Origin of the sequence: Pseudomonas sp. GM18 (genome assembly GCF_000282195.1) — a bacterium.
GTDB lineage: Bacteria > Pseudomonadota > Gammaproteobacteria > Pseudomonadales > Pseudomonadaceae > Aquipseudomonas.
Map to the genome: position 1 here is coordinate 1 of NZ_AKJT01000046.1, position 57,333 is coordinate 57,333.

52 protein-coding genes (1 of these 52 only partly in view) are annotated in these 57,333 nt (G+C 60.7%); 25 read left to right on the forward strand and 27 right to left on the reverse strand.

Going from position 1 to position 57,333, the window contains the following annotated elements; genetic code table 11:
- Positions 1-190: 190 nt before the first annotated feature.
- Entirely contained in the window at positions 191-1,084 is an 894-nt protein-coding gene (locus tag PMI21_RS14080; RefSeq protein WP_007938472.1) for a LysR family transcriptional regulator, read from the forward strand.
- Positions 1,085-1,088: 4 nt separating this feature from the next.
- Positions 1,089-1,685, forward strand: a complete 597-nt coding sequence (locus PMI21_RS14075) for a tRNA-uridine aminocarboxypropyltransferase (protein WP_007938476.1) — start codon at positions 1,089-1,091, stop codon at positions 1,683-1,685.
- A 131-nt stretch (positions 1,686-1,816) separates the two neighbouring features.
- On the opposite strand, the gene PMI21_RS14070 is transcribed toward PMI21_RS14075, so the two are convergent.
- The 3 genes from PMI21_RS14070 to PMI21_RS14060 are packed head-to-tail and all read right to left on the reverse strand — an operon-like array spanning position 1,817 to position 6,738.
- A complete protein-coding gene (locus tag PMI21_RS14070) occupies positions 1,817-3,184 on the reverse strand; it encodes an HlyD family type I secretion periplasmic adaptor subunit (RefSeq protein WP_007938477.1) in 1,368 nt (455 codons plus the stop codon).
- 9 nt (positions 3,185-3,193) lie between these two features.
- The gene (locus tag PMI21_RS14065) at positions 3,194-5,353 is read right to left on the reverse strand and encodes a type I secretion system permease/ATPase (protein WP_007938479.1); all 2,160 of its coding nucleotides are present in this window, start codon (positions 5,351-5,353) and stop codon (positions 3,194-3,196) included.
- Between the two features lie 26 nt (positions 5,354-5,379).
- Positions 5,380-6,738 (reverse strand): TolC family outer membrane protein, encoded by a 1,359-nt coding sequence (locus PMI21_RS14060; protein ID WP_007938482.1) that lies wholly within the window; start codon positions 6,736-6,738, stop codon positions 5,380-5,382.
- A 485-nt stretch (positions 6,739-7,223) separates the two neighbouring features.
- Between PMI21_RS14060 and PMI21_RS14055 the strand changes: the two genes are divergently transcribed.
- Complete coding sequence (locus PMI21_RS14055) at positions 7,224-12,863, forward strand: retention module-containing protein (RefSeq protein ID WP_007938484.1); 5,640 nt, start codon at positions 7,224-7,226, stop codon at positions 12,861-12,863.
- A gap of 198 nt (positions 12,864-13,061) precedes the next feature.
- Here the strand turns inward: PMI21_RS14055 and PMI21_RS14050 are convergent, their stop codons facing one another.
- From PMI21_RS14050 to PMI21_RS14030, 5 genes are all read right to left on the reverse strand, one after another.
- Positions 13,062-13,430 (reverse strand): DUF6124 family protein, encoded by a 369-nt coding sequence (locus tag PMI21_RS14050; RefSeq protein ID WP_007938487.1) that lies wholly within the window; start codon positions 13,428-13,430, stop codon positions 13,062-13,064.
- Positions 13,431-13,805: 375 nt separating this feature from the next.
- On the reverse strand, positions 13,806-15,746 hold the full coding sequence (lapD, locus tag PMI21_RS14045; protein WP_007938489.1) for a cyclic di-GMP receptor LapD: 1,941 nt from the start codon (positions 15,744-15,746) through the stop codon (positions 13,806-13,808).
- Between the two features lie 22 nt (positions 15,747-15,768).
- The gene (gene lapG, locus PMI21_RS14040) at positions 15,769-16,476 is read right to left on the reverse strand and encodes a cysteine protease LapG (RefSeq protein ID WP_007938490.1); all 708 of its coding nucleotides are present in this window, start codon (positions 16,474-16,476) and stop codon (positions 15,769-15,771) included.
- 249 nt (positions 16,477-16,725) lie between these two features.
- Entirely contained in the window at positions 16,726-17,121 is a 396-nt protein-coding gene (locus PMI21_RS14035; protein ID WP_007938491.1) for a YbaN family protein, read from the reverse strand.
- A gap of 10 nt (positions 17,122-17,131) precedes the next feature.
- Positions 17,132-17,719 (reverse strand): UPF0149 family protein, encoded by a 588-nt coding sequence (locus tag PMI21_RS14030; protein ID WP_007938492.1) that lies wholly within the window; start codon positions 17,717-17,719, stop codon positions 17,132-17,134.
- A gap of 285 nt (positions 17,720-18,004) precedes the next feature.
- On the opposite strand from PMI21_RS14030, the gene recQ reads away from it, so the two are divergent.
- From recQ to PMI21_RS14010, 4 genes are all read left to right on the forward strand, one after another.
- A complete protein-coding gene (gene recQ, locus PMI21_RS14025; protein ID WP_007938493.1) occupies positions 18,005-20,131 on the forward strand; it encodes a DNA helicase RecQ in 2,127 nt (708 codons plus the stop codon).
- A 119-nt stretch (positions 20,132-20,250) separates the two neighbouring features.
- Complete coding sequence (locus tag PMI21_RS14020; protein ID WP_007938494.1) at positions 20,251-20,685, forward strand: MarR family transcriptional regulator; 435 nt, start codon at positions 20,251-20,253, stop codon at positions 20,683-20,685.
- Positions 20,686-21,077: 392 nt separating this feature from the next.
- On the forward strand, positions 21,078-22,883 hold the full coding sequence (locus PMI21_RS14015) for a type IV pilus assembly protein FimV (protein ID WP_007938495.1): 1,806 nt from the start codon (positions 21,078-21,080) through the stop codon (positions 22,881-22,883).
- 62 nt (positions 22,884-22,945) lie between these two features.
- A complete protein-coding gene (locus tag PMI21_RS14010) occupies positions 22,946-23,233 on the forward strand; it encodes a SelT/SelW/SelH family protein (RefSeq protein ID WP_007938496.1) in 288 nt (95 codons plus the stop codon).
- Here the strand turns inward: PMI21_RS14010 and PMI21_RS14005 are convergent.
- Positions 23,227-24,120: a DMT family transporter gene (locus PMI21_RS14005; RefSeq protein WP_007938497.1), complete on the reverse strand. Its 894-nt coding sequence runs from the start codon at positions 24,118-24,120 to the stop codon at positions 23,227-23,229. The two genes, PMI21_RS14010 and PMI21_RS14005, sit on opposite strands and share 7 nt — an antisense overlap.
- 76 nt (positions 24,121-24,196) lie before the next feature.
- A complete protein-coding gene (locus PMI21_RS14000; RefSeq protein WP_007938499.1) occupies positions 24,197-24,955 on the reverse strand; it encodes a helix-turn-helix transcriptional regulator in 759 nt (252 codons plus the stop codon).
- A gap of 149 nt (positions 24,956-25,104) precedes the next feature.
- Here PMI21_RS14000 and PMI21_RS13995 point away from each other — a divergent pair, with 149 nt between their 5' ends.
- Positions 25,105-25,920: a UDP-2,3-diacylglucosamine diphosphatase gene (locus tag PMI21_RS13995; protein ID WP_007938506.1), complete on the forward strand. Its 816-nt coding sequence runs from the start codon at positions 25,105-25,107 to the stop codon at positions 25,918-25,920.
- 39 nt (positions 25,921-25,959) lie between these two features.
- On the opposite strand, the gene PMI21_RS13990 is transcribed toward PMI21_RS13995, so the two are convergent.
- Both PMI21_RS13990 and PMI21_RS13985 read right to left on the reverse strand, forming a co-directional pair.
- Complete coding sequence (locus PMI21_RS13990; RefSeq protein WP_007938508.1) at positions 25,960-26,550, reverse strand: HD domain-containing protein; 591 nt, start codon at positions 26,548-26,550, stop codon at positions 25,960-25,962.
- 101 nt (positions 26,551-26,651) lie between these two features.
- On the reverse strand, positions 26,652-26,963 hold the full coding sequence (locus tag PMI21_RS13985; protein ID WP_007938510.1) for an Mpo1-like protein: 312 nt from the start codon (positions 26,961-26,963) through the stop codon (positions 26,652-26,654).
- Positions 26,964-27,121: 158 nt separating this feature from the next.
- Here PMI21_RS13985 and PMI21_RS13980 point away from each other — a divergent pair, with 158 nt between their 5' ends.
- Complete coding sequence (locus PMI21_RS13980) at positions 27,122-28,183, forward strand: AraC family transcriptional regulator (RefSeq protein ID WP_081499485.1); 1,062 nt, start codon at positions 27,122-27,124, stop codon at positions 28,181-28,183.
- Here the strand turns inward: PMI21_RS13980 and PMI21_RS13975 are convergent.
- Entirely contained in the window at positions 28,140-29,594 is a 1,455-nt protein-coding gene (locus tag PMI21_RS13975; protein ID WP_007938514.1) for a TrkH family potassium uptake protein, read from the reverse strand. The two genes, PMI21_RS13980 and PMI21_RS13975, sit on opposite strands and share 44 nt — an antisense overlap.
- A 122-nt stretch (positions 29,595-29,716) precedes the next feature.
- Between PMI21_RS13975 and PMI21_RS13970 the strand changes: the two genes are divergently transcribed.
- Positions 29,717-30,283, forward strand: a complete 567-nt coding sequence (locus PMI21_RS13970) for an NAD(P)H nitroreductase (protein WP_007938516.1) — start codon at positions 29,717-29,719, stop codon at positions 30,281-30,283.
- Between the two features lie 124 nt (positions 30,284-30,407).
- Here PMI21_RS13970 and PMI21_RS13965 read toward each other — a convergent pair whose 3' ends face one another.
- The 6 genes from PMI21_RS13965 to PMI21_RS13940 form a co-directional block, all read right to left on the reverse strand.
- Positions 30,408-31,748, reverse strand: a complete 1,341-nt coding sequence (locus PMI21_RS13965) for a sensor histidine kinase (RefSeq protein WP_007938518.1) — start codon at positions 31,746-31,748, stop codon at positions 30,408-30,410.
- 58 nt (positions 31,749-31,806) lie between these two features.
- Complete coding sequence (locus PMI21_RS13960) at positions 31,807-32,256, reverse strand: Spy/CpxP family protein refolding chaperone (RefSeq protein ID WP_007938520.1); 450 nt, start codon at positions 32,254-32,256, stop codon at positions 31,807-31,809.
- A gap of 190 nt (positions 32,257-32,446) precedes the next feature.
- A complete protein-coding gene (locus PMI21_RS13955; RefSeq protein WP_007938522.1) occupies positions 32,447-33,124 on the reverse strand; it encodes a response regulator transcription factor in 678 nt (225 codons plus the stop codon).
- 7 nt (positions 33,125-33,131) lie between these two features.
- Positions 33,132-33,545, reverse strand: coding sequence for a hypothetical protein (locus PMI21_RS13950; RefSeq protein WP_007938524.1), 414 nt, complete (start codon positions 33,543-33,545; stop codon positions 33,132-33,134).
- Between the two features lie 109 nt (positions 33,546-33,654).
- Positions 33,655-33,954, reverse strand: coding sequence for a YciI family protein (locus PMI21_RS13945; RefSeq protein WP_007938526.1), 300 nt, complete (start codon positions 33,952-33,954; stop codon positions 33,655-33,657).
- A 1-nt stretch (position 33,955) separates the two neighbouring features.
- The gene (locus PMI21_RS13940; protein WP_007938527.1) at positions 33,956-34,552 is read right to left on the reverse strand and encodes a septation protein A; all 597 of its coding nucleotides are present in this window, start codon (positions 34,550-34,552) and stop codon (positions 33,956-33,958) included.
- 87 nt (positions 34,553-34,639) lie between these two features.
- On the opposite strand from PMI21_RS13940, the gene PMI21_RS13935 reads away from it, so the two are divergent.
- From PMI21_RS13935 to rluB, 5 genes are all read left to right on the forward strand, one after another.
- The gene (locus PMI21_RS13935; protein ID WP_007938528.1) at positions 34,640-35,488 is read left to right on the forward strand and encodes a PHP domain-containing protein; all 849 of its coding nucleotides are present in this window, start codon (positions 34,640-34,642) and stop codon (positions 35,486-35,488) included.
- 166 nt (positions 35,489-35,654) lie between these two features.
- The gene (locus PMI21_RS13930) at positions 35,655-36,284 is read left to right on the forward strand and encodes an L-threonylcarbamoyladenylate synthase (RefSeq protein ID WP_007938530.1); all 630 of its coding nucleotides are present in this window, start codon (positions 35,655-35,657) and stop codon (positions 36,282-36,284) included.
- 66 nt (positions 36,285-36,350) lie between these two features.
- Positions 36,351-37,109, forward strand: a complete 759-nt coding sequence (locus tag PMI21_RS13925) for a segregation and condensation protein A (protein ID WP_253548957.1) — start codon at positions 36,351-36,353, stop codon at positions 37,107-37,109.
- 11 nt (positions 37,110-37,120) lie between these two features.
- Entirely contained in the window at positions 37,121-38,095 is a 975-nt protein-coding gene (scpB, locus tag PMI21_RS13920) for an SMC-Scp complex subunit ScpB (RefSeq protein ID WP_007938532.1), read from the forward strand.
- A 193-nt stretch (positions 38,096-38,288) separates the two neighbouring features.
- Positions 38,289-39,554 (forward strand): 23S rRNA pseudouridine(2605) synthase RluB, encoded by a 1,266-nt coding sequence (gene rluB, locus PMI21_RS13915; RefSeq protein ID WP_007938533.1) that lies wholly within the window; start codon positions 38,289-38,291, stop codon positions 39,552-39,554.
- Positions 39,555-39,739: 185 nt separating this feature from the next.
- On the opposite strand, the gene PMI21_RS13910 is transcribed toward rluB, so the two are convergent.
- Together PMI21_RS13910 and PMI21_RS29700 are read right to left on the reverse strand one after the other, a co-directional pair.
- Positions 39,740-40,705 (reverse strand): hypothetical protein, encoded by a 966-nt coding sequence (locus PMI21_RS13910; protein ID WP_007938534.1) that lies wholly within the window; start codon positions 40,703-40,705, stop codon positions 39,740-39,742.
- Positions 40,706-40,772: 67 nt separating this feature from the next.
- Positions 40,773-40,910, reverse strand: coding sequence for a hypothetical protein (locus PMI21_RS29700; protein ID WP_007938535.1), 138 nt, complete (start codon positions 40,908-40,910; stop codon positions 40,773-40,775).
- Positions 40,911-41,858: 948 nt separating this feature from the next.
- Here PMI21_RS29700 and PMI21_RS13900 point away from each other — a divergent pair.
- The gene (locus PMI21_RS13900; RefSeq protein ID WP_007938536.1) at positions 41,859-43,271 is read left to right on the forward strand and encodes an amino acid permease; all 1,413 of its coding nucleotides are present in this window, start codon (positions 41,859-41,861) and stop codon (positions 43,269-43,271) included.
- A gap of 205 nt (positions 43,272-43,476) precedes the next feature.
- A complete protein-coding gene (gene arfB, locus PMI21_RS13895; RefSeq protein WP_007938537.1) occupies positions 43,477-43,890 on the forward strand; it encodes an alternative ribosome rescue aminoacyl-tRNA hydrolase ArfB in 414 nt (137 codons plus the stop codon).
- Here arfB and PMI21_RS13890 read toward each other — a convergent pair.
- The 6 genes from PMI21_RS13890 to phhA all read right to left on the reverse strand — a co-directional run bounded on the left by PMI21_RS13890 (position 43,887) and on the right by phhA (position 48,313).
- Complete coding sequence (locus tag PMI21_RS13890) at positions 43,887-45,101, reverse strand: MFS transporter (RefSeq protein WP_007938538.1); 1,215 nt, start codon at positions 45,099-45,101, stop codon at positions 43,887-43,889. The two genes, arfB and PMI21_RS13890, sit on opposite strands and share 4 nt — an antisense overlap.
- 104 nt (positions 45,102-45,205) lie before the next feature.
- Entirely contained in the window at positions 45,206-45,388 is a 183-nt protein-coding gene (locus tag PMI21_RS13885) for a hypothetical protein (RefSeq protein WP_007938541.1), read from the reverse strand.
- Between the two features lie 75 nt (positions 45,389-45,463).
- Positions 45,464-45,595 (reverse strand): hypothetical protein, encoded by a 132-nt coding sequence (locus PMI21_RS30010; protein WP_007938543.1) that lies wholly within the window; start codon positions 45,593-45,595, stop codon positions 45,464-45,466.
- Between the two features lie 278 nt (positions 45,596-45,873).
- Positions 45,874-47,067 (reverse strand): amino acid aminotransferase, encoded by a 1,194-nt coding sequence (locus tag PMI21_RS13880; protein WP_007938545.1) that lies wholly within the window; start codon positions 47,065-47,067, stop codon positions 45,874-45,876.
- Positions 47,067-47,423, reverse strand: coding sequence for a 4a-hydroxytetrahydrobiopterin dehydratase (locus PMI21_RS13875; RefSeq protein ID WP_007938547.1), 357 nt, complete (start codon positions 47,421-47,423; stop codon positions 47,067-47,069). The genes PMI21_RS13880 and PMI21_RS13875 overlap by 1 nt, the downstream gene beginning before the upstream one ends.
- A gap of 104 nt (positions 47,424-47,527) precedes the next feature.
- On the reverse strand, positions 47,528-48,313 hold the full coding sequence (gene phhA / locus PMI21_RS13870; RefSeq protein ID WP_007938549.1) for a phenylalanine 4-monooxygenase: 786 nt from the start codon (positions 48,311-48,313) through the stop codon (positions 47,528-47,530).
- Positions 48,314-48,594: 281 nt separating this feature from the next.
- Between phhA and PMI21_RS13865 the strand changes: the two genes are divergently transcribed.
- The 8 genes from PMI21_RS13865 to PMI21_RS13830 form a co-directional block, all read left to right on the forward strand.
- Positions 48,595-50,154, forward strand: coding sequence for a sigma-54-dependent phenylalanine hydroxylase transcriptional regulator PhhR (locus PMI21_RS13865; protein WP_007938551.1), 1,560 nt, complete (start codon positions 48,595-48,597; stop codon positions 50,152-50,154).
- Between the two features lie 312 nt (positions 50,155-50,466).
- Positions 50,467-51,207, forward strand: coding sequence for a flagellar basal body rod protein FlgF (locus PMI21_RS13860; protein ID WP_007938557.1), 741 nt, complete (start codon positions 50,467-50,469; stop codon positions 51,205-51,207).
- A 45-nt stretch (positions 51,208-51,252) separates the two neighbouring features.
- Positions 51,253-52,038, forward strand: a complete 786-nt coding sequence (gene flgG / locus PMI21_RS13855; protein ID WP_007938559.1) for a flagellar basal-body rod protein FlgG — start codon at positions 51,253-51,255, stop codon at positions 52,036-52,038.
- 52 nt (positions 52,039-52,090) lie between these two features.
- Positions 52,091-52,786 carry a flagellar basal body L-ring protein FlgH gene (gene flgH, locus PMI21_RS13850; protein ID WP_007938561.1) on the forward strand — a complete coding sequence of 232 codons (696 nt, stop codon included), beginning with the start codon at positions 52,091-52,093 and terminating at the stop codon, positions 52,784-52,786.
- Positions 52,787-52,813: 27 nt separating this feature from the next.
- A complete protein-coding gene (locus PMI21_RS13845) occupies positions 52,814-53,902 on the forward strand; it encodes a flagellar basal body P-ring protein FlgI (RefSeq protein ID WP_033064007.1) in 1,089 nt (362 codons plus the stop codon).
- A gap of 11 nt (positions 53,903-53,913) precedes the next feature.
- Complete coding sequence (gene flgJ, locus PMI21_RS13840) at positions 53,914-55,212, forward strand: flagellar assembly peptidoglycan hydrolase FlgJ (protein WP_007938564.1); 1,299 nt, start codon at positions 53,914-53,916, stop codon at positions 55,210-55,212.
- A gap of 23 nt (positions 55,213-55,235) precedes the next feature.
- Complete coding sequence (gene flgK, locus PMI21_RS13835; RefSeq protein WP_007938567.1) at positions 55,236-57,296, forward strand: flagellar hook-associated protein FlgK; 2,061 nt, start codon at positions 55,236-55,238, stop codon at positions 57,294-57,296.
- A gap of 13 nt (positions 57,297-57,309) precedes the next feature.
- Positions 57,310-57,333: the 5' end (the start) of a flagellar hook-associated protein 3 gene (locus tag PMI21_RS13830; protein WP_007938569.1), read on the forward strand. It continues 1,545 nt past the right edge of the window; 24 of the gene's 1,569 nt are visible here — the first part of the coding sequence; it begins with the start codon at positions 57,310-57,312; the stop codon falls past the right edge of the window.

Below are 57,333 nucleotides of genomic sequence, written 5' to 3' on the forward strand. Positions count from 1 at the left end.
CCCCCCGTAGCAGCTGCCGAGCCTGCGAGGCTGCGTTCGGCGGCGTAGCCGTCGTGAAATCAAGCTACGCGGTCTTACAGGTATGCCGTGCAGTCAGGTTTTACGACGGCTGCGCCGCCGAACGCAGCCTCGCAAGCTCGGCAGCTGCTACGGGCGTCATCGTCTGCGTGTTTTCTGCTGGAGCTCCCCCATGGCCAACGCTTTACCCGACCTGAAACTATTGCGCATCTTCGTCAGCGTGGTCCGCCATCAAGGGTTCGCCAATGCCCAGCACGAGCTCAACCTCTCGACGTCGGCCATCAGCACTTACATGAGCCAGCTCGAAGCGGCCCTCGGCCTGGTGCTGTGCCATCGCGGTCGCGGTGGTTTCAGCCTGACCAGCAAGGGCGAGCTGTTCCATCAGGAAACCCTGCGTCTGTTGGCCGAACTCGAAGGTTTCGAACAATACGCCGCGGCCCTCAAAGGCGAACTGCGCGGTACTTTGAACCTGGGGGTGATCGATTCCACCGTCAGCGACAAGGCCTTGCCGTTCGCCGAAGCCATCGGCGCCTACAGCCAGGAACACCCGGCGGTGCATTTGCATCTGTCGGTCATGAGCCCTTACGAACTGCAACTCGGCGTGCAGGACAACCGCCTCGACCTGGCCATCGGTGCCTTTTCCACGCGCATGAGCGGTCTGGTCTACATGCCGCTTTACCGCGAGCAACACTGGCTGTATTGCAGCAGTCGTCATCCGCTGTTCAATGAACGGCGCATCCCCGAGCAGGTCATCACCCAGCAACGCATGGTCGGTCGCGGCTATTGGAGCCAGGCCGAACTGGCGCGCCACGGTTTCAAACACAGCGCGGCGACCGTGGAAAGTATGGAGGCCCAGCTGATTCTGGTGCTGTCCGGCGCCTACATCGGTTACCTGCCGGAGCATTACGCCCAGGCCTGGGCGGACAAGGGGGATTTGCGCGTGCTGCTGCCGGCAACCTTCGGTTATCAGGCACCGTTTTCGATGATCGTGCGCCGTGGCCGCAGCCGCGAACCGTTGATCCAGACTTTCCGTGATTTGCTCAAAGCACAGCTCAATCAGGCTTAAGAATATGTCCAGAATCCAGTGCCCGCGCTGTCTGCGTCCGCAAACTCACTGTCTGTGCCCACTGATCCCGAGCCTGGATAGCCGCACTCGGGTGTTGCTGCTGCAGCATCCGAGCGAAGTGAACCATGCGCTGAACACGGCGCGGTTGGCGGCGTTGGGGTTGCAGAATGCCGAGTTGATGGTGGGCGAGGTGTTTGAGGATTTGCCGGTGTTGTTAAATCAACCGGGTTATCAGGCGCGGCTGCTGTTTCCCGGTGAAGATGCGCAGCCGATGCAGGCTTATACCGCCACCGATGAGCCGCTGCTGCTGGTAGTCCCGGACGGCACCTGGCGCAAGGCGCGCAAAATGCTGCACCTCAATCCATTGCTGGCGGCGTTGCCCAGAGTGACCCTGGCCGAGGGGGGGGTGTCGCGTTATCGCTTGCGCAAGGCGCCAGGGCCGGGGGCGTTGTCGACGGTTGAGGCGATTGTACAGGCGTTGCAGACCCTTGAAGCACCGAGCAGTTTCGAGCCGTTATTAAAGCCGTTCGAGGCGTTGATCGAGGGGCAGATTGCGGCGATGGGGGAAGAGGTTTTTCAGCGCAATCATGGGCCGAAATAGTGCGTAGTGATCGTTCCCACGCTCCGCGTGGGAATGCCGCCCGGGACGCTCCGCGTCCCTTCCCGGATGTGACGCAGAGCGTCACTGGATGCATTCCCACGCGGAGCGTGGGAACGATCATTGAGTCAGGCCTACCTTTCGCGCATCGCCTCGGTCCGCGCTTTCAACACCGGTTTAAGCAGGTAATCCAGCACACTTTTCTCCCCGGTAATAATGTCCACCGTCGCCACCATCCCCGGAATGATCAGCAGCGGTTTCACATCCCCGCCCAAGTGATTCTTGTCGGTCCTGACCTGAATCAGATAAAAGCTGTTGCCCTTGTCATCGGTGATGGTGTCCGCCCCGATCAACTCAAGCCTGGCACTCAACCCGCCATAAATCGTGTAGTCATAAGCACTGAACTTGACCATGGCTTTCTGGCCCGGGTGCAGGAACGCCACGTCTTGAGGGCGGACCTTGGCTTCGATCAGCAGGTTGTCTTCCAGCGGCACGATTTCCACCATGTCGCTGCCCGGCTGGACCACGCCGCCGATGGTATTGACCTTCAGCACTTTGATGATGCCGTGAACCGGCGACACCACGGTGGTGCGCGTCACACGGTCGTCGATGGCAATGCTCGTGGCGGTGATTTTCGACAGATCGGTGCGTTTCGTATTCAGCTCCTTCGCCGCGTCCGAGCGGAAGGATTGTTCGGACTCGTCAATCTTGCTTTTGATCTCATTGATCGCCGATTCCGCCCGGGGAATCGCCAGGGTCGTGGCATTCAGCGAGCCGCGGATTTCCACCGCGCTGCGTTTGAGCCGCAGGATTTCCACCGGCGACACCGCCCCGGTGCCTACCAGCGGCGCCGACATGTTCATCTCTTGTTGCAGCAGCGCCAGGCTGGAACTGAACTGCCCCTGTTTGGAACGGAACTCTGCCAGCTCCTGGGTTTTTTGCCGAAGTTGTTCAGTCAAGGTGCGCTGTTCGCTGGCCAGTCGGCGCTGGCGTTGTTCGTACAGCGAACGTTCGTCCCCGGCCACTTGCGGAGCTTTGGCGATCACTTCCGGCGACAGCGTGAAAGGCCGACCTTCCGCTTCGGCGGACAGCCGTTCGACCTGCGCGGTCAACGCATAGCGATCTGCTTCGCTTTCACCCTTGTTCGACAGGAATCGCGTGTCATCCAGACGCAGCAAGGTGTCGCCCTTGTTCACCATTTGCCCTTCGCGCACGAAGATCTCGGTGACGATGCCGCCTTCCAGGTTCTGGATCACCTGAATCTTGCTCGACGGAATCGCCTTGCCTTCGCCCATGGTGACTTCCTGCAACACGGCGAATTTGGCCCAGACCAGCGCGGTGATCAGCAGCGCCGCCGCCAGCCACACGGTGACCCGCGACCAGCGCGGCGAATCCTGCAACGAGGCACCGGCGGTTTCCGGCATGAACTCGCTCTCGGCACTTTTGCTGAAACTGCCGAAGTAGCCCCTGTCTTTTGATGTTGCTGACGATGAACCAGCCATGGGCAACTCCTAGACCGTCGCAGAGCCGACACGGCCCTTGCGCAATGCATCGATCACCGCTGCTTTCGGGCCGTCGGCGACGATCCGCCCGTTGTCCAGCACCACCAACCGATCTACCAGGCTGAGCATCGAGCTGCGGTGGGTGACCAGCAGCACGGTTTTGCCCTGGACCCAGCCGTGGAGTTTCTGCCGTAGAAGGTCTTCGCTGCTGTTGTCCATGGCGCTGGTGGGTTCGTCGAGCAGCATGATCGGCGGATCGAGCAACAAGGCCCGCGCCAGCAACACCGCTTGCCGTTGCCCGCCTGACAGCAACTGACCACGTTCGCCCACCGGCCGGTCGAAGCCTTGGGGATGTTGACGCGCCAGCTCGGTGACGCCGGTCAGTTCGGCAACTTCAAGCATCCGGGCATCGCTGACGTAACGGGCGCCGAGGGTCAGGTTGTCGCGCAGGCTGCCGGCCAGCAAGGGCAGGTCGTGGGCGACGTAGCCGATCTGTTGACGCAGGTCGGCGACGTCCAGCTGCCGCAGGTCCAGGCCATCGAGCAGCAACTGGCCTTCTTCCGGTGCGTAGAACCCCATCACCAGCCGCGCCAGCGTGCTTTTGCCCGAGCCGCTGCGGCCGATGATGCCGATCCGTTCGCCGGGCTTCATGCTGAAGCTGACGTTGGCCAGGGCCGGCGCGTTCTGGCCGTTGTAGTGGAACGTTACGCCGCTGACGTCCAGGGCGCCTTGCAGTTGCGTGCGCTCCAGCGGCCGCTGCCTGGCGTCGCGCTCTTGCGGCAGCGACATCAGCGAGTCGGTGCTTTTCATGGTCAGTTGCGCTTGCTGGTAACGGGTAATCAGCCCGGCGATCTGCCCCAGCGGCGCGAGTACGCGGCTGCCGAGCATGTAGCTCGCCACCAGCGCACCGACGCTGAGGTTGCCGGCGATGATGCTGTAGACCCCGGCGACGATGGTCGCCATGCCGGAGAACTGCTGAATGAACAGCGTGCCGTTGGTGGCCAGCGCCGAGAGGTTGCGCGCATGGCTGTCGAGGCGGGTGAGGGCGCCGTGGGTGCTTTCCCATTTGTGCTGGCGCTCGCTTTCAGCGCTGCAGGCCTTGAGGGTTTCCAGGCCACCGAGGGTTTCGATCAGCAGGGCCTGGCGCTCGGCGCCGAGGCTCAGACTCTTCTGCACGGTGTCGCGCAGGCGCGCCTGGATCACCATGGCGAAGAGGATCGTGATGGGGAAGGCCAGCAGTGGAATCACCACCAGCCAGCCGCCGAGCAGGCCGATCACCACCAGCATCAGCACGGCGAAGGGCATGTCGATCAGGCTGGTCAGCGTGACCGCGGTGAGAAACTCCCGCAGGCCCTGAAAGTCATGAATGCTCTGGGCGAAACCACCGATGGTCGCGGGTCGCGCTTTCATCGCCATGCCGGTGATGCGTTCGAACAGGGTCGCCGAAAGAATCACGTCGGTTTTCTTCCCAGCGGTGTCCAGCAAATGCGCACGAACCACCCGCAGCACCAGTTCAAAACCGGTGCCGATCAGCAAGCCGATCGACAGTACCCACAAGGTTGAAGTGGCCTGGTTCGGCACCACCCGGTCGTAGGTTTGCATCACGAACAACGGCACCATCAGGCCCAGCAGGTTGATCAGAAAACTCGCCAGAATCGCATCGCTGTACAGCCATTTCGACAGCTTCAGCGTGTCGCGAAACCATGCTTCGACCCGCGGCACCAGCGGCGCGCGCAAGTCTTCCAGTTCATGTCGCGGCCGGGCGAACAAAGCCTGGCCGCTGTAGCTGGCAGCCAGCTCGTCCGTGCCGACCCATTGTTCACCGCCGTCGGCTTCACTCGGCAGAATCAGCGCCTGACCGTCATCGCCCCATCGGCGCAAGACCGCGCAGCGGCCATGGTTGAGGATCAGCATCACCGGCAGGTTGAGCGCGGAAATATCCGCCAGTTCACGGCGCAGCACCCGCGCCTGCAAACTGGCCCGGGCCGCTGCGCGCGGCAGCAGGTCCAGGCTCAAGCGTTGGTGTGCCATCGGCAGCCCGGCACTCAGGCTGGCGCGACTGACCGTCGCGCCGTGGAGTTTGCAGAGGATCAACAGACCGTCCAGAAGCGGATCATCGAAGCTCAGGCGCGGATCGACAGCCGTGTTGCCGGTTTCCATGCTGGTCACATTGATCGCTCCTACACGGGATTACTTCATTTGAGTTCTGGCAAGCGAGCTTCGTTTTTCACTTCGGTGGCGGCGATCGCATCGGCGGGCAGCACCACCCGCTGCTTGCTCAGCAACTGGCCCATGTTCGCCAGCACGCGGTACATCGAGAACTCCTCGGTGTAGCGTACTTCGGTGTAGCGGCGGTTGGCGTTGTAGAGCTCGTTTTCGCTGTCGAGCAAGTCGAGCAGGGTCCGTTGGCCAAGACCGAACTGATCCTGATACGCCGCCCGTACCCGGGTGGTGGTTTCGGCGTATTCACGGGCGGTCGGGGTTTGTTTCTTGGCGTTTTGCATGGCGTTCCAGGCCAGGTGGATGTTCTCGTTGAGCTGGCGCAATGCGTTGTTGCGGATGTCCATCGCCTGGTTGATCTGGTGCGCATCGGAGGCCAACCGGGCCTTGTCGCTGCCGCCACGGAACAGGTTGTAGTTCATCACCACGCCCACTCGCCATTCGTTGTCGTGACCTTCATCGCCCTGCACATTGTTATTGGCGCCCATCGCTGCTTCGGCGTCGAAGCGTGGGTAGAACGGCGACTTGGCGACTTCGTACTGGCTCTCGGCCGATTGCACGTCAGCCTGGGCGGATTTCAGGTACGGGTTGTTTTCCACCATGCTCTGCTGGGCTTCGGGCAGGGTGGCGGGCAGTTCGCCGCGGGTCGACGGCGGCGCTTCGAGTTCATCGGGCATGCGCCCCACGACGCTGTAGAAATTCGCTTCGGCATCGGCCAGATCGACCTCGGCGGTGTCGAGGTTGTTTTGCGCCAGTGCCCGGCGAGCGGTGGACTGGTCGGCGTCGGCGTTGCTGCCGATCCCACGCTGGGTACGCAGGCCGATCTGATCGTTGACCCGCATGTGCGCTTGCAGATTGTTCTTGGCCAGGGTCACCAGTTCGCGGCGCTTGAGCACTTCGAGGTACACCTCGATGGTACGCAGGGCCAGGTCCTGGGCGGTGCCTTGAGCGTAATAGGCCCGCGAGTTGGCCACGCCTTTGGTGCGCGCGACCTCGTTGGCGGTGTTGAAACCATCAAACAGCATCTGCCGCAGGCGCAGTTCCGACTGGGTGTAGGTCAGGATTTCGGTGTTGTGATTGCCCCGTGACCGCGTGGTGGTGTTATCGCTGTAGCCGCGCCCGTAGGCGGCGTTCAAATCCACCGATGGATAAAAACCCCCTTTAGCGACTTTAATCTGCTCGTCGGCCGAGAGCCGGGCATCGACCCGAGACGCCAGTTCCGGGTGGGTCGCAATGGTGCTCTGGATCGCCTCGGTCAATGACATCGCCTGAGCCTGAGAAGTGCAGGCTATGGCCAGCAGAATCGCACTGCAAAGGGGGGTTAAAACGCGCATGGGTGCATCTCCCTGATTCCTGATGGTGCTTAGCGGTCGCCATTTTTTTGACGATATTTTTAGGTAAATCCGTTTCATGTCTGTAACAACAGAGCTAAGAACATCCTGAAGCGTAGCTAAGAAAAAATTTTCATAAGCGCTATGCCAAAAAAAACTTATGTACTCCGTAAAATCCGGCACATTGTTCAACTCGAAAGCCTTTGTTTTAAGCACTCTTGGCAGTGCGGACAGGCTTGAAGACAGTTCCACTCACTTTGAGACATACAGCGGAGTAATGCTGAAGGGGAGGGACGCGTAACGGGTTTTGAGCGACATTTTTTTGTCACTCAGATGATTCACCATCGTTACGTAGCGCTCGTAGGCCTGCTGCACCGCAAGGCTTGCGAACGAACTGCCGAGGTGTGAGCGTCACCCGGCAACCCGGTTGAGCCATGGGCGAGCTTCGCAGACCAGCGCCGGCGGTGATCGGCAGCGGAGGAGTGCACATGGCAACGCTCATCGGCATCGTCAGTAAGGTCATCGGTCAGGTGTACGCCGTGGCGAGTGATGGCACCCGACGTACTCTGGTTGAGGGCGATCGGCTGTTTGCCGGCGAGCAACTGGTCACTGGGGCCGAAGGCGCGGTGGCGGTCCATTTGCATAACGGCCAGGAGCTGACGCTGGGGCGTGACAGCAGCCTGCAAATGACTGCCCAGTTACTGGCGCATCAGGTACCGCATGTGGAGACCGCCGATGCGGTGACGCCGAGCCAGGCGCAACTGACCGATGTCGAGCAACTGCAAAAAGCCATTGCCGCCGGCGCCGACCCGACCCAGACCGCCGAGGCCACCGCCGCCGGACCGGGCGCAACGGGAGCACCCGGTGGCGCACTGGGCGGCGGCCACAGTTTTGTGCTGCTGGAGGAAGTGGGCGGTCGAGTCGATCCCACAATTGGTTTCCCCACCGCGGGCTTCAACGGTATTCCCGAATTCCCCCTGGAGCGCCGGGACGCTGCGCCGGACAACGGCGATAAAGGCATCGTTGCGCCGTTTGCCGCGGACGCGCCGAATAACCCGGTGACCCTCGATGGCCTGAACGTCAACGGTGGCGAACTCACGGTCTACGAAAAAAACCTCAGCGACGGCAGCAGCCCCAACACACCGGCGCAGACCCAGAGCGGCACCTTCACCATCACCGCGCTCGACGGTTTGCAAACCCTGACCGTCGGCGGCATCGCGGTGGTCACCGGTGGCGTGGCCGCAGGCTTCCCGCAATCGATCGTCACCCCGCTTGGCAGCACGCTGACCGTCACCGGTTACGACAGCGCGACCGGCGTGGTCAGCTACAGCTATACCCTGGTGGATAACGAAACCCACCCGAACGCCAACGGCACCAATAGCATCACCGAGAACCTCAACGTCGTCGCCACTGACGTCGACGGCAGCACGGCGTTGGGCCAGATCAACGTCAACATCGTCGATGACTTGCCCACCGCGAACCCGGATCACGCCTCAGTGGCCGAAGGCGCGACGGTCTCGAGCAACGTGCTGGACAACGACATCGGCGGCGCCGACGGACCGGCACTCGGTGGCGCGGTGGTCGGCGTGCGCGCCGGCAGCGACACCTCGACTTCAGCCATCGGTGGCTTGAACAGTCAAATCAACGGCACCTATGGCTACCTGACCCTGGATGCCAACGGCAACGCGGTTTATCACAGCAATCCAAATGCCGTGAACGGCCCTGGTGCCACCGACGTGTTCACTTATACCGTGCGCGATGCCGACGGCGATGAAAGCACCACGACGATCACAATTAACGTGGCCGACTGCACCCTCGTAGCCGCCACCGATACCGACGTGACGGTTCACGAGAAAGCCCTGGATCTGACCAAGGACGGCCAGGATCTGGCGGCAGGCACCGTGATCGGCAGCGAGCCTGGCAGCACCGGCGAAACCGCTTCCGGCACGCTGGCAGGTTCGGTCACCGGTACCAGTGGCGCGATCACTTACACCCTGGTCGGCAGCGCCATCGGCACCTACGGACAAATCCTGATCAACCCCGACGGTTCCTACACCTACACCCTGACCTCGGCACCCACTACCACGCCCCATGCCAACGACGGGCCGAACACCCTGAGCGAAAGCTTCACCTATCAGGCCACCGACGTCCTGGGCAACAGCGTCACCAGTACCATCGTGATCAACATCGTCGATGACGTGCCAACCGCTCATGCCGATGCCGTCTCAGTGGCGGAAGGTGGAACGGTCAGCGGTAATGTCTTGGGCAATGATGTGCTCGGTGCTGACGGCCCGGCCGCGGGTGGCGCAGTGGTCGGCGTGCGCGCCGGCAGCGACACCTCGACCTCAGCCATCGGCGGCCTGAACACGCAAGTAAACGGCACTTACGGCTATCTCACGCTGGATGCCAACGGCAACGCCGTGTACCACAGCAACCCGAATTCGGTCAGTGCGCCGGGCGCCACGGATGTGTTCACCTACACCGTGCGCGATGCCGACGGTGATGAAAGCACCACCACCATTACCATCGACGTGTCCAACTGCACCCTCGTAGCCGCCACCGATACCGACGTGACGGTTCACGAGAAAGCCCTGGATCTGACCAAGGACGGCCAGGACCTGGCGGCAGGCACTGTCATCGGCAGCGAGCCTGAAAACACCGGCGAAACCGCTTCCGGCACGCTGGTAGGTTCGGTCACTGGTACCAGTGGCGCGATCACTTACACCCTGATTGGCAGCGCCATTGGCACCTACGGTCAAATCCTGATCAACCCCGACGGTTCCTACACCTACACCCTGACCTCGGCATCCACCACCACGCCCCATGCCAACGACGGGCCGAACACCCTGAGCGAAAGCTTCACTTATCAGGCTACTGACTCTCTGGGCAACAGCGTCACCAGTACCATCGTGATCAACATCGTCGATGACGTGCCGACTGCCCATTGCGATTCGGTTTCGGTGGTGGAGGGCGGCACGGTCAGCGGCAATGTGCTGCACAACGATGTGCTTGGCGCCGATGGCCCAGCGTCGGGTGGTGCAGTGGTCGGCGTGCGTGCCGGCAGCGACACCTCGACCTCGGCCATCGGCGGCCTGAATTCGCAAATCAACGGCACTTACGGCTATCTCACTCTGGATGCCAACGGCAACGCCGTGTACCACAGCAACCCCAACTCGGTCGGCGAACCGGGGGCCACGGATGTGTTCACCTATACCGTGCGCGATGCCGATGGCGATGAAAGCACCGCCACCATCACCATTGACGTGCACAACAGTTGCCTCGAGGTGGTTCCCGATACCGACGTGACCGTCTATGAAAAGGCGCTGGACTTGACCCGGGACGGCCAGGATCTAGCGGCGGGCACGGTCACCGGCAGCGAACCTGGCAACAGCGGTGAAACCGGCTCCGGAACGCTGGTCGGCGCCATCACTGGCGCCACGGGCGCGATCACTTACACCCTGGTCGGCAGCGCCACCGGAACCTACGGGCAAATCCTGCTCAACCCCGATGGCTCCTACACCTACACCCTGACCTCGGCGCCGAAAACATCGCCCAACACCAACGATGGCGCGAACACCTTGAACGAAAGCTTCACCTACGCAGCCACCGATGCCGTGGGCAACAGCACCACCGGCACCCTGGTGGTCAGCATCGTCGATGACGTGCCTAACGCTGTCGCCTCGGAGCGTTCGGTGCCGGCGGTGCAGATCGACTCCAACCTGCTGCTGGTGATCGACGTGTCCGGCAGCATGGACGACGCCTCCGGTGTATCGGGCCTGTCGCGGCTGGAACTGGCCAAGCAGGCGATCAGCGCACTGCTCGACAAGTACGACAACCTGGGCGATGTGAAGGTGCAGATCGTCACCTTCAGCAGCAGCGCCACGGACCAGACTTCGGTGTGGGTCGATGTGGCGACCGCCAAGTCGATCATCGCGACGCTGACGGCGGACGGCGGGACCAACTACGATGCTGCCGTGGCGACCATGGAAACCGCCTTCGGCACATCGGGCAAACTCACCGGGGCGCAGAACGTCGGTTACTTCTTCTCCGACGGCAAACCCAACGAAGGCGACATCGGCAGCGCCGATGAGATCGCGCTCAAAGCCTTCCTCGACGCCAATGGCATCAAGAACTACGCCATCGGCCTGGGCAGCGGCGTCAATAACGCCAGCCTCGATCCAGTGGCCTATGACGGCAGCACGCACACCGACACCAACGCCGTGGTGGTGACTGACCTCAACCAACTCAACTCGGTCCTCTCGGGCACCGTGCAAGGCGCGCCGGTCACCGGATCGCTTCTGGGCGAGGGCGGTACGTTCGGTGCCGATGGCGGCTTCATCAAGACTCTAACGGTCGACGGCACCACCTATACCTACGACCCGAAAGCCAACAGCAATCAGGGTTCGCTGAACTTCAGCGGCGGCGCCAACCACGGCACCTTCAACACCGCCGACAACACCCTGAGCATCGCCACCAACAACAGCGGCACGCTGGTGGTGAACCTCGACACTGGCGAGTACACCTACACCTCGCAGAAAACCACAGCCGTGCAGATCACCGAAAACATCGGCTTCACCGCCAGCGACAACGATGGTGACCTCACCAGCTCGACACTGACGGTCAAGGTCATCCCCAACGCGCCACCGGTGGCGGTGGACGACCACATCATCACCAACGTGCTGTCTGGCAGCATCGTGGTGCCGGGCGAGCTGCTGCTGGCCAACGACACCGACCCCAACGGCGATCCGCTCACGGCATCGCCGACCACCTTCAACACGGGTTGGACGGCCAAGGGGGCGGACTTCACCGGCACCAACTCGAGCTTCAGCTTCACCGGTAATAACGTCCAGGCCGTGACCATCGCCCGCAGCGCATTCGTCGCCAACGCTGCCGCCATGACCGCCATGCTGGTGGTCAGCGGGGCATTGGGGTCGGTCAGCACCAACAATACCAACGATGAGGACCGGATCACCGTCGACCTCAAACAGGGTGAAACCCTCAACCTGGACCACAACCTGGCGGCCGGCCACGTCACCATGGAGTACTCGATCAATGGCGGCGCATTCAGCGCCATCGCCGACGGTCAGACCATCACCGCCGCGGCGGACGGCACGTACCAGATCCACATCACCAACATCGACGACGGCGGGCCGGGCAACAGCGGCAAGGGGGCGGAAAACTACCAGCTGACCATGACCGTCAACTACGCCGGAGCCCAGGACTCCACGCCAGACTTCCACGGCACCTACACCACCAGCGACAACCACGGCGGCAGTGACAGCGCGGCAGTCGACATCACTTATCAGGGTGGCCATACCCTGACCGGCACCTCGGGTGATGACGTGTTGATCGCGGGAACCGGCAACAACGTCATCAACGCCGGTGACGGCAATGATCTGCTCACCGGCGGTTCAGGCAACAATGAAATGCACGGCGGCGCCGGCAACGATCTGCTGTACAGCGGGCCGGGCAACGATTGGCTCGACGGCGGCACCGGTAACGACACCGCGAGCTACGCCCATGCCACCGCCGGGGTCACCGTCAATCTCAGCCTGTTCGCCGCGCAAAACACCGTTGGCGCAGGCACCGACACCCTGACCGGCATCGAAAACCTCACGGGCTCGAACTTCAACGACAGCCTCACGGGCGACAACAACAGCAACATCATCAACGGTGGTTTGGGTAACGATGTGCTCAACGGCGGGGGCGGCGACGACTTCTTGATCGGCGGCCTGGGCGACAACATCCTCACCGGCGGCAGCGGTGCCGACACCTTCCAGTGGCTCAAAGGCAACAGCGGCCACGACCTCATCACCGACTTCACCCCGGGCACCGACAAACTCGACCTGTCGCAACTGCTGCAAGGCGAGAACGGCACCGCGGCGTCGCTGGATGACTACCTGCACTTTAAAGTCACCGGCAGCGGCGCGACCCTGGTCACCAGCATCGACATCAGCGCCATGGCCGGTGCCACACCGAGCCAGACCATTGACCTGGCGGGGGTGAACCTGGCCAGTCACTATGGTGTAACGCCGGGGGCGGGTGGGGTGATTGCCGGCGGTCACGATACCGCGACCATTATTAACGGCATGTTGAACGACCATTCGTTGAAGGTGGATACCGTGTGAGCTGAAACGACAAAACCCGCCATCCCGGTGCGGGTTTGATTGTTCCCACGCTCTGCGTGGGAATGCCTCAACGGACGCTCCGCGTTCGGCTCTGGAGGGGACGCGGAGCGTCCCGGGCTGCATTCCCACGCGGAGCGTGGGAACGATCAACTGCTGCGCAGCTCAACGGGGGCAAGCCCCCTCGCCACAGGGATCAGGTTATAGGGCCGGGTCAGCCTTCAGCTCCAGACTATCCAGCGCCCGATTCACTGCCAGCTCACCGAACATGATGAGCTGCGCGACGCCCAGTATCGTATTGCGCTGCGGCCCTTCCAGAAACCCGGCACAGTCACTGGCGATCACCTTGGCCGAGGCAAAGGACTCACAGGCATTGGCCAGTAACTCTTCGATGTCGATGTCCGGGGCAACGGTGTAAATCGTGCTCGGTTTGCGCGGGGGCTGGGGGGTTGACGGCTTGAGGTAGTGATCGAGGGCGCGCTCGGCGGCTTCGTTGAGTTTTTTTGAATCGAGGGATTCGTAGGGGGAGGTTGGATCGGTTTCCGGTGGGTTGGGTGTGGCTTTGAACATAGTGATGCTCCTTGATTAGTGGAGCCGCCACGGTTCGCTGCGAAACGAAGAAAGGTGGCAGCTGTACGCAGGTTCGCAGACCGGGAATCAAGGAACCCGGCAGACCCGAAGATCTCCCGCGCACAGCCGCCATAACACAATCCAGTAGACGAAAAAAAAGCGCCGACTGAAAGGAAACGGTGGCGCAATGCGCCTTGATTGACCAGGGCTGCGAAACCCGATCGCTGATTCGTCAGCGACCCGGAAACGATAGAGCCCGACCCCAAGGCACACAAGCCGGCGGATTCTGGCGGAGTTGTAGGTTGCGACGCAAGAATGCGTAGCCCTAAGGAGTATCTTAAGGTGTCAGATTAAACATCTCCGTTTACATCATCTTCACATCGGCTCCGGCGGCCCGATCAGCCTTCCCATCACCCCAAACACCCCCAACTCCCGAATCACCTCCAATTCCGCCTGCGTCTCCACCATCTCGGCAATCAACGGCAGATCAATGCTGTTGGTCGCCCGAAAAATCGCCTCGATGAACAGCCGTTTATCACCCTGCTCATCGATACCCCGAATGTAGGCACCATCGATTTTCAGGTAAGCCAGCCCCAATTGAGTCAGGTTGCCGATCTGGCTGAAGCTGCCGCCGAAATGCTGCAACCCGATGCGGTAACCGGTGTTGAGCAGGCTGTGGCTCAGGCGTTGCAGCTCTTCGGGGGGTGGCAGTTGGCGTTCGTCGATTTCCAGGGTCAGCAGAGGCGCCAGTTCCGGCAGTGATTCGAGTATGTCGCAGATCAGTTTCAGCTGGGTCTGATCGCGCAGGGTGCTGCCGGACAGGCTCAGTGCGAGCGGCCAGCGGTTGGCGGCGAGGTATTCGAGGGTGGTTTCGAGCATCGCCAGGTCGAACCGCGCCGACCAGCCGAGGCGTTCGATCCACGGCAGGAAATGCCCGGCGGCAACTGCCTCACCTTTTGGATCAAGCAGACGCGCGAGGACTTTGTGATGCAGCACCTGGCTGGTGTCGGCGCACTGCACCACCGGTTGGAAATACAACTGCATCTTGCCTTCAGTCAGCGCGTCGTCGATCCAGTTGCGCCAATCATGCTGAGAGTGATTCGGCGCAGTATCGACCTGGGCCTGGTATATCCATGGCCGCTCGGGATGTTGCCGGGCCTGGGTCAGCGCCTGATCGAGGCGCAGCAGCACATCATTTGCCGGTTCGCCCGGGTGGTAGGCGACGATACCCAGATGTGCCACGGGCATGCAGTCGCTGGCGCCGGTCAGGCGCAGATTTTCCAGGGTGGCGCTGATTTCGGAGGCCAGGCGCGCGGCATCCTTACTGTCCAGGCCCGGCGTCAGCAAGCTGAATTCGCCGCCGCGATTGCGTGCCGCGAGCCAGGTGCGACGTTCCGCTGGTTGCGTCAGGCGCTTGAGCAATTCACCGACGGCGCTGATCAGGACATCGGTGCGCTGGCCGCCGAGGCGTTGGTTGAGACCGATCAGGTCGTTGATCCGCAGCATCAGCAAATGACCGTCGCGGCTTTGCTCGGAATCCAGTAATTGGTCGGCCAGTTGTTCATCCAGCAAGCGCCGGTTGGCCAGGCCCGTGAGGCTGTCCTGATAGGATTCTGACCGCAGTTTTTCGCTGCGCGCGGCTTCTTCGGCGAACAACGTTTTGAGTTTTTCGACCATCTGGTTCATGGCCAGCACCACGCGTTTGAGCTCCGGTGTGCGCGGCAGTTTCGGCAAACTGCGGAACTCGCGTTTGCTGATCGCGTCCGCCTGTTTGACCATGTTGTCGAGCGGCCGCAGCTGCCGGCGCAACAGCCAGCCACCGAACACGGCGCTGAGCAATCCACAAATCAGCAGCCAGATCAGGCTGCCAAGGGTGCTGTCCCAGAGTTTGGCCAGGGCGAACTGCGGGTTGCTCAGCACTTCGACCCGGGCTGCCTGGTCCCAGCCACGGGTGACCAGCGCGTCGCCACCCTGTGGGTGCAGGTTCACCAGGCTGACGAACCAGTCCGGAACACCCTCGATTTGCGTCGGTGTGCTGCGTTCCACCAACACCCGTTCATCCACAATACTGACGACCCGGATGCTGCTGAAATAGCCGCTGTCGAAAATCGAGCTGACCATCAATTCGATCATCGCCGGGTCGTCGATCTGCGCGGTCAACGACAAGCCCAGTGCCGTGGCGGCGTCCTGGGCGTGGGAGCGCAACTGGCTGAGCATCTGTTCGCGAGAGCTTTCCAGGCTGACAAAAAAACTGCCACTGAAGGCCACCAGCAAGAACAGGCAAATGGCGAGAAACAACTGTTTGCGCAGTGACATAAAACGCTCCTTGCTGTGGAGGCTAACCTTCGCCCACGGCGAACCCTTCGATTTGCATCTTTTTCAATACGTCTTGCCAGCGCGACAGCTTTTTCGAGTCGCTGCTGCGTTTGCCGCCATTGGCCCCCGGCAAATACAGGCCTTCGGCGTTGAAGGCGTACACCGGCAGCAAGTCTTTGCGTTGGGAGGCGGGGCGGATCTCGTCAATCAGGTTGTCCAGCACCAGCGGATCGGCCGTGGGGCTGCTGTAGAAGGTCAACACCATGTGCGCCTGGTTTTGGGTCAGGGCCTTGACGTAGGTAATGCGCAGTTTTTCGCTGGGAATCCCGAGGTGACGCAGGCTGAAATATTTCGCCAGGGCGTAGTCTTCACAGTCGCCTGCGGCTTTGATCAAGGATTCCACGGGCGTGGCCCAGTAATCGGTCTGATGCCAGATGCGCGTGTCATCCTGGAAACTCAGTTGCTGATTGAAGAAGTGATTGACCGCGTTCAGTTGTTCGCGCTCAGGCTGGTTGCGTTCGCTTTGCAGCATTTGGCTCCAGGCCTCGATCCGTCCCCGGGCCTGGCCAAGGGGGCCGTAGCGTTTTTCGGCCGTTTGCAGAACCTGCGCAAAATCCCAGTCGGCCCAGACACTGCCCAACCCGGCCAGCAGAAAACTCGCCAGCAGCAGCCATCCGCCGAACCGAAGTCGGAGCGTTGACCATCCTGGACTACGCGGACTGCGGGACATGTCTGGCTGCTCGGGTGCAGATGTCTGAAGTCTAGGCGGTGTTTACGGCGAGGGAGGGCAGGTCGTCGGCCCGCAAAACAAAAGATCGCAGCCCCGTAGCAGCTGTCGAGCCCCAGCGAGGCTGCGTTCGGCTGCGAAGCAGTCGTGAAATCATCCAGTGTGGTGTTTCAGGTAAACGGAGGTGATCGGATTGGCGACTGCTTCGCAGCCGAACGCAGCCTCGCTGGGGCTCGACAGCTGCTACGGGGATCAGGGTTTATGCAGGGTTTTCTGCTTGAGGATGTAAACCGTCACCAGCACCGCACTGGTCAGCATGAACCCGCGTGCCCACGGCAGGGGCACCAGGTAGCAGGAGAACAGGATGCTCGCCCACATCAACCCGATGGCGTAGACCTTGCCCTTGAGCGGGATACCGTTGCCGTCCAGATAGTCGCGAACCCACGGCCCAAGCTGTGGATGTTCAACCAGCCAGTGATAGAAACGCGGCGAACTGCGGGCGAAACAGGCGGCCGCCAGCAACAGGAACGGTGTGGTCGGCAGCACCGGCAGGAAAATCCCGATCACCCCCAGCGCTACGCTCAGCCAGCCGATGGCCAGCAGCACGTAGCGCAACATCAGGGGGCGGTTGCCTATGGGGTTGTCCATAGGCAAAACCTTAGTGGTGACGTGGCTTGAGGATCGCCGGTTTTTCGTCTGGCGCGTTGCACAGCAGGTACAGCGCGGTCAGGGCTTCCGGAATCTGCACGATCATGTCGTCCATCAGGTTGGCGTCGGCCGCGATGTCGGAGAACTCAGGCTGTTCGTCGAACAGACCCGAACCGACCATGATCGGCAGCAGCATTTCACTGACTTCGTCTTCGGCAGTTTCGAACCAGGCCGCTTCGCGCAGGAACACGCCTTCCATGAAGCCGATGCACCAGCCGCGCAGGTCGGAATCGTCCGGGTCATCACCCAGGTCGAGGTCGCACGGCAGCTCGAACTCTTCGTCGGACGCCAGTTGGCGGGCGATGTGAGCCTTGAGCAGCACGAGGGTGGATTCGATCGCTTCACGCTCGGTGTCGTCGGCGTAATGCGGCTCTTCGGCGAAGAGCGCGTCGATCCATTCACGGTCGGGAACGCTTTCGGAACAGATCGACAGCGCAGTGAGGTAGCCGTGGGCGGCCACGTAGTCCAGCGCCTCGTCATGCAGCTCGTCGGCGTCGAGGAAGACTTGCAGGCGGGTTAGTTGCTCAGCGAAGGACATTAAAGGGCTACCTTGGGGAATATACGATGCGGGAATTCTAGGCCTTCTTGAGCGCACAGGCCAGCCGCGCGGCATATTTGCTCCCGCGGGTTGGCTTGCGTGCGTCTTATCAGCGGCGCCCTTTGCAGGGGAGGGCTCGGGTATACTCGCGCGTTTTGTGATGCCCTGCTGGCGTCACGGCTGAAATATGCAGCGTCATGCAATGCGCACTTACGATTTGTCTGTGCAGCTTTCATGGTTCTGAACCAGCCTTGCAGGGATGTTTCGGTGATTTTTGGAGTTTTTATGCTCGAACAGGCTCAACGCGTCCTCAAGGACATCTTCGGCTACGACAGTTTCCGTGGCCGTCAGGGTGCAATCATTGAGCGCGTGGCCAGTGGCGGCGACGCCCTGGTACTGATGCCTACCGGGGGCGGCAAGTCCTTGTGCTTCCAGGTGCCGGCGCTGCTGCGCGAGGGCCTGGCGGTGGTGGTGTCGCCGCTGATCGCGCTGATGGACGATCAGGTCGCCACTCTTGAAGAGCTGGGCGTCGCCGCGGCGTCGTTGAACTCCACCCTCAGCGCCGAGCAGCAGCGCGATCTCGCTGCACGGATCAAGCGCGGCGAAGTGAAAATGCTCTACCTGGCGCCCGAGCGTCTGGTGCAGCCACGGATGCTGGCCTTCCTGCAAAGCCTTGAAATCGCCCTGTTCGCCATCGACGAAGCGCACTGCGTGTCGCAATGGGGCCACGACTTCCGTCCGGAATACCTGCAACTGGGTCAGTTGGCGGAAATGTTCCCCGACGTGCCGCGTATCGCCCTGACCGCCACCGCCGACAAGCGTACCCGCGAAGAAATCGTCAACCGCCTGCATCTGCAGAATGCCGAGCGCTTCCTGTCGAGTTTCGACCGCCCGAACATTTTCTATCGCATCGTGCCCAAGGAGCAGCCGCGCAAGCAGTTGCTGGCGTTCCTCGCCGAGCGGCGCAGCGATGCCGGCATCGTTTACTGCCTGTCGCGCAAAAAGGTCGACGAAGTAGCGGTGTTCCTCAGTGAGCAAGGCTTTCCGGCGCTGCCGTACCACGCCGGTCTGCCCAACGAAACCCGGGCGCATCACCAAAAACGCTTCCTCAACGAGGAAGGCCTGATCATGGTCGCCACCGTGGCGTTCGGCATGGGCATCGACAAGCCCAACGTGCGTTTTGTGGCGCACCTCGACTTGCCGAAGTCCCTTGAGGCGTATTACCAGGAAACCGGTCGCGGCGGTCGTGACGGTCTGCCGGCGGATGCCTGGATGGCGTACGGCCTGCAAGATGTGGTGATGCTCAAGCAGATGCTGCAAAACTCCGAAGGCGACGAGCGCCACAAGCGTCTGGAGCAGCACAAGCTCGACGCCATGCTCTCGCTCTGCGAAGAAACCCGCTGCCGCCGCCAGACCCTGCTGGCGTACTTCGACGAAGACATGCCCGAGCCCTGCGGCCACTGCGACAATTGTGTCGATGGCGTGCAGACCTGGGATGCCACCGAGCCGGCCCGCCAGGCGCTGTCGGCGATCTACCGCACCGGCCAGCGCTACGGCGTCGGCCATCTGGTGGACGTGTTGCTGGGCAAGGACAACGAAAAGGTCCGCAGCTTCGGTCATCAGCATTTGTCGGTATACGGCGTAGGCAAAGCGCTGGGCGAAAGTGAATGGCGCTCCTTGTTCCGACAACTGGTGGCTCGCGGTCTGGCGGACATCGACCTCGAAGGCTACGGCGGACTGCGCCTGAGCGATACCTGCCGGCCGCTGCTCAAGGGCGAAGTGACCCTGGAACTGCGCCGCGACCTCAAGCCGCAAACCACCGCCAAGAGCAGCAAGAGCCAGGCCAGCCAACTGGTCCGCTTCGAGGAGCGCGAACAGTGGGAAGCCTTGCGTGCCTTGCGCCGCAAACTGGCCGAAGAACATGGCGTGCCGCCGTATGTCATCTTCCCCGATTCGACGCTGCTGGAAATGCTCCGCAGCCAGCCGACCTCGCTGGCGGAAATGGCCACGGTCAGCGGTGTCGGCGCGCGCAAACTGGAACGTTACGGCGAGGCCTTCCTCGAAGTGCTCGGCGGTCAGGTCGAGGCACCGAAAGTGGTGGCCGATGTGCGCCACGAGCTGATCACGCTGGCCCGGGCCGGCATGACACCGCTGCAGATCGCCGGTCAGCTGCAATGCTCGGAAAAGAACGTCTACACGATGCTCGCCGAGGCCATTGGCAAGCAGCAGCTGTCACTGGAACAGGCGCTGGACCTGCCCGAAGAGTTGATGGGCGAAGTTCAGGACGCCTTCCTCGACGGCGAAGGCGAGTTGCCGCCGGTGGCGGAGATCGCCGCGTTGTTCGCAGGGCGGGTGCCGGAAGGCGTTTTGTATTGCGTACGTGCCGCGCTGCAGTCGGAATTCGAAATTTGAATGACCTGTTGCGCAGATGTAACGATTCAGTACAGAGCAAACCTTGCCTATAGCCAAAGGTCATGCTTAGCTGACTAATAATTAGTTTTTCTCTATTTCAGTCTAACCATGAGTGTTTTATGCCGTTAACCGATCAACACCGCTTTGGCATGCAACTGGCCCAGATGTCTCGGGGCTGGCGTGCCGAACTGGACCGCCGACTGGCTGGCCTGGGTCTGTCCCAGGCGCGCTGGCTGGTGCTGCTGCACCTGGCGCGTTTCGATGATGCTCCCACCCAGCGTGAACTGGCGCAAAGCGTCGGCGTTGAAGGGCCTACCCTGGCTCGACTGCTCGACAGCCTGGAAAGTCAGGGCCTGGTGCAACGCCAATCGGTGCTGGAAGACCGTCGGGCGAAAAAAATCGTCCTCTGTGCCCCGGCCCGGCCCTTGATCGAACAAATTGAAACCATTGCCACGCAACTGCGCCACGAATTGTTCGAAGGCGTTGATGAGGCGGATTTGAAGGTCTGCATGCGTGTCCACGCGCACATCCTGGCCAACCTGGAAAAATCTTGAGGCACAACCACGCGTCGGACTTTTGAGATACCCCGTTGGGCAGACTATAAAGAACTAGGGGGCGTTCTCAATGAGTTTCCCCGCCGCGTTGTCGCCTTAAAGCGGGCCAGGCAAGGCGCAGGCCGCTGGGAATGGTTGTTCCCTTTCCAAGGCCTGCAACGCAGCCTGGCCCGCTTTAAGGCACAACCCGAAGGGCCGGGCCTGCTGTTGTGCAGGGCTGCGTTGCTCGAAGCTTATTTGGAATGACCAAACCACGCTTCTCGCGCCTTGCCCTGCACAACAGCAGACCCGGCGCGGCGGGGAAACGCATTGAGAACGCCCCCTGGCAATATCGTGTTCGTACCGGATGTGCGAATGCATACAGGTTGGTTCTGGTTATCTAAGGGATGCTCATGCTCGAGAGTTGGCACGTTGTATTGCGGTGTTGCACCCGGCTGCTGCTGGTCGGTGGTGCCGTCACTTACTCGGCATTGGCCCCCGCGCTAGGCTTGGGTGAGATCACTCAGCATTCGGCGTTGAATCAGCCATTCAGCGCCGATATCGCCCTGCTGGATGTCGGGGGGCTGGAGGAGGGCGAGCTGTCGGTCAGCCTGGCGACGGCAGAAGAATTCAGCCGCGCCGGTGTCGAGCGGCTGTTCTTCCTCAATAACCTGAAATTCACGCCGATCCTGCGGGGCAACCGCAACCTGATCCGGGTGACGTCCAGTAAACCGGTCAAGGAACCCTTTCTGAATTTTCTGGTGCAGCTCAATCAGCCCAACGGGCGTTTGCTGCGCGAGTACACCGTGCTGATCGATCCGCCGGGTTCGCCGGGAGTTGTTCCCGTCAACGACGACCCCGCGCCGGCCCCTCAGGATTCCGCGTTCCCGTCCGTTGAACCGGCTGTTGCACCGCCACCTGCGGTGCAGAGTTCGGCCCCCAAGCCTGATGTCGATAAACCAGCCGCCGCGCCAGAGAGTGATCCTGTTGCCGAACAACTGGCCACCAGCGTGCTGCAAAACCAGCAGCTGCAAAAGACCATCGATGAACTCAATGCGAAGTTGCAGGCACAGGACGAGAAGATTGCCGTTCAGAAAAAACAGGTGACTGAGCTGCAAAACCAACTGGCGGAAGTCAAACAGGCTTCGGCCGCGCCTGCCGCACCCGAGGTGCCGGCGCCGGTTCCGGTGGTTGTCGAGACGTCCGAAGCATCTCATTGGCCGCTGATTATCGGGTTGCTGTCGTTGGTGGCCCTGGTGTCGCTCGCAGTGTTCATTCGCCGTCAACGACAGCAGGTTCAGGCCTTGTCCGAGCCGTTAGCCGTGCAGACGTCGCGCCATGAACCGGTGCTCAACCGCACAACAGAACCGGCCAGGCCAGCCACCCAGGCGCAATCGGTGGCCGGATCGGCTGATGAGACTGCCGCAGGCGACGTGCTGGAAGGAGTTAGCATCTACCTTGCCTATGGCCGCTTGTCCGAAGCTGCCGGTTTGTTGCGAGAGGCGTTGGTCAAGGAGCCCCAGCGCACCGATCTGGCCGTGCAGCTGCTGGAGGTTCTTGGTAAACAGGGTGACATGCAAGCGTACGACGCGCAGGAAAGTAGCCTGCGTGACGCCGGGTTTGACGCACAGCAACTTCAGGACATCCGCCAACGCCATCCGAAACTGATCGGCGCCGTGCCGGTGGCCACCGCCGTGGCAGTGGCTCCGTCCACGCCTGCAATCTCTGAAGCGGCACCGAGCGATGAGTTCCAGTTGAACCTCGACGACCTGTCGATGGATGCGAACTGGGACCTGATCAGCCCCTTCGACAACTCACCGCCCAACACCAAACCGTCGAGTGAGCCGTCACCGGCAGACGAGCCGGGGTTCACTTCGAATCTGCATGTGTTGCCCGATGTTTTCGAAATACCCGACGAGCCGACGCTGGACGAGCCCGAGCTTGAATGGGTCGCCGAACCTGACTCGCAATCTCTGGACGAGACCTTTCTCAACGAATTCAGCGATCCCGGCCAGTCGCTGGAACTTGAGCCGCTGAATGCTGAATTGATCGATCTTGAACCGGCCGAGCCGAGCAGCGCGGGCAAACTCGAACAGGCCCAGACCTGCATCGACGACGGCGATCTGGACAGCGCCATCGAGCTGCTGAACGAGTTGCTCAAGGAAGGCGACGAACCGCTGAAGGAGACGGCCCGAACGCTGTTGGCCGGAATTCGCTGAAGATCTTCTCGGTTATGCGGTTTATCATGGCGACGCCCTCAGGCAGAGGAGTTTTGCCAATCATGACCACACGTAAACCGGAAATCGTCATCACCTACTGCACGCAATGCCAATGGCTGTTGCGCGCCGCCTGGCTGGCCCAGGAACTGCTCAGCACCTTCGGCGACGACCTGGGCAAAGTGTCCCTGGTGCCTGGCACCGGCGGGGTGTTCCACATTGTCTGCGACGATGTGCAGCTCTGGGAGCGCAAGGCCGACGGCGGTTTCCCCGAGGCCAAGGTGCTCAAGCAGCGGGTCCGCGATCAGATCGATCCGGATCGCGACCTGGGTCACAACGACCGCACTCAGTGAGACGGCGCTTGCGCGGCAACGGTCTTATGGCTTGAACCGCCGGACAACCGGCTGGAGACCACGATGGCCACGATGATCAATGCGCCGCCGATCAGCATGCGCAGCGTCGGGTTTTCATCGAACAACAGCCAGGCCAGGGTGATGCCGTAAACCGGCTCCATTGCGAACACCACTGACGCGGTCCGGGCCTTGATCACCGCCAGGCTGGCGACGAACAGGCTGTGAGCGACGCCGGTGCAGAACACCCCGAGCAGGCCGATCCACAGCCAGTCGATGGCGCGCACTTCGCTCAATTGCGGCATCGCCACCGGCAGCAGGCAGATCGCAACCACCATGTTCTGACACAGCGCCGCCTGCACCGGCGGGATTCGCCCGGAGCTGGCGCGGTTGGTCAGGGACAGCAAGGAGAACAGCAAGCCAGAGGCTACTGCCCACAACAGGCCGGTGGTGGCGCCGCTGGCCAGATCGAAGTCCGGCGTGACCAGTACCAAACCGATGCTGACCAACACCACCAGCAGAATTTCATTGGCGCGGATGCGCTCGCGGAAAATCAGCCCTTCGAGGATCACGGTAAACGCCGGGAAACTGGCAAAGCCCAAGGTCGCGATTGCCACCCCGGCCACCTTCACCGCGATGAAGAAACTCACCCAGTGTCCCGTCAGCAGCAAGCCGCTGAGCAACAGGCGGCGCCAGTCCACGGCGTCGAGTGTCTGCCAACGGGTATTACTGGCGAACCGGGCGAAAAACGCCAGGGCGAGGACGGCAAACGCGGCACGACCGAACACGATGATCGCCGGTGAGGCGGCGGCAAGTTTGCCGAACACGCCGGTCAGGCCGAACATCAGTGCACCGATATGCAGAGCGCCAAGGGCGGTACGGGGAGTCATTGCAATCCTTAACGACAAACGAACACATGTGTAATTGAATCGTGCTGAGCCGGTTATGTCTGTCGCCAGACTCGCGTCATTTGTCGCCAGCCTCGCGGCGCAATTTACCGGGTGAGGCGCCGAACTCACGCAGCACTGCTGCGGCGAATGCGCTCTGGGAGCTGTAGCCGACCCGACACGCGATCTCGCCAATGGGCAGTGCCGAATCGCGCAGCAAGCGCACGGCGATGTGCAGCCGGCGACTACGGATGTAGTCCATCGGCGTTTGCCCGCATTCCGCCACGAACCGCGCGTGCAAGCGAGCGCTGGACAGGCCGGCAATGCGCGCCAGATCGGCGACTTGCAGTGGATAGGCCGCGTATTGATCGATGTGAGCATTGAGCGCTGCATACGGCAGACGCCGACCGCCGACCGTCTCGGGCCTGGCGTTGTTGAGGCTGGCCAGCAGCAACACCGCGCCTTGCTGGGCGATCAGCGGATCGCTGATCGGGCTGCCCGCCAGCCAGCTCACCAATTGGCTTTGCCCGGCGTCCAGCGACAGGCGCCCGGCATTGTCGAGCAAGCGGCGGCTGGCCTCGGCGTGTTCCCCCAGTGACTGATACACCCACTGATCGCTCGGCACATCCAGCACCAGGCAACGACTGCCATGGGCACTGTCGCAGGCATGATGCGCCCCGGACGGCACCACCACGAAACTCTGCTGAACCACCTGACTGCCAAGCCCCTCGACCTCGAAATCCAGTGCGCCCGACAGCCCGAATACCAGTTGCGCGTAGTCGTGGCTGTGGACGATCAGGTCGTGGGTGTATTGGCGCAGTGTGAGGATCGGTCTCATCGCAGGTCTCGTGGCGATATTGATGAGTGAAGCCGCCAGTCTACACCGAGGCCCCGCGTTCGCGCGTTGTCACAGGACTGACTTGCGATTGTCATGGGCAATTAACCCGACCGGCGCAAGCTTGCCAAAACTTGTCCAGAGGGTTGCCCATGACCAGCGCCGAGCTCGCCAAACCCAGCCGTAAGCAACGTGTGCGGACCTTATGGATTTCCGACGTGCATTTGGGCACACGGGACTGCCAGGCCGAACACCTGTCGCAGTTTCTCAAGGGCTACCATGCCGACAAGATTTACCTGGTCGGTGACATCATTGACGGCTGGAAACTGCGCAGCGGCATGTATTGGCCCCAGGCGCACACCAATGTGATTCGTCGCCTGCTGACCATGAGCAAGCGCGGCACAGAAGTGATCTACGTTACCGGCAACCATGACGAATTCCTGCGCCGTTATTCGAAACTGATGTTGGGCAATATCCAGTTGGTGGACGAAGCCGTGCACGTGACCGCCGATGGCCGTCATCTGCTGGTGATTCACGGCGATCAGTTCGACGTGATTACTCGCTATCACCGCTGGCTGGCGTTCCTCGGCGACTCGGCCTACGAATTTACCCTGACCCTCAACCGCTGGCTCAACCATTGGCGGGCCCGTTATGGCTACGGCTATTGGTCGTTGTCGGCGTACCTCAAGCATAAGGTCAAGACCGCCGTCAGTTTCATCAGCGATTTTGAAGAAGCCATTGCCCACGAATGCGTCAAACGCGAGTTGCATGGCGTGGTGTGCGGGCACATTCACCATGCCGAGATTCGCAAGGTCGGCGAGGTGGACTACCTCAATTGCGGGGATTGGGTGGAGTCGTGCACGGCGCTGATCGAGCATTGGGATGGTTCGATCGAGTTGTATCGCTTGGCCGATGCGCAGGCGCGAGAGGCGGAGTTGAAGACGGTGAAGGTCGCGGAGCCGGCATAACCTGCGAGAAATGGACCGCGAAGCGGTCCCCGATATTCTTCAGGCCGACGCTTGTTCTTCCATCGCCGCCTTGTAGATCGAATTCTTCGGCTGTGCAAACAACCGTTCCATCATCGGTTCGAAAAAACTCAGCGGCAGCGTGTCGTACGCTGGATCGAACGCCGCTGCATCGTACCGGGCGCAAAATTCGATGGTCGCCCGATACTGCGGATGAGCACTGAATTGCTCGCGCAAATGCCGGTCCATGCCCAGGTGATGGAAGAAGTAATAGCCCTGGAAAATCCCGTGTTTCTCCACCATCCACAGGTTCTCGGCACTGACGAACGGCTTGAGGATTGCCGCGGCGATGTCCGGGTGGTTGTAGGACCCCAGTGTGTCGCCGATGTCATGGAGCAAAGCGCAGACCACGTACTCTTCGTCGCGGCCATCGCGCCAGGCGCGGCTGGCGGTTTGCAGAGAGTGGGTCAGGCGATCCACCGGGAAACCGCCGAAATCACCCTCCAGTAACTTCAAATGCGCCACGATCCTTGTAGGCAATTGCCGGGCATAGGCACTGAAGTCTGCGGCGATGATCGCCCAGTCTTGCTGCGTACCGTCTTGCATGTGGGTAAAACGGGCGCGGGCATTCATCGGCTATCCTCTTGTTCTTATCGAAAGGGGTGTTTGGAGTGTAGGGCTCGGATCCAGAGCGCTGCACTGGCCGCACAGGACGCTTTTGTGGCCAAAGGAGCCTAGAACGGCACGCGACCTACAATCATGTCGCGGTACATGACGAAGTCGCCGAGCAGGCTGTAAAGAGGATGCTGAAAGGTTGCAGGACGATTCTTCTCGAAGAAGAAATGCCCGACCCAGGCGAAGCTGTAACCGGCCAGCGGCAGGGCCAGCAACAGCCACCATGCGCCATTGGCGATGGCCAGCGCCAGAATGAAAATAACCAGCGTGGTGCCGACAAAGTGCAGTCGTCGACAAGTGCTATTGCGGTGTTCGCTGAGGTAATACGGGTAAAACGCAGCGAAGCTGTTGAAACGTCTGATGTTTTCCACGACTGCGATCTCTGTGGTGTGTATGCAGGCGACAAGTTGCGCTGCGGGTAGCCTATTTAAGTCTAGAGTGATCATAGGCATCAGCCAGTGACAATAGGCGCCACTTTAGTATCCTTCGGAATTGGGTCGTGGCATGCGGCCATCACGTAGTAAACGCCATGAGCGAACGAACGACTTCTGCAAGCTGGGCGATGGGGATTGTCAAAGCACTGGAAATGGACGGCCTGGATTGCCGGGTTTTGTTCAAGCAGCTAGGGCTCGACTATGCGGCACTGGATGATCCGGATGCGCGCTTCCCGCAAGATTCCATGACGCGGCTCTGGCAGCGCGCGGTCGAGTTGTCCGGCAACCCGGCGATCGGCCTGAACATGGGCAAGGTGATGCGACCGGCTTCCCTGCACGTCGCCGGTTATGCCTTGATGTCCAGCCGGACCCTGGCCGAAGGCTTTCAGCGTCTGGTGCGGTATCAGCGAATCATTGCTGAAGGTGCTGACCTGAGTTTGCGCATACTGGACGAGGGTTATGCGCTGATTCTGACGGTGCATGGCGACCACTTGCCGCCGACCCGACAAAGCGCTGAAGCATCGATGGCCTGTGCCCTGGCGTTTTGTGGGTGGTTGACCGGGCGCATGCTGCATCCGCGCAAAGTGCTGCTGCAGGGCGATCAACCCGTCGATCTCGAACCGTATAAGCAAGCCTTCCACGCGCCGATGATGTTCAACGCGCCCTATGACGCCTTGATCTTCGAGCGCGCTGACCTGGAGGCGCCGTTGCCCACTGCCAACGAGGCCATGGCGCTGCTGCACGACCGCTTTGCCGGTGAATACCTGGCGCGGTTTTCCGAGAGCCGCGTGACCCACAATGCGCGGCAGGTGTTGTGCCGCTTGCTGCCCCAGGGCGAACCCAAGCGCGATGCGGTGGCGCAGGCGCTGCACCTGTCGCAACGCACCTTGCAGCGACGCTTGCAGGAAGAGGGCACGAGTTTTCAGACGTTGCTGGATGACACGCGGCGTGAACTGGCCGAGCAATACCTGGCGCGACCGAGCATGACGCTGCTGGAAATTGCCTACCTGCTGGGGTTTGCCGATCCGAGCAACTTCTTCCGCGCCTTCCGACGCTGGTTCGATACCACCCCCGGCGAATACCGGGCGCGGCTGACGGAAGCGCTCAAGCTGGTCAGTGACGCCAGAACGCCGGGATACACAGAACAAACACCGTAATGATCTCCAGCCGACCCAGCAGCATGCCGAACGAGAGAATCCACTTCGCGGCATCCGGCAGGCTGGCGAAGTTACCCGCCGGGCCAATGGTTTCGCCCAACCCCGGGCCGACGCCAGACACCGTGCTGGCCGCGCCGGTAAGGGCTGTCATCCAGTCCACGCCGAGCAGCGACAACAGCAGCGCAATCACGCAAATGGTGATGGCGAAAAAGAACGAAAAGGTCAGGATCGAACGCACGATTTCTTCGTCGAGACGGTGGCCGTTGTACTTCTGCTTGATCACCGCGCGTGGGTGAATCAACTGGTTAAGGTTGGCCTTGAGCAGAATGTAGGCCACCTGGAAGCGGAAAATCTTGATCCCGCCAGCGGTTGAGCCCGAGCAGCCGCCAACAAACCCCAGATAAAAGAACAGCATCAGCGAGAAGTTGCCCCAGAGGCTGTAGTCCCCTAGTGCAAAACCTGTCGTCGTCACCACCGAAGTGACGTTCAGCGCCACATGCCGCAAGGCGTCCAGCCAGTGCAACTGGGTGGTCCACCAGTACCAGGTGCCGAGCACCAGCCAGGTCACCAGCAACATACCGAGCAAGCCTTGCACCTGTTCATCCTTGATCAGCGCCCGACGGTTACCGCGTAACGTGGCGACATACAGGGTGAACGGCAGGGCGCCGAGAATCATGATGACGATCGCGACCCAATGCACCGCAGGCTCCGGCCACTTGGCCAAAGACTGGTCGGAGGTGGAAAAGCCACCGGTGGAAATCGCTGACATCGCATGGTTGATCGCGTCGAACGGGCTCATCCCGGCCCACCAGAACGCCAGGCTGCCGAAAATGGTGATGCCGACGTAGGTCGCAACGATCAAGCGCGCCACCATGTGCGAACGGGGCATGACTTTTTCGGAACGGTCTGACGACTCGGTCTGAAACAGCCGCATGCCACCGATGCGCAGCAATGGCAGAATCGCTACCGCCATGCCGATAAAGCCGATCCCGCCGATCCAGTGCAGCAATGAGCGCCACATCAGGATGCCGGGGGACATGGTGTCCAGGCCTGTGAGCACCGTCGAACCGGTGGCGGTGATGCCGGACATGCTTTCGAAGAACGAATCGGTGTAGCTGATGTGTTGGGTCAGCAGGAACGGCAGGGCGGCGAAGATGCACACCACCAGCCAGCTGCTGACGGTCAGCAGGTACATGTCTCGCGGGCGCAGATGGATGTGTTCGGGGCGCCCTGGAATGACCAGGGCCAGGCCGGCGACAAAGGTAATCATGCTGGCCCAGAGGAACGACGGCAGGTCGCTGGTGCGCTCGAAGATCACCAGGGTGGCCATCGGCACAACCATGGAAATTGCCAGCGTGATCAGGAAGATGCCGATGATGAAACCAATGATCCGTAAGGTCGGCAACGCCATGAAGTCCGCTCGGGCTGAAATAGGGAAGGGCGCCATTCTACCTGCGGGGCAGGGCATGTAAACCGACAGCCCTGTGGCAGATGCAGCTAGAATAGCCAGACATTTTTTCCAGGAGGTGGCCGATGCAGGCTCTCGACGCTTTGCTCAACCGTGTTTCCGTTCCACGACTGCTTGATCCGGCGCCCACTGCCGAGCAACGCGAAGTGCTGTTTGCCGCCGCGATGCGTGCGCCAGACCACGGCCACTTGCAGCCTTGGCGCTTCCTGACAGTCGAAGGCGCGGCGCGCGAGCAAATGGGCGAGTTGCTGGCCGAAGCGGCGAAGCTGCAAGACAGCGAGGTGTCAGAAGCCGCGCTGGACAAGGCCCGTAACGGCCCGCTGCGTGCACCGTTGGTGGTTGTGGTGATCGCGCGTTTGCAGGATCACGTCAAATATCCCAAATCCGAACAATTGTTGGCGGCAGGCTGCGCGGCTCATGGAATTTTGCTGGCCGCTTATGCTCAAGGCATTGGCGCGGTGTGGCGTACCGGTGAGCTGGCTTATTCGGCGCATGTGGCCAAAGGGTTGGGTCTGGCGGAAGGGGAAGAGGTGATTGCGTTCCTCTATCTCGGTACACCGCAGAAAGAACCGCGGGTGGCGGAGAAGGTTGATCTGGCCGAGTTTGTCAGCGCCTGGTCCGGTAAGGCCTGAAGATCAAAAGATCGCAGCCTCGTTGCACTCGACAGCTCCTACAGAAGTACACATATCCCTGTATGGAGCTGTGTAGGAGCTGTCGAGTGAAACGAGGCTGCGATCTTCTTGCATCACCCCCGATTTACGGCTGCACCACCGCCCCCGGCACCAACGGCAATTCCAGACTGGCAATAAACCCGCCCCCAGGGTGATTGGCCAGCACCAGACTGCCGCCATGGCGCTCTGCCGCGCGGCGTGCAATGGCCAGCCCCAGGCCATGTCCGGCCGTTGTCTGCCCCGGTGCCCGATAGAACGGTTCACCCAGTTGATTCAAATGCTCGTCTTCTACGCCAGGGCCATGATCGCGCACGCTGACCACAACCCTGTCGCCCTGACGCAACGCCTGCATTTCGATCGGTTGCCCGACCGGGTTAAAGCGCTGGGCATTGCGCAGCAGGTTGTCCACGGCGCGCTCGATCATGGTCGGCCAGCCTCTGAGGTTCAGTTGCGGCTCGGCCTCAAGGCGCACGTTCTGCTCCGGCGAACTTAGCTGAGCGTCCTTTTGCAGGGTGTTGAGCAGTGCATTGAGATCCACTTCTTCGGCACTGGCGTTGTCGGCATCGACCCGCGCCAACACCAGGATTTCGCTGATCAGTGCTTCCAGTCGATCGCACTCTCGGGTCAGGCGCGGCCAGAGTTTTTCCCGCTCCTGGGGATTGGCCCGCTCGGCCAGTGCCAGCGCGATGCGCAGTCGGGCCAAGGGCGAACGCAATTCATGGGACACATCGCGCAGCAATTGCCGCTGACTGCCGATCAGGCTTTGCAGGCGCGCGCCCATGCGGTTGAAGTCGTTGGCCAGCACACCGAATTCGTCGCGGCGGTTGGCCAGTTGCGCCAGGCTGTTTTGCTGATACGTCGTCTGCCCCAACTCATGCACTGCGCCACGTAAACGGCTCAACGGTCGGGTGATGGAGAAGGTCACCAGCAGGCTGAACAGGGTCAGTACCACCAGGGCGATACCCAGCGCGCTCAATGGCCAGAGCAGGCTTTCACGGTGCCAGGCGTCCAGTTCCGGATGCGGAATGCGATAGATCAGCAGGTAGGTGTCGCCCGTCCTGGCGCTGGTGTATTCATCGGTCAGGCGCCGCCACGGCAGGCGCCGATCATCGTTTTGCTGCCGAGCTTCGAAAGCGGCTGCACGCCGAGGGAAGGTGCCGCGTACCACCGGGTCTCCCGCCTCGTTGAGCACTTGAACGTCGATGTGATACTGGCGCTTGCGCTGCTCCAGAATGTCCTGGGCGGCTTCCTCGCCCTGACTCTCGTAGGTTTGCGTCCACTGTTCGGCCAGGGTGTTGAGGCCCGGGTGGCGACTGAGAATCCACGCGTCCTGGTTGAGCATGTGCCCCAGCAAAATGGAAAGCCCTGCAACCAGAGCGATGGCCAGCCAGAAGCTGGCCAGGATACGCCAGAACAATGAGCGCACAGAAAATCCTCGAACAAAGAAAGCCCAACGGCGATTAACCGTTGGGCTGGCTAGAACATTATTGCGCTTTTTGCGCTTGCTGCGCTTTCCAGGCCTTGAACTCGGCCCATTCGGCGCGACGCTCAGCTTGTTTCTTCTGGATCTCGTCGAATTGCTTCTGTTGATCCGGTTTCAGCAGGGCGCGAACGTCGGCTTCGGCTTTCTTGTGCTTGGCCTCCATCTCGTCTTTCAGGGCTTTCTGGTCAGCTGGCGAGAGTTTTTCCAGGTACTTGTCGATCAGTTGCTGACGCTCGTGCATCTGCTCGCCCATGATTTTGCGGATCTGCTCGCGCTGTTCGCGGCTCAGGTCCAGTTGGCTGTAAGGGCCTTTACCGTGCATGCCGTGCATCTGACCGCCGTGGCGTGAGCCGTCCATGTGATCACCCATCGGGCCTGTGCCTTCAGGCGTGGCCATGGCAACGGTCGGCAGGGCGGCAGCAAACATCAGAGCGATAAGAGTCTTGCGCATGGTGTATCTCCTTGTCTCGTTCCCGGTACGTTCCGGATGTGTGCAGATTACGCAGATCAAGGTCAACGGCGGTCAGCGGAGCGTAAAGCTTGGGTAAAGACGGTTTTCTACCTACCTGACAATTCCAACACTTCGCCGATTTCTTTCTGACGAAACATGACTTGTAGCAGCTGCTACCGGGGCGTCGGATTCAGAGGCTGTAGTAGTAACCGCGACTGCGCAGGGCCACGATGCGCGGGCGGCCGTCGGGGTGTGGGCCGATTTTTTTGCGCAGGTTGCTGACGTGCATGTCCAGGCTGCGGTCGTACAGGGTCAGTTTGCGACCAAGGGCGATTTGCGCCAGTTCCTGTTTATCCAGCGGTTCGCCGGGTTGCTTGAGCAGGGCTTCGAGCAGGCGGCTTTCGGAAACGGTCAGGGTGAATTCCTGTTCATCGATGCTGACCACCCCACGCACCGGACTGAAGCACAGGTCGCCCAGCTCGAGCTGGCTGGAGACAGCCGTTGGATGACTGCGGCGCAACACCGCGCGCAGGCGGGCGGTCAGTTCCCGTGGGTCGCACGGCTTGGCCAGGTAATCGTCGGCGCCCAGTTCCAGGCCGAGGATGCGGTCCAGCGGTTCGCCACGGGCCGACAGCATCAGCACCGGCAAATCCGGATGGTCGCTGCGCAGCTGCTTGAGCAGTTCCAGGCCGCTGCCGTCCGGCAGCATCACGTCCAGCACCACGGCCGCCGGAGACGTTTCGGCCAACGCGCGCCGGGCGCTCTGGCCATCGTGGCAGGCGCGAACCTGAAAGCCTTCCTGGCTCAGCCAACTGCCCAGGAGCTCACACAGCTCCTGGTCATCATCAATTAGTAACAGCTCGCTCATGACTCACTCAATTTAGCCATTGCCTACGTTTTCTGGTGGCACCACTGGCGAAGATACCGCAGAGCAGGGCCAATAGCGCTACTGCGGCCCCAATAACGAACCACTGCTGCTGATCGGTCAGCAGGCGCGGTAGCGGGCTGCTGGCCAGGGCTTCCTTGAGTTGCAGCTTCAGGCGCTGATTCTCCTGGCGCAACCTGCTCAGCAGGGCGCTTTCGCGTTCGCCATCGGTAGTTTGCAATTGTTTGCTCAGTGCTTCCCGTTGCTGCTCGCTTTCTTTCAAGCGCTGCTGCAACTCGGTGATCTGGCTACCGGCGCTCAAGGACAGCGGCGTCGAATTACCGCCATTGGCGCTTTCTTCACCATGGGCGGGCGCCATGATCGACAACGTCACCAACATCAGACACAACGGACCTTTGCGCATCGCAACTCCTGATTCCAATACGAGTATTGGGCAGGTTGTCGGCCGGTAAACGAGAATAATGAGCGTTGAGAGCGCGATGAGCCGATAAGGTTCATCGCGCTGAAGGAGTTTACGGCAGGACTTGCTTGAACGGCTTGACCAGAACATTGGCGTAGACACCTGCGGCAACGTACGGATCGGCGTCGGCCCAGGCCTTGGCGGCGGTCAGGGATTCGAATTCGGCGACGATCAGGCTGCCGGTGAAACCGGCCGCGCCCGGATCATTGCTGTCGACCGCCGGGTGTGGACCGGCCAATACGATACGACCTTCGCCTTTGAGCACTTGCAGGCGCTCAAGGTGCGCAGGCCGTGCGGCCAGTCGGGCTTCCAGGGAGTTGGCGGCGTCTGTGGCAATGATTGCGTAAAGCATGTCAGTCCTCGGTTTTTGGCGTTGTGGTGTCGGCGTCGTGCAAGTGGCGGGACAGGTAGATGCCCTGGCCGACCAGGAACAACAAAGTCATGCCCAGGCTGCCGAAGACCTTGAAGTCTACCCAGTAGCTCTGGAAGGTGAACGCGACGAACAGGTTGGCGGCACCGCAAAACAGGAAAAAACCGATCCAGGCGATGTTCAGGCGGGTCCAGACCGGTTCCGGCAGGGTCAGCGCGTGGCCCATGATGCGTTTGATCAGCAACTGGTCACCGACAAAGTGGCTGCCGATGAACGCGAGGGCGAACAGCCAGTTGACCACCGGGGCTTTCCATTTCAGGAAGGTCTCGCTGTGGAACGCCAGGGTCAGGCTGCCGAAGACCAGGCAGGCAATGAGGGTCAGCCACTGGCTTTTCTCCAGCTTGCGCTGCTTGATGTACAGCGTGCCGTAGACCACCAGGGAGCTGATGATCAGCATCGCGGTGGCGCTGTAAATACCACCGACAGACAGCTGATGACCGCCAATGTCGACGACTCGCGGGTCGATTTTGAAGACGATGAAAAACAGCAGAAGCGGGATGAAGTCGATGAATTGTTTCACAGTGGCAGCCAGAAGCAGGATGTGGCGGCATAATAACAAACATATTGACGCGCGATAGCGTCAGCTGATTTGAGGTTACACAGTCCTGTGAATGTTGATTTGCACTGCCATAGCACGGCCTCCGATGGCGCCCTGGCGCCTGCGGCACTGGTTGCGCGTGCGTTCGAGAAAGGCGTGCGAGTCCTGGCCTTGACCGATCACGACACCCTTGAAGGCCTCGACGAGGCCCGTAGCGCCGCGACGGCGCTGGGGATGCAACTGGTCAACGGCGTCGAATTGTCCTGCACCTGGGGCGGGGCGACCATTCATGTGCTGGGCTATGGTTTCGACGTCAATGCCGCGCCGTTGGTCGAGGCCATCGCCAAACTGCACGATGGCCGCTGGCTACGGTCCGAAGAAATAAGCCGCAAGTTGGCGTTAAAAGGTATGCCGGGGGCGCTTGACGGTGCCCGGGCCATTCAGCAGGAACTGGGCGACAGCAGCAACGCGCCGGCCCGTCCGCACTTCGCCGACTGGATGGTGCGCGAAGGTTTCGTCAAGGATCGCGCCGAAGCGTTCCGCAAATGGCTGGGTGCCGGCAAGCTGGGGGACGTCAAACTGCACTGGCCGACTCTCGAAGACACCGTCGAGACCCTGCGCGCCGCGGGTGCCTGGGTCAGTCTGGCGCATCCCTGGCACTACGATTTCACTCGTAGCAAGCGTCGCCGCCTGATTTCTGACTATATTCAAGCCGGGGGCCACGCGATTGAAGTGGTCAATGGCCATCAGCCCGCTGAGCAAGTGGGCAGCCTGGCGATTCTTGCCCGTGAGTTTGGTCTGCTGGTCAGCGCCGGCAGTGATTTTCATGGCCCTGGAGGCTGGTCCGAGATCGGTGAATACCGCCCGCTCCCGGAGGATCTGCCACCACTGTGGTGTCGATTCAAATCCTTAATCTGATGGATGTGAAAACGTGACGAGCGAAGGCAAGGCAAGGAAAAAACAGGCGAGGAAGCGGAGTTTACATCTTGTAAATGAGCATTCCGAGCCTGTTTTTGACGCAGAATTGCCGAGCGCAGTAGTTTTCACGCCATCAGTATTGCCGTCGTCTGAACAGGTAGACAATGTGAGTCAATTTTTCCAGATTCATCCGGAAAACCCGCAAGCGCGCCTGATCAAACAGGCTGTCGAGATCATCCGCAACGGCGGGGTGGTGATTTATCCCACGGACTCTTCCTACGCCATTGGTTGCCAGATTGGTGACAAGACCGCCGTGGAGCGTGTGCGTCGGCTGCGTCAGCTGGATGAGAAGCACAACTTCGCGCTGATCTGCAGCGACCTGTCGCAGTTGGGGCTGTTCGCCAAGATCGACACCGGTACTTTCCGTCTGCTCAAGGCCCACTTGCCGGGGCCTTACACCTTCATTCTCAACGCCACCCGCGAAGTCCCGCGGCTGTTGTTGCACCCGAAAAAACGCACCATCGGCCTGCGCGTGCCGAGCCATCCGATTGCGTTGGCGCTGCTGGAAGAACTCGGCGAGCCGCTGATGAGTGTGACCCTGATCATGCCCGGCGACACCGACCCGCTGACCGATCCCTACGAAATGCGCCAGTTGCTGGAGCATCAGGTGGACCTGATCATCGACGGCGGTTTCGGCGGGATCAAGGCGTCCACCGTGATCAACCTTGCCGATGGCGAGCCGGAAGTCATCCGTGTCGGTTGCGGCGACCCTACGCCATTCATGGCCGAGGCGTAGATGTCTGCAGTAGAACCAGAACCCGTCGACAGCCAGGCCGGTGCCCAGCAAGAACTGCCTTTCGCCATGGTTTATGGCCAGGCGGTCATGGAAATGCCGCTGGACCTGTACATCCCGCCGGATGCACTCGAGGTCTTTCTGGAAGCCTTCGAAGGCCCGCTCGACCTGCTGCTGTACCTGATCCGCAAGCAGAACATCAACATCCTCGACATCCCGGTGGCGGAAATCACCCGTCAGTACATGGGCTATGTCGAGTTGATGCAGTCGGTGCGTCTGGAGCTGGCCGCCGAGTACCTGGTCATGGCCGCGATGCTCGCCGAGATCAAATCGCGGATGTTGCTGCCGCGAGCTGAAACCATTGAAGACGAGGAAGACGACCCTCGCGCCGAACTGATCCGCCGCTTGCAGGAATACGAACGCTTCAAGGCCGCCGCCGAAGGCATTGATGGCCTGAGCCGCGTCGGCCGCGACGTGGTGGTGCCCAAGCTCGACGCCCCGGAAGCCCGGGCGCGCAAGCTGCTGCCGGACGTGAGCCTGGAAGAATTGCTGATGTCCATGGCCGAGGTCTTGCGCCGGGGCGACATGTTCGAAAGCCACCAGGTCAGCCGCGAGGCACTGTCCACCCGCGAGCGCATGAGCGATGTACTGGAACGGCTCAAGGGCGGTGGTTTCGTGCCCTTTGTCGAGTTGTTCACCGCTGAAGAAGGGCGTCTGGGGGTGGTGGTGACCTTTATGGCGATCCTCGAACTGGTCAAGGAATCCTTGGTCGAGCTGGTGCAGAATGAGCCGTTCGCGGCGATACATGTGCGAGCCCGAGCCGAATAACGAGTTGAATCATGAACCTGACTGAACCCCGCGAGCTAGCGCCACTGCTTGAAGCCTTTCTGTTGGCCTCGGGAAAACCGCAATCGCTTGAGCGCCTGTTCGAACTCTTCGAAGAAGGCGAGCGGCCCGAACCAGCGGTCTTCAAGAAAGCCCTGACGATTCTAGCCAAATCCTGCGATGGCCGAGCCTTCGAGCTGAAGGAAGTCGCCTCCGGGTATCGCCTGCAAATCCGCGAAAAGTTCGCGCCGTGGGTCGGACGCTTGTGGGAAGAACGGCCGCAGCGTTACTCGCGGGCCATGCTCGAAACCATGGCCCTGATCGCCTATCGCCAGCCGATCACCCGGGGCGAGATCGAAGACGTGCGCGGCGTGGCGGTCAACAGCCACATCGTCAAAACCCTGCTGGAGCGGGAGTGGATTCGCATCGTCGGTTACCGTGACGTGCCCGGCAAACCGGCAATGTTCGCCACCACCAAGGCGTTTCTCGATCACTTCAACCTGAAGAACCTCGACGACCTGCCGCCGCTGGCCGAGCTGCGCGAGCTGGAACCCGAGCCGATGCTCGAGTTCGACGACGCGCCGGTGCCGGCCGGGTTGCAAGAATTGGCAGATGCCAGCGCCGAGCCGGAAGAGCCCAAGGAAGAAACCAGCTTCCACACGCTGTTGCTGGAACTGGACACCATGGAGGAGGGGCTCAAGACTGATTTCGACGATTTGTTGCGCGATGGCGAGTTGACCGAGACCGAAGAGGTTTTGCAGCTGCCGGAGCCGGAAGTCGACGCTGAACTTCAGGTTGAGCCCGAAGCCACTGTCGTAGAAGAGCTGGAAGATGATGTGCTGGGCGTCGCCGAAGCTCGCGAGAAACTGTTGGCCGCCGTCGCCGCGCTTGAACAGTCGAAACCCGAGCCCGAACTGACCGACGAAGAAGCCGAAGCCCAGGCCCTGGCCGAAGCGATCGAGGCCGAACGCCGCCAGTTCGAGGATTGAAGTCCGCCAAAAGATCGCAGCCACCACCGGCCGGCGGAAAAACCAATAACCGACGGTCGATCAGCTAGTCTCTGATGCGCGAACGCTCCCATGAGCGTATGATTCGCGACCGTTTGACGATCCCTTCGTCAAACGACCAGATTTCACATCTTCAGGCCAGGGCCTGAACTTGATCACACCGGGAGGTGCCCAGATGAGTATCAACGACCAGAAAGACGACCAGGAAATCGGCCCAGCAGGCGAAAAACTGCAGAAAGTCCTCGCCCGTATCGGCGTCGGCTCGCGCCGTGACGTAGAGGCCTGGATCAGCCACGGCCGCATCAAGGTCAATGGCAAAGACGCCACCCTCGGCCTGCGCGTCGATCTGCATGACGCCATCACCATCGATGGCAAGGTGATCAAGCGCGAAGAAGCCGCCGAGTCGGTACGCCGCGTGATCATGTACAACAAACCCGACGGTGAAATCTGCACCCGTGACGACCCTGAAGGCCGTCCGACCGTGTTCGACAAGATGCCGCGCCCGAAAGAAGGTCGCTGGATCAACATCGGTCGTCTGGACATCAACACCACAGGTCTGCTGATGTTCACCACCGACGGTGAGCTGGCCAACCGCCTGATGCACCCATCCTACGAAATGGACCGTGAGTACGCGGTACGTGTACGTGGTGAAGTCGACGACGAGATGATCGAGCGTCTGAAGGCAGGCGTGGTGCTCGAAGACGGCCCGGCCAAATTCACTGACATCAAGCAGGCGCCAGGTGGTGAAGGTTTCAACCACTGGTACCACTGCGTGGTGATGGAAGGTCGTAACCGCGAAGTTCGTCGTCTGTGGGAATCCCAGGGCCTGGTGGTCAGCCGTCTGAAGCGTGTGCGTTTCGGTCCGGTGTTCCTCAACTCCGACCTGCCGATGGGTCGCTGGCGCGAAATGAGCCAGCACGAAGTCGACATTCTGAGTGCTGAAGTCGGCCTGACGCCGGTGGCGATGCCGCAAATGAATGCCAAGAGCAAAGACAAGCTCGAGCGTATGCAGCGCAAATCGTCCCGCCCGGTGGGCAAGACCGAACGCGTACGGACCCTGCGTCCAGCCGCTGGCGCTCCAGCTACCGGTCCGCGTCCATCTCGCGAGCCGCAGATCGAAGGCGAGCGTCCGGCCCGCAAGCCAGCGCCACGCCAGGACGGCGAGCACGGTCCACGCACGCCACGTCCGGCCAACGGTCGTACTGAGCGTGGCGAAGGCCGTGGCGCTCCGTCCGGTGGTCGTAGCGATCGTGGTGCGCCTGCCGGCCGTGGTACGCCGGTGGCAGACCGCCCGGCCGACACCAAGCGCCCGGCCAAGCCGGCGCCGAAGAAACGCCCAGGCATCGTGCTGGTCGACAAGGACGCGCCATCGGGCAAGCGCCGCGGCGCACCTGCAGGCTCCGGCCAGCGTCCGGGCTTCGGTCGTCGCAAGCCTGAGTAATCGGTAAGCGCCCCATGAAAAACGCCATCCCTCGGGATGGCGTTTTTTTTTGGCTGATCGTTCCCACGCTCTGCGTGGGAATGCAGCCCGTGACGCTCCGCGTCACCTTGCAAGAGCGGACGCAGAGCGTCCATGTATGCATTCCCACGCAGAGCGTGGGAACGATCAAACACCATCAATCCCGCTTAAAACACAAACCGCCCATCAAACACCGGCTCATCATCCAGCGCCAACACGCCGCCAGAGAAGATCAGGTCCAGATGATGGCTGCCCTTGGCGCCTCCGCCCAACCCCAAGTGCAAACCGCAATGGCGCTCTTCGAACCCGGCATTGCGCGCATACAACTCTTTCACGCCTTCGTTGGTACCGATCCCCAACTCTTCGATGCGTCGATTGGACGGATTGGCGTCCAGGTATTTGTTGAAGTCATGTTCCAGTCCCGGCACATCAGTGGCGATTTTGCTGATGGTCGAGTTCTCGATCCACAGCTCCAGCGGTGATTCGAGTACGCCGTACTTGCGGGCAAACGGAATCGTGCTGAGGAACGTCCCCATAAACTTCACCCGGCCATTAATCGCCTCGCTATGGGTGGCAATCTCGCCGGGTGCCAGATCGAAGTTGCCGACACCATTGATATCGGTCCACTTCTTGATACTGCTCAACGGTGTTTCGAACCACGAGCCATGATCATCTTTGAAACTTAAAGTGGTGGCCTGGGACATGCGCTGGATCAAGTGGCTGTTCAACCCGGCAATCCGCTGCGGGGTGACACTGAACGTGTCGTAGAAGTAATCGCCGTAATCCTTGAACAGCAGCGACTTCTTCCAGTTTTCCGCCATCACGCCTTGCAGCGCGCGGACAAAGTCCGGGCCGTCGGGACGCGGGTTGGGCAAGGTGGAAGAGTCGTAGAAGAAAATGTACAGATCGCTGTCGGCAATCGCCTGGGTCAGCAATTCGGTGGGTTCGAGGTCCAGACGCACTGCGCTGAAGCTGAACCGTGGGCTGTTGCCGGCCTGTTCGGCGATGGCGCCGGTCAGCACCTCGTAATCAGCGGTATGGCCGAGCAAGACCTTCGCCGGGTTGATGCCGGCAACGGCAGGGTGATGTTCGAGGTAGTAAAGGAAATGCGAGATGGCACGCTGCTTATCCATGGAGTCCTCCCTGACAAACCTGGTAAGTGGCGGGCACGACCGGCCGGATCATGCCCGCCGGGATGTCTTACAGAGGCCACATCGCCGTGCCGAACGGAACAACCGCGTCGGCTTGCATCATTTCAACGGCGGCTTCATGGGTCGGTGCTTCAAACCAATCGTCCAGTTGCAGTTCAGTGTCCAAGTCTTTGTCCAGTGCTTGCATGGTGAATCTCCTAGATGCTTTCTTCAGTAAGAACAGCTTTGGTAAGAACAGCGGCGCGTTTTTCATTCATTGAAGAGCGCGTCAACTTGCTGGTCGATGCGGCTCGGCAAGTCGCTGAAAACCTAGTTCACAGGTTTTTTAAATGCAAAAAAATAATTAAACAATTTTCATTTGAACTAATTATTCCATTTTATAAGAAGTAAATTTCCTAATGAAAAACAGAAAACTAAGTCGGAAAACTCCTTAGGAAGCTTCCTATCGTCAATTTACAGTCGGCGGGTCTCTGGATCTGATTTGGAAAACTTGCGTTACGCACTGTAAACAAAACCTTACGAAAAGCGCGCCCAAGCCCCGTGGAATGCCACTGAGGAAAGGGCTGTAAGGAAAACCTGCCGTCCGCCGCCGCGATGGCGCTGTTCAAGGGCTCTGGCACGCTTGTCTCAGCCTCGTTTGAAAGGTGAGATGAGCCCCATGCCTGTCGTGCAGGTGAATAACAAGAAGGAGGCGCAATGAACGCCGTGACCCATCTCCATCTCTCCCCAAAGGGCGATTTTTCCGCTGCCCCCGTCGATGACCTGCAAAGATCTGACTCAATTTTTGCAGCCGCCCGAAACCCTCGAGGCAGACGCACGCAACCCCGGCAACCGACGCGCTGATCCCAGTGGCGTCTGGCAGCAGGGGGTTACAGGTGTACAATGCGCCGCGTTTTAACTGTGACCCTCTGCGCAACAGCGCAAACCTCAAGGCTATCCGCCTTGTTCACTCCGCCGCGTCACGAGCGCGTCGGGTTCGATTTCGTCACAGATAAAAACAAACAGGTGACGCATGACTGTCGTAAAAACGCTGAACTCCTGGTGCCTGCGCTGGGGTTTGATCGGCGCTGCTTGAAATCGCAACCGAGCAGCAACGTCTACTGAACATCATCAAACCTTGCGTGAGACCCTTTTCATGAGTGGACAAAACTCGCATTCAGGTACGCTTAAACGCGGCCTGAAAAATCGCCATATTCAACTGATCGCCCTCGGTGGCGCGATCGGTACCGGGTTGTTTCTCGGCTCGGCCGGCGTGCTCAAATCCGCCGGCCCGTCGATGATTCTCGGCTACGCCATTTGCGGCTTCATCGCCTTCATGATCATGCGCCAACTGGGCGAAATGATCGTCGAAGAGCCGGTAGCCGGTTCCTTCAGCCACTTCGCACACAAATACTGGGGCGGTTTTGCCGGTTTCCTGTCGGGCTGGAACTGTTGGATTCTGTACATTCTGGTGGGCATGTCGGAGCTGACCGCGGTCGGCAAATACATTCACTACTGGGCGCCAGATATCCCGACCTGGGTCTCGGCTGCCGCGTTCTTCGTGCTGATCAATGCGATCAACCTGGCCAACGTCAAAGTATTCGGCGAGGCCGAGTTCTGGTTCGCGATCATCAAGGTCGTGGCGATCGTCGGCATGATTGCTTTGGGCAGCTACCTGCTGGTCAGCGGCCACGGCGGCCCGCAAGCCTCGGTGACCAACCTGTGGTCCCACGGCGGTTTCTTCCCGAACGGTGTCAGCGGTCTGGTGATGGCCATGGCGATCATCATGTTCTCCTTCGGCGGCCTGGAAATGCTCGGTTTCACCGCTGCTGAAGCCGACAAGCCGAAAACCGTGATCCCGAAAGCCATCAACCAGGTGATCTACCGGATCCTGATTTTCTACATCGGTGCGCTGGTGGTCCTGTTGTCGCTGACCCCTTGGGACAGCCTGCTGACGACACTGAACGCGTCTGGCGATGCCTATAGCGGCAGCCCGTTCGTGCAAGTGTTCTCGATGCTCGGCAGCAACACCGCCGCGCACATCCTCAACTTTGTGGTCCTGACCGCGGCGCTGTCGGTGTACAACAGCGGTACTTACTGCAACAGCCGCATGCTGCTGGGCATGGCCGAGCAGGGCGATGCGCCGAAAGCCTTGTCGAAGATCGACAAGCGTGGCGTGCCGGTACGTTCGATCCTGGCGTCGGCCGCTGTGACGTTGATCGCGGTGTTGCTGAACTACCTGATCCCGCAAAACGCGCTGGAACTGTTGATGTCGTTGGTGGTTGCCACCCTGGTGATCAACTGGGCGATGATCAGCTTCTCGCACTTCAAGTTCCGCCAGCACATGAACAAGACCAAGCAGACGCCGCTGTTCAAGGCCCTGTGGTACCCGTACGGCAACTACATCTGCCTGGCGTTCGTGGTGTTCATCCTCGGCGTGATGCTGCTGATCCCGGGCATCCAGGTCTCGGTGTATGCGATTCCGGTGTGGGTCGCGTTCATGTGGATCTGCTACGGCATCAAGAACAAGCGCAGCGCCCAGCAGGCGTTGCAGGTTGCTGTGAAATAACGCAGCGCGCAGAAACGAAAAACCCGGCCAAGTGCCGGGTTTTTTGTGGGCGATGCAAAACCCTGTAGGAGCGAGCGGTGCGGCGATCCGACTTGCCCGCGAAGAAGACACCGCGGTTAATCAGACAATCCGCGTTATCGTTCTTCGCGGGCAAGCCTCGCTCCCACAGGGTATTCTGGCGGTCCTGATACCGGACCTTTTTTCCATGCTGGTGATTTCCAACAACGTGCATCTGCCGGATGCCGAGATCGAGTTGACGGCCATTCGCGCCCAGGGCGCCGGTGGGCAGAACGTCAACAAGGTCTCCAGTGCCGTGCACCTGCGCTTCGACATTCCGGCCTCGTCCTTGCCTGAGTTCTACAAAGAACGGCTGCTGGCATTGCGCGACAGTCGCATCACCAGCGAAGGGGTGTTGATCATCAAGGCCCAGCAATACCGCACGCAGGAGCAGAACCGTGCCGATGCGCTGGAGCGTCTGACCGAGTTGATCCTCAGCGCTACCAAGGTGGAAAAGAAACGCCGCCCGACCAAGCCAACTCTTGGCTCGAAAAAGCGTCGGCTCGAATCCAAGACCAAGCGCGGCAGCATCAAGGCCGGGCGTGGCAAGGTGGATTTCTAGCGGGCTTCACGCTCTTCCCGGTGCTTTTCATTAAGGTGCTTTGGCGCCTGCCGGTACAAGTAAACGCTCAGCATCAATCCGCTCAAAGCGGCGAGGGCGGCGAACAGGAAGATCGAGGCAAACCCGAATCCAGCCGCTATCGCACCCGCCAGCGGTCCGGTAATCCCCAGCGACAAATCGATAAACAGCGAATAGGCCCCAACTGCTGCGCCACGGCTGGAGGCTGGTACCAGATTGACCGCTTCCACGCCCAGGGCCGGGAACACCAGCGAGAAACCGAAGCCGCTCAGCGCGGCACCGGCCAGTGCCCAATGGGCATCCGGCGCCAGCCACAGCAGCAATAGCCCGAGGGTTTCCACCGAGAGGCAGGCAATCGCCACGCGAAAGCCGCCGAGGCGGTTGATCAGGTTGCCGAACAGCAATCGCGCGCCAATGAAACTGGCGCCGAACAAACTCAGGGACAGCACCGCGTTGGACCAATGCTGAGTGGCGTAATACAGAGTGATAAAGGTCGCGATGGTGCCAAAGCCAATGGAGCCCAGTGCCAGGCCGCAGCCATGAGGAAACACCCGTCCCAGCACATGCATGAACGGCAAACGTTCACCGGCGACAATCGGCGCCGCGGTTTTCGGCCAGGCCAGTGCCACGCCCAGCACGGCCAGCAGCACGATGCTCACGCCCATGCTCCACAAACCCAATTGACTCACCAGCAGCACTCCCAGCGGTGCGCCGACCGCTAACGCGCCGTAACTGGCGATGCCGTTCCAGGAGATGACCTTGGCGGTGTTCGCCGCGCCGACCCGGCCAATGCCCCAGCCGATCGACCCGGAGCCGACCAGGCTTTCTGCGCTGCCGAGTATCAGGCGGCCAATCAACAGGCTGATCAAACTCAGTATCGGCAGGCTTTGCGTCCAGGCCGAAATCAGCATGAACACACCGCTCAAACCACAGCCGGCGAGTCCATACATCACCGCCAGTTTGCTGCCCTTGTTGTCGATGATACGCCCGGCGTAAGGCCGGCTGAGCAGAGTGGCCAGGTATTGCACGCTGATCACCAGCCCGGCGATCACCGCGCCGAAGCCGAGGTCGCTGTGGACGTAGCCCGGCAATACGGCCAGGGGAATACCGATATTGAGGTAACCGATGAAAGTGAACAGGACGATGGAAACGACTTGCAGCGTGACCGCCAGGGGGCGCTGGGTTTCAGACATGGGTAAAAGGTCCACGGGGCAGCAGGATAGATAGGCTGCTTATGATAGCGGCGTGGACGGTCGCGGGGCGTGAAAAAGTAAAACTATTTGCCGAACGGGATGAGTCAGGATTTTGCGGGGGCGACCAGTTGCGTCGTGACCAGGGCGGCCAGGGCATTTTCTTCGCTGCCGAAGCGGGCCAGCAGGGCGGCTTGTTTCTCGGGGGAAAGACGGTTCCAGATCTCGATCATCTTCTCGGCGGTGCCGATCAGGACGCTGGCCTGGGCTTCAGTGAAATCATCGCTCATGGTGCGGGCTCGCGGTTCAGGCAGTGTGGAAAGCGCATGTTAGCGCTTTCCACACGGTCTGGCATTGCAGGTGTATCAGTCTTCTCTGTCGGCCTGGCGGCGTTCAGGTGCTTCTTTCGGCTCGGGCTGTTGGGCGCCGGCTTGTTGCGTGGTTGTCTGCTCAGTTTCGTGCAGGCTTGGGAAGGGGAGATTAGGGATCTCGTGCATGTTTCGCGCTCCTCGCTAAGTCTGTTGATAGATCTGGTAGATCCGCGCTTTTAAAAAAGCCTGGGCAGGATACAGCAGGAAAAATGACAAATAGACTTTATATCCATTTGTTTCGACGGATGGGATTGTCTAGACATGTGTGTGTAGGAACGGGTTGATTGATCGTTCCCACGCTCTGCGTGGGAGCGCAGTCCGGGACGCTCCGCGTCCCAACAGCGGACGCAGAGCGTCCAATGAGGCATTCCCACGCAGAGCGTGGGAACGAACAGAGGGAAGGGTTACTTGCAGACGTCAGCTATAGCCTCAGCCAGCAGATCCAGGCGCGTCGCATCAATCCCCGCTACGTTCGCCCGGCCCGAGTTGACCATGTACACACTGTGATGCTCGCGCAGTTGCTTGACCTGCTCCGGCGACAAACCGGTGTAGGAAAACATCCCGCGTTGCACGCCGATGTGCGCAAACCGCTCACGCAAGCCATGGGGTTCGAGCGCTTCGACCAGACCATTGCGCAGCTGGGCGATGCGCAAACGCATGGCTTCCACTTCGTCGGCCCAGCGGCTTTTCAGATCCGGATCGCCAAGGATGGTCGCGACCACGGCAGCACCATGATCCGGCGGTGTCGACCACAGGTTGCGGGCGATGTTGGCCAGTTGGCTGCGGATGTCCACCAGCTTGTCGGCGGTTTGCGCGCAGACAATCAGCGCGCCGGTGCGGTCGCGGTACAGGCCGAAGTTCTTCGAGCAGGAACTGGTGATCAGCACTTCCGGCAACTCGGCCGCGAACAGCCGGGTCGACCAGGCATCCTGCTCCAGGCCGTCGCCGAAGCCCTGGTAGGCGAAGTCGATCAGCGGCAGCAAGTCGCGACTGTGCACCACGTCCAGCACCCGGCGCCAATCGTCATGGGACAGGTCGAAACCGGTCGGGTTGTGGCAGCAGGCGTGCAGCAGCACCACATCGCCCTTCGGTGCTTGATTGAGCACCGCGAGCATTGCTTCCACATCAAGACGGTTATCGCTGCCCACGTACGGGTAGTGACTGACCTTGACCCCGGCCGTCGCGAAAATGGTTTCGTGGATCGGCCAGGTCGGGCTGCTCAGCCACACGCCACGGCCCGGCAGGCACTGGGCGATGAAGTCGGCGCTCAGGCGCAGCGCGCCGGTGCCGCCCGGTGTTTGGGTGGCGCCGGCCCGTTGCTCGGCGATCAGCGCCGAATCGGCACCCAGCACAAGCTCGTTGATGACTTTGCCGAACGCCGCATCGCCGTGGCCGCCGATGTAGGTCTTGGTGGCCTGGCGATCCACCAGCCGCTGCTCCGCAAGTTTCACCGCTTCAAGGATTGGCGTCAGGCCCTGGGCGTCTTTGTAGACACCCACGCCAAGGTCGAACTTGCGCGGGTTGGGGTCCTGCGCATAGGCCTCCATCAGGCCGAGAATCGGGTCGCCGGGTACTCGGCCGATGGCGTCGAAATGCATTATTTGCGGCCCTCGGCATCTTTGGCCACTTCGTCAGTGCGCGCGGCCATGATGAAGTCGTTGCGGTGCAGGCCCTTGATGGAGTGGCTCCACCAGGTCACGGTGACTTTGCCCCACTCGGTCAGCAGGCCCGGGTGGTGACCTTCGGCCTCGGAGATTTCGCCAACGGCGTTGGTGAACGCCAGCGCGTGCTTGAAGTTCTTGAACAGGAAAACTTTTTCCAGCTGCATCACGCTGTCGCGCACTTCGATGTTCCAGTCAGGGATCTGCTTGATCAGGATCGGCAGTTCTTCGTCGCTGACCTGAGGGGCATCGGCGCGGCAGGCTTCGCAATGGGCTTGGTTCAATGTGGACATGATGGGTTCCTGAAATCGAATTATTGGAAATCGGCCGTCAGTGTCACCACGCTAAACCAAAGCGGTGGTTCCTGACAGGCTCACTTGATGCCAAAAGGTGCGGGTCACGCAGCTTTTGGCGGAAATTTCGGTGCGTGCAACCCAAGCTGCATGCCTTGTTTGACCATGCCCATGATGTCTTCGTGGGCCAGATCGAACAGGCGCTTGAGGTTTGGCAGGACAAAGTACAGCGGTTGCAGAATGTCGATACGGTACGGCGTACGCATGCATTCCAGCGGGTCGAAGGCCTGATGCTCAGGTGCGTCCGACAGGGAGTAAACGGTTTCTTTCGGCGAGGACAGAATGCCGCCGCCATAGATGCGCAGGCCTTGCGGCGTGTCGACCAGGCCGAATTCGATGGTCATCCAGTACAGACGCGCCAGGTACACGCGTTCTTCCTTGGAAGCCTTTAGGCCGAGTTTGCCGTAGGTGTGGGTGAATTCGGCGAACCAGGGGTTGGTCAGCAGCGGGCAGTGGCCGAAGATCTCGTGGAAGATGTCTGGCTCTTGCAGGTAATCCAGCTCTTCGCGGGTACGAATAAAGGTCGCCACCGGAAACTGCTTGTTCGCCAGCAATTCGAAAAAGGTCTGGAAGGGAATCAACGCGGGCACTCGGGCAACTTGCCAGCCGGTGGTTTCACCGAGGACTTTGTTGATTTCGCCGAGTTGCGGAATGCGGTCGTGGGGCAGACCGAGTTTTTCGATACCGTCCAGGTATTCCTGGCACGCACGACCCTCGACCACTTTCAGTTGGCGAGTGATCAGCGTATTCCACACCGCGTGTTCTTCAGCGGGGTAGTCGATAAAACCTTGCGCATCGGGCTCACGAGCCACGTATTGCGTCTGCTTCATACTGCTCTCCTGCTAGGGGATACGTTCTTGTTTTATGTCCTTCTCTGGAATTAGAGATACGCCAAGGTGTGCGACTTTGCAGCAGGTGATCTGCACGGTAAGTAGGAAAAGTCCGCGTTTTTTGTAAAGTATTCGTTACGGATTGGCTATTGTGGCGCAAGTATTGATATTTCCATGTTTGAAATGGATCACAGGTGTCACATAATCTTGACGACTAACTTGGCGTTCGCGCAGAAATTTTCTTGCGTCGGGCCTCGATCACCCCAGTTGCGGGCCTTTATATGCGTATCAAAGTCCACTGCCAGAACCGCATCGGTATCCTGCGCGACATTCTCAACTTGCTGGTCGAGTACGGGATCAACGTCGCTCGCGGCGAGGTGGGCGGTGAGCATGGCAATGCGATCTATCTGCACTGCCCGAACCTGATCAACATTCAGTTCCAGGCGTTGCGGCCGAAGTTCGAGGCGATTGGCGGGGTATTCGGCGTCAAGCGTGTAGGGCTGATGCCCAGCGAGCGTCGGCACATGGAACTCAATGCCTTGCTCGGTGCCCTGGAGTTTCCGGTGCTGTCGATCGACATGGGCGGCTCCATCGTCGCGGCCAACCGTGCGGCGGCGCAGTTGCTCGGGGTGCGGGTGGATGAGGTGCCGGGGATTCCGCTGTCGCGGTACGCCGAGGACTTCGACTTGCCGGAACTGGTGCGCGCCAACAAGTCGCGGATCAACGGCTTGCGGGTCAAGGTCAAGGGTGATGTGTTCCTCGCCGACATCGCGCCGCTGCAATCGGAGCATGACGAAAGCGAGGCCATGGCCGGGGCGGTGTTGACGCTGCACCGGGCGGATCGGGTGGGGGAGCGCATCTATAACGTGCGCAAGCAGGAGTTGCGTGGCTTCGACAGCATTTTCCAAAGTTCGAAAGTGATGGCAGCGGTGGTTCGCGAAGCGCGGCGCATGGCACCGCTGGATGCGCCGCTATTGATAGAAGGCGAAACCGGCACCGGCAAAGAGCTGTTGGCGCGGGCCTGTCACTTGGCGAGCCCGCGTGGCCAGTCACCGCTGATGGCACTCAACTGCGCCGGTCTGCCGGAGTCCATGGCCGAGACCGAATTGTTCGGTTATGGCCCCGGCGCCTTCGAAGGGGCGCGGGCCGAAGGCAAGCTCGGGCTGTTGGAGTTGACGGCGGGTGGTACGTTGTTTCTCGATGGTGTCGGCGAAATGAGCCCGCGCTTGCAGGTGAAATTGCTGCGCTTTTTGCAGGACGGTTGCTTCCGTCGTGTCGGCAGCGATGAAGAGGTCTATCTGGATGTGCGGGTGATTTGCGCGACTCAGGTGGACTTGTCCGAGCTGTGTGCTCGCGGTGAGTTTCGCCAGGATTTGTACCACCGTTTGAACGTGCTCTCGCTGCACATCCCGCCACTGCGCGAATGCCTCGACGGACTGGCGCCGCTGGTGGAGCACTTCCTCGATCAGGCCAGTCGACAGATCGGTTGCCCGCTGCCGAAACTGGCACCGGCGGCGATGGAACGGCTCAGTCACTATCACTGGCCGGGCAATGTGCGGCAGTTGGAAAACGTACTGTTTCAGGCGGTTTCCCTGTGCGAGGGCGGCACCGTCAAAGCCGAGCACATTCGTCTGCCGGACTACGGCGTGCGTCAGCCGCTTGGCGATTTCTCCCTCGAGGGCGGGCTGGACGAAATTGTCGGGCGCTTTGAGAAAGCGGTGCTGGAGCGTTTGTATTCCGAGTATCCGAGCAGTCGGCAACTGGGCAAGCGGTTGGGGGTTTCCCATACCACCATTGCCAACAAGTTGCGTGAGTATGAAGTCGGCAAAGAGCCCGGCTGATCTGATCGTTCCCACGCTCTGCGTGGGAATGCAGCCCGGGACGCTCTGCGTCCCAAGAGCGGACGCGGAGCGTCCATTGAGGCGTTCCCACGCGGAGCGTGGGAACGATCAGCGTCCAGGCTGATCCTTGCCTCTTGGCGGCATAACACCGCCGGTTTTTCGTCTTCGATACATTCCCCCAATCCCCTCTAAACCCCTCAAGTCCTTTGTTTGCCGGGCCCGGCGCCGCCAGAAAAAAGTTGGTCTGCAAATTGCTTATGGCTCAGCAGTACAGCGGTGGGCGGCAAACGTCCGGCATGCAGAGGAAAGAGTGTGGACAAGTACCTTTATGTGGCAATGACCGGCGCCAGCCAGAATGCACTGGCGCAGAAGGCTCATGCCAACAACCTGGCGAACATCTCTACCAATGGTTTTCAGAAGGACCTGGAACAGGCCCGTTCGATGCCGGTGTTTGGTGACAGCTTTCCGGCGCGTGCGTTTGCCATGAGCGAACGTCCGGCCACCGACTTCTCTCCTGGCGCGCTGGTGGAAACCGGTCGCGACCTTGATGTCGCGGTGCAAGGCAACGGCTGGATCGCCGTGCAGAACCCCAATGGCGGTGAAAGCTACGTGCGCACCGGCAGCCTGAACGTTGACGCGCTGGGCGTGCTGCGCGCCGGCAACGGCATGCCGGTGATGGGCAATGGCGGGCCGATTGCCGTGCCGCCCGAGCAGCAGATCGAAGTCGGCGAAGACGGCACCGTCAGCATCCGCGCGATGGGCGAAGGCCCGCGTGTGATGGCCGAAGTCGACCGCATCAAGCTGGTCAACCCGGACTTCAAGAACATGACCAAAGGCCTGGACGGTTCGATCAACACCAAGGACGGCAAGCCGGCGCAAGCCGATGCCGGCGTCAAACTGGTGTCCGGGTTCCTCGAGTCGAGCAACGTCAATGCCGTGGAAGAAATGACTTCGGTACTGGCGCTGGCCAAGCAGTTCGAGCTGCACATCAAGATGATGAACACCGCCAAAGACGATGACCAGGCCATGGCTCGGGTCTTGCAGATCAGCTAATTATCAGAACGTCGCGCCGTAAAACAGGCGCACGAGGAGAATCGAATGCTTCCGGCTCTATGGGTTGCCAAAACAGGTCTGTCCGCCCAGGATACTAACCTCACCACCATTTCCAACAACCTGGCGAACGTATCGACCACGGGTTTCAAGCGTGATCGCGCCGAGTTCCAGGACTTGCTGTATCAGATCAAACGCCAGCCAGGCGCCCAGTCGACCCAGGACAGCGAACTGCCGTCGGGTCTGCAAGTGGGTACCGGTGTGCGCATCGTCGGCACCCAGAAAAACTTCACCGCCGGCAGCCTGCAAACCACCGAGCAGCCGTTGGACATGGCCATCGACGGTCGCGGTTTCTTCCAGATCCTGCAGCCCGATGGCACGACGTCCTACACCCGTGACGGTACCTTCCACCTGGATTCCAACGGGCAGATCGTCAACGCCAGCGGCTTCGCCCTGGAGCCGGCCATTGTCATTCCGAACAACGCCCAGACGTTCACCGTTGGCCGTGACGGCACCGTGTCCATCACTGTTGCCGGCAGCCCGGCCGCCCAAGTGATCGGCAACCTGCAAACCGCCGACTTCATCAACCCGGCCGGTCTGCAAGCGGTGGGTAACAACCTGTTCCTGGAAACCGCTGCCAGTGGTGCGCCGCAAGTCGGCACCCCGGGCCTGGCCGGTTTCGGCACCACGCTGCAGAACACTCTGGAAACGTCCAACGTCAGCACCGTTGAAGAGATGGTCAACATGATCACCACTCAGCGCGCCTACGAGATGAACTCCAAAGTGATCTCCACCGCCGACCAGATGCTCTCGTTCGTAACGCAGAATCTGTAATCAAGTCTATGAGGCGGCCATGAGGTCGCCTGCAACACCGTGAGGTAGGGTCATGAATCGCTTTGTATCTGTTCTGGCACTGAGTGGGGTCGCCGCGCTGGCGGGGTGCGTCGGTCCGACGCCCAAGCCCAATGACCCTTACTACGCCCCGGTGTTGCCGCGCACGCCGCTGCCGGCTGCCGCCAATAACGGCTCGATCTACCAGGCCGGTTTCGAACAGAACCTGTACAGCGACCGCAAGGCGTTCCGGGTGGGTGACATCATCACCATCACCCTGAACGAGCGCACCCAGGCGAGCAAGAACGCCAACTCGCAGATCGACAAGACCAGCGACACCAGCGTCGGCCTGACCTCGTTGTTCGGCTCCAGCCTGACCACCAACAACCCGATCGGTGGCAACGACTTGAGCCTGAACGCCGGCTACAAAGCTGATCGCGCAAGCAAAGGCGACAGCAAGACCGGCCAAAGCAACAGCCTGACCGGTTCGATCACTGTGACCGTTGCCGATGTGTTGCCCAACGGCATCATCGCTGTGCGCGGCGAGAAGTGGCTGACCCTCAACACCGGTGACGAACTGGTACGGATTGCCGGCCTCGTTCGCGCCGATGACATCGCCACCGATAACACCGTGTCGTCGACCCGCGTCGCCGATGCACGTATCACCTATTCGGGCACCGGTGCGTTTGCCGATGCGAGTCAGCCAGGCTGGTTCGACCGTTTCTTCCTCAGCCCGCTGTTCCCTTTCTAGGTGGCTACGTTGAATCTGAAAAGCCTTATGGTGGGCGCCCTGTTGCTGTGCGCGGCCTTCGATGCTCAAGCCGAACGGCTGAAAGACATCGCCAGTATTTCCGGCGTGCGTTCCAACCAATTGATTGGCTATGGCCTGGTGGTCGGGCTTAACGGCACTGGCGATCAGACGACCCAGACCCCGTTCACTCTGCAGACCTTCAACAACATGCTCTCGCAGTTCGGCATCAAGGTGCCGGCAGGTTCCGGTAACGTGCAATTGAAGAACGTCGCGGCCGTGTCGATCAGCGCCGATTTGCCAGCTTTCGCCAAGCCGGGTCAGCAGATCGATATCACCGTAGCGTCCATCGGTAACTCCAAGAGCCTGCGCGGCGGCACCTTGCTGTTGACGCCGCTCAAAGGTATCGATGGCAACGTCTACGCCGTCGCTCAGGGCAACCTGGTGGTCGGCGGTTTCGATGCCGAAGGTCGTGACGGTTCCAAGATTACCGTCAACGTTCCGTCGGCCGGTCGTATCCCCGGTGGTGCGTCGGTCGAGCGTGCAGTGCCAAGCGGCTTCAATCAGGGCAACAGCCTGACACTGAACCTCAACCGTTCGGACTTCACCACGGCCAAGCGCATCGTCGACAAGATCAACGACATGCTTGGCCCTGGCGTCGCTCAGGCTATCGACGGTGGCTCGATCCGCGTGACCGCTCCACTCGATCCGAGCCAGCGGGTCGACTATTTGTCGATCCTCGAAAACCTCGAAGTCGATCCGGGTCAGGCGGTGGCGAAAGTCATCATCAATTCGCGCACCGGCACCATCGTGATCGGCCAGAACGTCAAGGTTTCCCCGGCCGCCGTGACCCACGGCAGCCTGACCGTGACCATCACCGAAGACCCGATCGTCAGCCAGCCCGGCCCTCTGTCCAACGGGCAGACGGCGGTCGTGCCGCGCTCGCGGGTCAACGCTCAGCAAGAAGCCAAGCCGATGTTCAAGTTCGGCCCGGGCACCACCCTCGACGAGATCGTTCGTGCGGTGAACCAGGTCGGCGCGGCGCCGGGTGACTTGATGGCGATCCTTGAAGCGCTGAAACAGGCCGGCGCGTTGCAAGCCGACCTGATCGTGATCTGAGGACGGCGATCATGGATATGCGCAAAAGTGGTCTGGTCAGCAGCAGCGATTCGGGTTCCTACTCGGACCTGAATCGTTTGAATCAGCTCAAGGTCGGCGACAAGAACAGCGATGCGAACATGCGCAAAGTGGCGCAGGAATTCGAGTCGCTGTTCCTCGGTGAAATGCTCAAGTCCATGCGCTCGGCCACCGAAGCGCTGGGCCAGGACAATCCGCTCAACACGCCGGCGGCCAAGCAATACCAGGAAATGTACGACCAGCAGTTGGCCGTTTCCCTGTCCCGCGAGGGCGGCGGTATTGGCCTGGCTGATGTGCTGATGCGCCAGATGTCGAAGAACAAACCGCTGGCGCCGGGTGAGGCCGCTGCCGCGTCTGCTGCCAAGCAAGCCGCCGCGAGCGCCGCCGTGGAAACACCGATTGCCGCCGGTACGGTCGCCACCAATGGGCCGCTGTCGCGCCTCAACGGTGAGCGCCCGTTGTGGGCTTCACGCGCGGTGAAGACGCCGGCAGGCGCGGGCGAGGGTACACACCGCAACGACATGGCGCTGATCAATCAGCGGCGTCTGGCGCTGCCACCGAAACTGGCCGACCGTTTGCTCGCAGGGTTGGTGCCGTCAGCATCGACCACGGCGACAACCGCCACCGCAACGCCGAACAAAATCCAGGTGCCGCCGAGCACCACGACCGGTTCCGGCCCGCTGTACAACGGCGACTGGCTGGCTTCGCAAACGGATACGACCTCCAGCGGGCGCCTGCAGATTTATGGTCGTGCCATGGCTCAAATTCCCCTGGCGCCGGCGAAAAAAGCCTTCAGTTCCGCCGACGAATTCGTCAATACCATGCTGCCGATGGCCAAAGAAGCCGCCGACCGTATTGGTGTCGATCCGCGTTATCTGGTGGCTCAGGCCGCCCTGGAAACCGGTTGGGGCAAATCGGTCATGCGCGCCCAGGATGGCAGCAGTAGCCACAACCTGTTCGGGATCAAGGCCAGCGGTAACTGGAAGGGCGATTCGGCGCGGGCGATCACCAGCGAATTCAGAAATGGCGAGATGGTCAAGGAGACGGCCGAGTTCCGTTCCTACGCCTCTTACAAGGACAGCTTCCATGACCTTGTGACGCTGCTGCAAAGCAACAATCGCTATCAAGATGTGCTGAAGTCGGCCGATAACCCAGAACAGTTTGTACGCGAGTTGCAAAAAGCCGGGTATGCAACCGACCCGGATTACGCAAGCAAGATTTCGCAGATAGCCAAGCAGATGACGAGTTACCAAAACTACGCTGCAGCGGGCGCTTCCACTACGCCTTTATAGGCACAAGGCATAAGGTTTGAATCATGAGTTTGCTCAACATCGGGATGTCGGGTTTATCCGCTGGCCAAAGCGCGTTGATGGTTACCGGTAACAACATTGCCAACGCCGACACCGCAGGCTACTCGCGTCAGCAAACCGTGCAGGGCAGCAAGGCCTCGAATCAGTTCGGCAATGTCTACATCGGCACGGGTACGACCCTGGCTGATGTGCGTCGGGTGTACAACAGCTACCTCGATGCGCAACTGCAAACCACTACCTCGCTCAACAGCGACTCGGCGGCCTACGCCGGGCAGATCAGCCCGCTCGATGCGTTGCTGTCGGACAGCGGCACCGGCCTCAACGGCGCCCTGACCAAGTTCTTCGCCTCGGTACAGAACGTCAACGCCAAACCGGGCGACGATGCTTCCCGCCAACTGCTGCTCAGCGATGCGCAAGCCCTGAGCAATCGTTTCAACTCGATCTCCAGTCAGTTGACCACGCAGAACGCGAACATCAACGGCAACCTGGCGGACATGGCCGATCAGGTCAACAAACTGGCGACCACCGTGGCCCAGTTGAACCAGAAGATCTCCGAAGTTTCCAACGCCGGCGGCCAGCCCAACGACTTGCTCGACGCGCGCAACGAGACCGTACGCCAGTTGTCCACCTTCACCGGTGCGCAAGTGCTCGAGCGTGACGGTAACCTCGACATTTACCTGGGCAGCGGTCAGCCGCTGGTCATGGGCAGCACCGCCAGCAAGCTGGAAGTGGTGCCGAGCAAAGAAGACCCATCGCGTTCGGCCATTCAGCTCAATCGCGGTTCGAGCACCATCGACATCACCTCGGTAATGACCGGTGGTGAAATGGGCGGCTTGCTGCGTTATCGCAGCACCGTGCTGGACCCGGCCATGAACGAGCTGGGGCGTGTGGCGCTGGTTGTCGCCGATCAGATGAACACTGTCCAGGCCCAGGGCATCGACAAGAACGGTGACTTCGGTTCGAACCTGTTCAACAGCATCAACACTGCCGCGCAAATGGCTCAGCGCAGCGTTGCCACGGTCGGCAATAGCGCCGGCTCAGGCAACTTCGACGTGAGCATCGAGGACAGCGGCAAGCTGACCATCAACGATTACAAGGTCACCTTCACCAGCGCCACCAACTACACCGTGCAGCGTCTGCCTGAAGGCACCGCCATGGGCGCGTTCAGCACGCTGACCACGCCACCGCCGGTGATCGATGGTTTCTCCATGACACTTTCCGGTGGCACCGCAGCCGCCGGCGACACGTTCAAGATCACCCCGACCCGCAACGCGGCGACCAACATCAAGACCGAGATGACCGACTCCAAGCGTCTGGCCATCGCGGCACCGTTGGGCGCGGCAATTGCTGCGGGCGGCAGCGGAACATTGACGATTCCGGCCAGCGGCCAACCGACCTTGACCACGAAGTTCGATATCTACGACACGGCGACCACCACCACGATCCAGAACGGCCTGAAGACGTCGACGCCGGTCAAAATCGTATTTGGTGCGGCCGGTGGTACGACTCAGACTTTCCAAATGCTCGACGCCCAAGGCAACTCGCTCAGCAGCGGCACCATCGTGCCGGGCCAGAACAATACGCTGAGCCTGACCATTCCACTGGTCGACGCCACCGGTGCCGCGATCAATGATCCGGGACCGCCCATCGTGCAGCGCACTGTGTCGTTTGACATGACCGTGGCTGGTTCGCCAGCCAACGGCACCGCGATCAACGTATCGCTCAGCCAGCCGGGTTCGCTGGATAACCGTAACGGCACCACACTGGCTGCCTTGCAGACCAAGCAGACTGTGGACACCGGTTCGGCCAGCAACGGTATTTCCCTGAACGACGCCTACGGCAAGCTGGTCTCGGGCGTTGGCGCCAAGGCCGCGCAAGGCAAGCTCGACAGCGCTGCCACTGAAGCGATTCTGGCCAACGCCAAGGGCGCTCGCGATTCCTTGTCCGGTGTCGACCTCGATGAGGAAACCGGCAACCTGGTCAAGTACCAGCAGTACTACACCGCGTCTTCGCAGATCATCAAGGCTGCGCAGGAAATCTTCAGCACACTGATCAACAGTCTTTAAGGAGTCGTAGCCCATGCGCATTTCTACCGCCCAGTTT

Bases quoted from the DNA above. Each gene is read 5' to 3' on its own strand.
- PMI21_RS13910 (WP_007938534.1), bottom strand. From the start codon at position 40,705: ATGGATAAGCAGCGTGCCATCTCGCATTTCCTTTACTACCTCGAACAT.
- PMI21_RS13925 (WP_253548957.1), top strand. From the start codon at position 36,351: ATGGTTTATGGCCAGGCGGTCATGGAAATGCCGCTGGACCTGTACATC.
- lapG (WP_007938490.1), bottom strand. From the start codon at position 16,476: ATGTCCCGCAGTCCGCGTAGTCCAGGATGGTCAACGCTCCGACTTCGG.
- PMI21_RS13950 (WP_007938524.1), bottom strand. From the start codon at position 33,545: ATGCGCAAAGGTCCGTTGTGTCTGATGTTGGTGACGTTGTCGATCATG.
- PMI21_RS14060 (WP_007938482.1), bottom strand. From the start codon at position 6,738: ATGCGCGTTTTAACCCCCCTTTGCAGTGCGATTCTGCTGGCCATAGCC.
- PMI21_RS13845 (WP_033064007.1), top strand. From the start codon at position 52,814: ATGGTGGGCGCCCTGTTGCTGTGCGCGGCCTTCGATGCTCAAGCCGAA.
- PMI21_RS13875 (WP_007938547.1), bottom strand. From the start codon at position 47,423: ATGTCCACATTGAACCAAGCCCATTGCGAAGCCTGCCGCGCCGATGCC.
- PMI21_RS14055 (WP_007938484.1), top strand. From the start codon at position 7,224: ATGGCAACGCTCATCGGCATCGTCAGTAAGGTCATCGGTCAGGTGTAC.
- PMI21_RS13995 (WP_007938506.1), top strand. From the start codon at position 25,105: ATGACCAGCGCCGAGCTCGCCAAACCCAGCCGTAAGCAACGTGTGCGG.
- flgK (WP_007938567.1), top strand. From the start codon at position 55,236: ATGAGTTTGCTCAACATCGGGATGTCGGGTTTATCCGCTGGCCAAAGC.
- flgH (WP_007938561.1), top strand. From the start codon at position 52,091: ATGAATCGCTTTGTATCTGTTCTGGCACTGAGTGGGGTCGCCGCGCTG.
- phhA (WP_007938549.1), bottom strand. From the start codon at position 48,313: ATGAAGCAGACGCAATACGTGGCTCGTGAGCCCGATGCGCAAGGTTTT.
- PMI21_RS13945 (WP_007938526.1), bottom strand. From the start codon at position 33,954: ATGCTTTACGCAATCATTGCCACAGACGCCGCCAACTCCCTGGAAGCC.
- PMI21_RS13955 (WP_007938522.1), bottom strand. From the start codon at position 33,124: ATGAGCGAGCTGTTACTAATTGATGATGACCAGGAGCTGTGTGAGCTC.
- PMI21_RS13900 (WP_007938536.1), top strand. From the start codon at position 41,859: ATGAGTGGACAAAACTCGCATTCAGGTACGCTTAAACGCGGCCTGAAA.
- lapD (WP_007938489.1), bottom strand. From the start codon at position 15,746: ATGTCACTGCGCAAACAGTTGTTTCTCGCCATTTGCCTGTTCTTGCTG.
- recQ (WP_007938493.1), top strand. From the start codon at position 18,005: ATGCTCGAACAGGCTCAACGCGTCCTCAAGGACATCTTCGGCTACGAC.
- PMI21_RS30010 (WP_007938543.1), bottom strand. From the start codon at position 45,595: ATGCACGAGATCCCTAATCTCCCCTTCCCAAGCCTGCACGAAACTGAG.
- flgJ (WP_007938564.1), top strand. From the start codon at position 53,914: ATGGATATGCGCAAAAGTGGTCTGGTCAGCAGCAGCGATTCGGGTTCC.
- PMI21_RS13865 (WP_007938551.1), top strand. From the start codon at position 48,595: ATGCGTATCAAAGTCCACTGCCAGAACCGCATCGGTATCCTGCGCGAC.
- PMI21_RS13880 (WP_007938545.1), bottom strand. From the start codon at position 47,067: ATGCATTTCGACGCCATCGGCCGAGTACCCGGCGACCCGATTCTCGGC.
- PMI21_RS13970 (WP_007938516.1), top strand. From the start codon at position 29,717: ATGCAGGCTCTCGACGCTTTGCTCAACCGTGTTTCCGTTCCACGACTG.
- PMI21_RS13960 (WP_007938520.1), bottom strand. From the start codon at position 32,256: ATGCGCAAGACTCTTATCGCTCTGATGTTTGCTGCCGCCCTGCCGACC.
- PMI21_RS14015 (WP_007938495.1), top strand. From the start codon at position 21,078: ATGCTCGAGAGTTGGCACGTTGTATTGCGGTGTTGCACCCGGCTGCTG.
- PMI21_RS14070 (WP_007938477.1), bottom strand. From the start codon at position 3,184: ATGGCTGGTTCATCGTCAGCAACATCAAAAGACAGGGGCTACTTCGGC.
- flgG (WP_007938559.1), top strand. From the start codon at position 51,253: ATGCTTCCGGCTCTATGGGTTGCCAAAACAGGTCTGTCCGCCCAGGAT.
- rluB (WP_007938533.1), top strand. From the start codon at position 38,289: ATGAGTATCAACGACCAGAAAGACGACCAGGAAATCGGCCCAGCAGGC.
- PMI21_RS13990 (WP_007938508.1), bottom strand. From the start codon at position 26,550: ATGAATGCCCGCGCCCGTTTTACCCACATGCAAGACGGTACGCAGCAA.
- PMI21_RS14010 (WP_007938496.1), top strand. From the start codon at position 22,946: ATGACCACACGTAAACCGGAAATCGTCATCACCTACTGCACGCAATGC.
- PMI21_RS14050 (WP_007938487.1), bottom strand. From the start codon at position 13,430: ATGTTCAAAGCCACACCCAACCCACCGGAAACCGATCCAACCTCCCCC.
- PMI21_RS14075 (WP_007938476.1), top strand. From the start codon at position 1,089: ATGTCCAGAATCCAGTGCCCGCGCTGTCTGCGTCCGCAAACTCACTGT.
- scpB (WP_007938532.1), top strand. From the start codon at position 37,121: ATGAACCTGACTGAACCCCGCGAGCTAGCGCCACTGCTTGAAGCCTTT.
- PMI21_RS13885 (WP_007938541.1), bottom strand. From the start codon at position 45,388: ATGAGCGATGATTTCACTGAAGCCCAGGCCAGCGTCCTGATCGGCACC.
- PMI21_RS14000 (WP_007938499.1), bottom strand. From the start codon at position 24,955: ATGAGACCGATCCTCACACTGCGCCAATACACCCACGACCTGATCGTC.
- PMI21_RS14030 (WP_007938492.1), bottom strand. From the start codon at position 17,719: ATGTCCTTCGCTGAGCAACTAACCCGCCTGCAAGTCTTCCTCGACGCC.
- PMI21_RS29700 (WP_007938535.1), bottom strand. From the start codon at position 40,910: ATGCAAGCACTGGACAAAGACTTGGACACTGAACTGCAACTGGACGAT.
- PMI21_RS14005 (WP_007938497.1), bottom strand. From the start codon at position 24,120: ATGACTCCCCGTACCGCCCTTGGCGCTCTGCATATCGGTGCACTGATG.
- PMI21_RS14035 (WP_007938491.1), bottom strand. From the start codon at position 17,121: ATGGACAACCCCATAGGCAACCGCCCCCTGATGTTGCGCTACGTGCTG.
- arfB (WP_007938537.1), top strand. From the start codon at position 43,477: ATGCTGGTGATTTCCAACAACGTGCATCTGCCGGATGCCGAGATCGAG.
- PMI21_RS14080 (WP_007938472.1), top strand. From the start codon at position 191: ATGGCCAACGCTTTACCCGACCTGAAACTATTGCGCATCTTCGTCAGC.
- PMI21_RS13980 (WP_081499485.1), top strand. From the start codon at position 27,122: ATGAGCGAACGAACGACTTCTGCAAGCTGGGCGATGGGGATTGTCAAA.
- PMI21_RS13975 (WP_007938514.1), bottom strand. From the start codon at position 29,594: ATGGCGTTGCCGACCTTACGGATCATTGGTTTCATCATCGGCATCTTC.
- PMI21_RS14020 (WP_007938494.1), top strand. From the start codon at position 20,251: ATGCCGTTAACCGATCAACACCGCTTTGGCATGCAACTGGCCCAGATG.
- PMI21_RS13890 (WP_007938538.1), bottom strand. From the start codon at position 45,101: ATGTCTGAAACCCAGCGCCCCCTGGCGGTCACGCTGCAAGTCGTTTCC.